At 70.8% G+C, this 56,011-nt stretch carries 52 protein-coding genes and 3 pseudogenes; 16 read left to right on the top strand and 39 right to left on the bottom strand.

What is annotated here, in order from left to right:
* Positions 1 to 163 precede the first annotated feature (163 nt).
* Positions 164 to 1,648 carry a penicillin-binding protein 2 gene (locus B9S58_RS08765; RefSeq protein ID WP_103531544.1) on the bottom strand — a complete coding sequence of 495 codons (1,485 nt, stop codon included), beginning with the start codon at positions 1,646 to 1,648 and terminating at the stop codon, positions 164 to 166.
* A 168-nt stretch (positions 1,649 to 1,816) separates the two neighbouring features.
* On the bottom strand, positions 1,817 to 2,662 hold the full coding sequence (locus tag B9S58_RS08760; protein WP_103531562.1) for an LLM class F420-dependent oxidoreductase: 846 nt from the start codon (positions 2,660 to 2,662) through the stop codon (positions 1,817 to 1,819).
* A 370-nt stretch (positions 2,663 to 3,032) separates the two neighbouring features.
* Here B9S58_RS08760 and B9S58_RS08755 point away from each other — a divergent pair, with 370 nt between their 5' ends.
* Entirely contained in the window at positions 3,033 to 3,503 is a 471-nt protein-coding gene (locus B9S58_RS08755) for a hypothetical protein (protein ID WP_103531543.1), read from the top strand.
* A 103-nt stretch (positions 3,504 to 3,606) separates the two neighbouring features.
* Here B9S58_RS08755 and B9S58_RS08750 read toward each other — a convergent pair whose 3' ends face one another.
* Positions 3,607 to 6,423, bottom strand: a complete 2,817-nt coding sequence (locus B9S58_RS08750) for a GNAT family N-acetyltransferase (protein WP_103531542.1) — start codon at positions 6,421 to 6,423, stop codon at positions 3,607 to 3,609.
* Between the two features lie 125 nt (positions 6,424 to 6,548).
* Here B9S58_RS08750 and B9S58_RS08745 point away from each other — a divergent pair, with 125 nt between their 5' ends.
* Positions 6,549 to 7,277 (top strand): siderophore-interacting protein, encoded by a 729-nt coding sequence (locus B9S58_RS08745; RefSeq protein ID WP_103531541.1) that lies wholly within the window; start codon positions 6,549 to 6,551, stop codon positions 7,275 to 7,277.
* Positions 7,278 to 7,514: 237 nt separating this feature from the next.
* On the opposite strand, the gene B9S58_RS08740 is transcribed toward B9S58_RS08745, so the two are convergent.
* From B9S58_RS08740 to B9S58_RS08715, 6 genes are all read right to left on the bottom strand, one after another.
* Complete coding sequence (locus B9S58_RS08740) at positions 7,515 to 8,993, bottom strand: aldehyde dehydrogenase family protein (protein ID WP_103531540.1); 1,479 nt, start codon at positions 8,991 to 8,993, stop codon at positions 7,515 to 7,517.
* A complete protein-coding gene (locus B9S58_RS08735) occupies positions 8,990 to 10,729 on the bottom strand; it encodes an amidohydrolase family protein (protein WP_103531539.1) in 1,740 nt (579 codons plus the stop codon). The genes B9S58_RS08740 and B9S58_RS08735 overlap by 4 nt, the downstream gene beginning before the upstream one ends.
* 172 nt (positions 10,730 to 10,901) lie before the next feature.
* Complete coding sequence (locus B9S58_RS08730; protein ID WP_103531538.1) at positions 10,902 to 12,035, bottom strand: LLM class flavin-dependent oxidoreductase; 1,134 nt, start codon at positions 12,033 to 12,035, stop codon at positions 10,902 to 10,904.
* Between the two features lie 130 nt (positions 12,036 to 12,165).
* Complete coding sequence (locus tag B9S58_RS08725; RefSeq protein WP_103531537.1) at positions 12,166 to 12,951, bottom strand: SDR family NAD(P)-dependent oxidoreductase; 786 nt, start codon at positions 12,949 to 12,951, stop codon at positions 12,166 to 12,168.
* Between the two features lie 11 nt (positions 12,952 to 12,962).
* On the bottom strand, positions 12,963 to 13,907 hold the full coding sequence (locus tag B9S58_RS08720; RefSeq protein WP_103531536.1) for an LLM class F420-dependent oxidoreductase: 945 nt from the start codon (positions 13,905 to 13,907) through the stop codon (positions 12,963 to 12,965).
* A 528-nt stretch (positions 13,908 to 14,435) separates the two neighbouring features.
* Positions 14,436 to 15,041, bottom strand: coding sequence for a TetR/AcrR family transcriptional regulator (locus B9S58_RS08715; protein WP_103531535.1), 606 nt, complete (start codon positions 15,039 to 15,041; stop codon positions 14,436 to 14,438).
* 121 nt (positions 15,042 to 15,162) lie between these two features.
* Here B9S58_RS08715 and B9S58_RS08710 point away from each other — a divergent pair, with 121 nt between their 5' ends.
* Together B9S58_RS08710 and B9S58_RS08705 are read left to right on the top strand one after the other, a co-directional pair.
* On the top strand, positions 15,163 to 15,846 hold the full coding sequence (locus tag B9S58_RS08710; RefSeq protein WP_258044243.1) for a flavodoxin family protein: 684 nt from the start codon (positions 15,163 to 15,165) through the stop codon (positions 15,844 to 15,846).
* A complete protein-coding gene (locus B9S58_RS08705; protein ID WP_103531534.1) occupies positions 15,843 to 16,931 on the top strand; it encodes a nitronate monooxygenase family protein in 1,089 nt (362 codons plus the stop codon). Before B9S58_RS08710 ends, B9S58_RS08705 begins: the two co-directional genes overlap by 4 nt.
* Before the next feature lie 117 nt (positions 16,932 to 17,048).
* On the opposite strand, the gene B9S58_RS08700 is transcribed toward B9S58_RS08705, so the two are convergent.
* The 3 genes from B9S58_RS08700 to B9S58_RS08690 are packed head-to-tail and all read right to left on the bottom strand — an operon-like array spanning position 17,049 to position 18,315.
* The gene (locus tag B9S58_RS08700) at positions 17,049 to 17,204 is read right to left on the bottom strand and encodes a DUF397 domain-containing protein (RefSeq protein WP_103531533.1); all 156 of its coding nucleotides are present in this window, start codon (positions 17,202 to 17,204) and stop codon (positions 17,049 to 17,051) included.
* Positions 17,205 to 17,239: 35 nt separating this feature from the next.
* Positions 17,240 to 17,464: a DUF397 domain-containing protein gene (locus tag B9S58_RS08695; RefSeq protein WP_103531532.1), complete on the bottom strand. Its 225-nt coding sequence runs from the start codon at positions 17,462 to 17,464 to the stop codon at positions 17,240 to 17,242.
* On the bottom strand, positions 17,461 to 18,315 hold the full coding sequence (locus B9S58_RS08690) for a helix-turn-helix transcriptional regulator (protein ID WP_103531531.1): 855 nt from the start codon (positions 18,313 to 18,315) through the stop codon (positions 17,461 to 17,463). The genes B9S58_RS08695 and B9S58_RS08690 overlap by 4 nt, the downstream gene beginning before the upstream one ends.
* A 193-nt stretch (positions 18,316 to 18,508) precedes the next feature.
* Here B9S58_RS08690 and B9S58_RS08685 point away from each other — a divergent pair, with 193 nt between their 5' ends.
* On the top strand, positions 18,509 to 18,931 hold the full coding sequence (locus tag B9S58_RS08685) for an ATP-binding protein (protein WP_103531560.1): 423 nt from the start codon (positions 18,509 to 18,511) through the stop codon (positions 18,929 to 18,931).
* A gap of 340 nt (positions 18,932 to 19,271) precedes the next feature.
* The gene (locus B9S58_RS08675; protein WP_103531530.1) at positions 19,272 to 19,784 is read left to right on the top strand and encodes a hypothetical protein; all 513 of its coding nucleotides are present in this window, start codon (positions 19,272 to 19,274) and stop codon (positions 19,782 to 19,784) included.
* Positions 19,785 to 19,934: 150 nt separating this feature from the next.
* Here B9S58_RS08675 and B9S58_RS38425 read toward each other — a convergent pair whose 3' ends face one another.
* From B9S58_RS38425 to B9S58_RS08660, 3 genes are all read right to left on the bottom strand, one after another.
* Complete coding sequence (locus tag B9S58_RS38425; RefSeq protein WP_258044248.1) at positions 19,935 to 20,183, bottom strand: DUF6332 family protein; 249 nt, start codon at positions 20,181 to 20,183, stop codon at positions 19,935 to 19,937.
* 57 nt (positions 20,184 to 20,240) lie between these two features.
* Positions 20,241 to 20,381 (bottom strand): hypothetical protein, encoded by a 141-nt coding sequence (locus B9S58_RS08665; protein ID WP_258044242.1) that lies wholly within the window; start codon positions 20,379 to 20,381, stop codon positions 20,241 to 20,243.
* A 141-nt stretch (positions 20,382 to 20,522) separates the two neighbouring features.
* The gene (locus tag B9S58_RS08660; protein ID WP_103531528.1) at positions 20,523 to 20,843 is read right to left on the bottom strand and encodes a hypothetical protein; all 321 of its coding nucleotides are present in this window, start codon (positions 20,841 to 20,843) and stop codon (positions 20,523 to 20,525) included.
* 515 nt (positions 20,844 to 21,358) lie between these two features.
* On the opposite strand from B9S58_RS08660, the gene B9S58_RS08650 reads away from it, so the two are divergent.
* The 3 genes from B9S58_RS08650 (at position 21,359) to B9S58_RS08640 (ending at position 22,779) form a co-directional block, all read left to right on the top strand.
* Positions 21,359 to 21,601, top strand: coding sequence for a type II toxin-antitoxin system Phd/YefM family antitoxin (locus B9S58_RS08650; protein ID WP_103531527.1), 243 nt, complete (start codon positions 21,359 to 21,361; stop codon positions 21,599 to 21,601).
* Entirely contained in the window at positions 21,598 to 22,044 is a 447-nt protein-coding gene (locus B9S58_RS08645; RefSeq protein ID WP_103531526.1) for a PIN domain-containing protein, read from the top strand. Before B9S58_RS08650 ends, B9S58_RS08645 begins: the two co-directional genes overlap by 4 nt.
* A gap of 126 nt (positions 22,045 to 22,170) precedes the next feature.
* Positions 22,171 to 22,779: a hypothetical protein gene (locus B9S58_RS08640; RefSeq protein WP_103531525.1), complete on the top strand. Its 609-nt coding sequence runs from the start codon at positions 22,171 to 22,173 to the stop codon at positions 22,777 to 22,779.
* A 48-nt stretch (positions 22,780 to 22,827) separates the two neighbouring features.
* On the opposite strand, the gene B9S58_RS08635 is transcribed toward B9S58_RS08640, so the two are convergent.
* Both B9S58_RS08635 and B9S58_RS08630 read right to left on the bottom strand, forming a co-directional pair.
* Positions 22,828 to 24,753 (bottom strand): long-chain fatty acid--CoA ligase, encoded by a 1,926-nt coding sequence (locus B9S58_RS08635; RefSeq protein WP_103531524.1) that lies wholly within the window; start codon positions 24,751 to 24,753, stop codon positions 22,828 to 22,830.
* 109 nt (positions 24,754 to 24,862) lie between these two features.
* Positions 24,863 to 26,149 (bottom strand): acetyl-CoA C-acetyltransferase, encoded by a 1,287-nt coding sequence (locus B9S58_RS08630; RefSeq protein WP_181009238.1) that lies wholly within the window; start codon positions 26,147 to 26,149, stop codon positions 24,863 to 24,865.
* 109 nt (positions 26,150 to 26,258) lie between these two features.
* Here B9S58_RS08630 and B9S58_RS08625 point away from each other — a divergent pair, with 109 nt between their 5' ends.
* Both B9S58_RS08625 and B9S58_RS08620 read left to right on the top strand, forming a co-directional pair.
* The gene (locus B9S58_RS08625; protein WP_103531522.1) at positions 26,259 to 27,581 is read left to right on the top strand and encodes a 3-oxoacyl-ACP reductase; all 1,323 of its coding nucleotides are present in this window, start codon (positions 26,259 to 26,261) and stop codon (positions 27,579 to 27,581) included.
* A gap of 5 nt (positions 27,582 to 27,586) precedes the next feature.
* Entirely contained in the window at positions 27,587 to 28,441 is an 855-nt protein-coding gene (locus B9S58_RS08620; RefSeq protein ID WP_103531521.1) for a MaoC/PaaZ C-terminal domain-containing protein, read from the top strand.
* A gap of 15 nt (positions 28,442 to 28,456) precedes the next feature.
* Here B9S58_RS08620 and B9S58_RS08615 read toward each other — a convergent pair whose 3' ends face one another.
* Positions 28,457 to 29,098, bottom strand: coding sequence for a TetR/AcrR family transcriptional regulator (locus B9S58_RS08615; protein ID WP_103531520.1), 642 nt, complete (start codon positions 29,096 to 29,098; stop codon positions 28,457 to 28,459).
* Positions 29,099 to 29,299: 201 nt separating this feature from the next.
* Between B9S58_RS08615 and B9S58_RS08610 the strand changes: the two genes are divergently transcribed.
* Positions 29,300 to 30,559 (top strand): alpha/beta hydrolase, encoded by a 1,260-nt coding sequence (locus B9S58_RS08610; RefSeq protein ID WP_103531519.1) that lies wholly within the window; start codon positions 29,300 to 29,302, stop codon positions 30,557 to 30,559.
* 89 nt (positions 30,560 to 30,648) lie between these two features.
* Here B9S58_RS08610 and B9S58_RS08605 read toward each other — a convergent pair whose 3' ends face one another.
* The 5 genes from B9S58_RS08605 to B9S58_RS08585 all read right to left on the bottom strand — a co-directional run bounded on the left by B9S58_RS08605 (position 30,649) and on the right by B9S58_RS08585 (position 35,388).
* The gene (locus B9S58_RS08605) at positions 30,649 to 32,019 is read right to left on the bottom strand and encodes a dicarboxylate/amino acid:cation symporter (RefSeq protein WP_103531518.1); all 1,371 of its coding nucleotides are present in this window, start codon (positions 32,017 to 32,019) and stop codon (positions 30,649 to 30,651) included.
* 495 nt (positions 32,020 to 32,514) lie between these two features.
* Positions 32,515 to 32,808: a DUF4229 domain-containing protein gene (locus B9S58_RS08600; protein ID WP_030576971.1), complete on the bottom strand. Its 294-nt coding sequence runs from the start codon at positions 32,806 to 32,808 to the stop codon at positions 32,515 to 32,517.
* 110 nt (positions 32,809 to 32,918) lie between these two features.
* Positions 32,919 to 33,455, bottom strand: a complete 537-nt coding sequence (locus tag B9S58_RS08595) for a GNAT family N-acetyltransferase (RefSeq protein ID WP_103531517.1) — start codon at positions 33,453 to 33,455, stop codon at positions 32,919 to 32,921.
* Positions 33,456 to 33,673: 218 nt separating this feature from the next.
* Positions 33,674 to 34,837 (bottom strand): aminofutalosine synthase MqnE, encoded by a 1,164-nt coding sequence (gene mqnE / locus B9S58_RS08590; RefSeq protein ID WP_103531516.1) that lies wholly within the window; start codon positions 34,835 to 34,837, stop codon positions 33,674 to 33,676.
* 95 nt (positions 34,838 to 34,932) lie between these two features.
* Positions 34,933 to 35,388 carry an Lrp/AsnC family transcriptional regulator gene (locus tag B9S58_RS08585; protein ID WP_103531515.1) on the bottom strand — a complete coding sequence of 152 codons (456 nt, stop codon included), beginning with the start codon at positions 35,386 to 35,388 and terminating at the stop codon, positions 34,933 to 34,935.
* Between the two features lie 121 nt (positions 35,389 to 35,509).
* Here B9S58_RS08585 and B9S58_RS37880 point away from each other — a divergent pair, with 121 nt between their 5' ends.
* Positions 35,510 to 35,656: a hypothetical protein gene (locus B9S58_RS37880; RefSeq protein WP_181009237.1), complete on the top strand. Its 147-nt coding sequence runs from the start codon at positions 35,510 to 35,512 to the stop codon at positions 35,654 to 35,656.
* Between the two features lie 7 nt (positions 35,657 to 35,663).
* Here B9S58_RS37880 and B9S58_RS08580 read toward each other — a convergent pair whose 3' ends face one another.
* Positions 35,664 to 36,350: a UbiX family flavin prenyltransferase gene (locus tag B9S58_RS08580; RefSeq protein ID WP_103531514.1), complete on the bottom strand. Its 687-nt coding sequence runs from the start codon at positions 36,348 to 36,350 to the stop codon at positions 35,664 to 35,666.
* Between the two features lie 121 nt (positions 36,351 to 36,471).
* On the opposite strand from B9S58_RS08580, the gene B9S58_RS08575 reads away from it, so the two are divergent.
* Positions 36,472 to 37,098: a rhomboid family intramembrane serine protease gene (locus tag B9S58_RS08575; RefSeq protein ID WP_103531513.1), complete on the top strand. Its 627-nt coding sequence runs from the start codon at positions 36,472 to 36,474 to the stop codon at positions 37,096 to 37,098.
* A 22-nt stretch (positions 37,099 to 37,120) separates the two neighbouring features.
* Here B9S58_RS08575 and mqnP read toward each other — a convergent pair whose 3' ends face one another.
* Together mqnP and B9S58_RS08565 are read right to left on the bottom strand one after the other, a co-directional pair.
* Complete coding sequence (gene mqnP / locus B9S58_RS08570) at positions 37,121 to 38,044, bottom strand: menaquinone biosynthesis prenyltransferase MqnP (RefSeq protein WP_103531512.1); 924 nt, start codon at positions 38,042 to 38,044, stop codon at positions 37,121 to 37,123.
* On the bottom strand, positions 38,041 to 39,498 hold the full coding sequence (locus B9S58_RS08565) for a menaquinone biosynthesis decarboxylase (RefSeq protein ID WP_103531558.1): 1,458 nt from the start codon (positions 39,496 to 39,498) through the stop codon (positions 38,041 to 38,043). The genes mqnP and B9S58_RS08565 overlap by 4 nt, the downstream gene beginning before the upstream one ends.
* A 143-nt stretch (positions 39,499 to 39,641) precedes the next feature.
* On the opposite strand from B9S58_RS08565, the gene B9S58_RS08560 reads away from it, so the two are divergent.
* Positions 39,642 to 40,124, top strand: coding sequence for a PLD nuclease N-terminal domain-containing protein (locus B9S58_RS08560; RefSeq protein ID WP_103531511.1), 483 nt, complete (start codon positions 39,642 to 39,644; stop codon positions 40,122 to 40,124).
* Between the two features lie 73 nt (positions 40,125 to 40,197).
* Here the strand turns inward: B9S58_RS08560 and ccsB are convergent, their stop codons facing one another.
* The 7 genes from ccsB to hemL form a co-directional block, all read right to left on the bottom strand.
* Positions 40,198 to 41,298, bottom strand: coding sequence for a c-type cytochrome biogenesis protein CcsB (gene ccsB, locus B9S58_RS08555; protein ID WP_103531510.1), 1,101 nt, complete (start codon positions 41,296 to 41,298; stop codon positions 40,198 to 40,200).
* Positions 41,295 to 43,097, bottom strand: a complete 1,803-nt coding sequence (locus B9S58_RS08550; RefSeq protein ID WP_103531509.1) for a cytochrome c biogenesis protein ResB — start codon at positions 43,095 to 43,097, stop codon at positions 41,295 to 41,297. Before B9S58_RS08550 ends, ccsB begins: the two co-directional genes overlap by 4 nt.
* A 5-nt stretch (positions 43,098 to 43,102) precedes the next feature.
* Positions 43,103 to 43,825 (bottom strand): cytochrome c biogenesis CcdA family protein, encoded by a 723-nt coding sequence (locus B9S58_RS08545; RefSeq protein WP_047180754.1) that lies wholly within the window; start codon positions 43,823 to 43,825, stop codon positions 43,103 to 43,105.
* Positions 43,826 to 43,889: 64 nt separating this feature from the next.
* Entirely contained in the window at positions 43,890 to 44,492 is a 603-nt protein-coding gene (locus tag B9S58_RS08540; protein ID WP_103531508.1) for a TlpA disulfide reductase family protein, read from the bottom strand.
* A 67-nt stretch (positions 44,493 to 44,559) separates the two neighbouring features.
* Positions 44,560 to 45,843: a hypothetical protein gene (locus B9S58_RS08535; RefSeq protein WP_103531507.1), complete on the bottom strand. Its 1,284-nt coding sequence runs from the start codon at positions 45,841 to 45,843 to the stop codon at positions 44,560 to 44,562.
* Positions 45,844 to 46,309: 466 nt separating this feature from the next.
* Complete coding sequence (locus B9S58_RS08530; protein WP_103531506.1) at positions 46,310 to 47,029, bottom strand: histidine phosphatase family protein; 720 nt, start codon at positions 47,027 to 47,029, stop codon at positions 46,310 to 46,312.
* On the bottom strand, positions 47,026 to 48,297 hold the full coding sequence (hemL, locus tag B9S58_RS08525) for a glutamate-1-semialdehyde 2,1-aminomutase (protein WP_103531557.1): 1,272 nt from the start codon (positions 48,295 to 48,297) through the stop codon (positions 47,026 to 47,028). Before hemL ends, B9S58_RS08530 begins: the two co-directional genes overlap by 4 nt.
* Positions 48,298 to 48,775: 478 nt before the next feature.
* Here hemL and B9S58_RS08520 point away from each other — a divergent pair, with 478 nt between their 5' ends.
* The gene (locus B9S58_RS08520) at positions 48,776 to 49,213 is read left to right on the top strand and encodes a hypothetical protein (protein ID WP_003968390.1); all 438 of its coding nucleotides are present in this window, start codon (positions 48,776 to 48,778) and stop codon (positions 49,211 to 49,213) included.
* A 67-nt stretch (positions 49,214 to 49,280) separates the two neighbouring features.
* Here B9S58_RS08520 and B9S58_RS38845 read toward each other — a convergent pair.
* The 6 genes and pseudogenes from B9S58_RS38845 to B9S58_RS08495 form a co-directional block, all read right to left on the bottom strand.
* Positions 49,281 to 49,699, bottom strand: a pseudogene (locus tag B9S58_RS38845) (tyrosine-type recombinase/integrase); the annotation flags it as partial.
* Positions 49,700 to 49,713: 14 nt separating this feature from the next.
* Positions 49,714 to 50,226, bottom strand: a pseudogene (locus B9S58_RS38840) (flavoprotein).
* A 45-nt stretch (positions 50,227 to 50,271) separates the two neighbouring features.
* Positions 50,272 to 51,396, bottom strand: coding sequence for a hypothetical protein (locus B9S58_RS08510; protein WP_181009236.1), 1,125 nt, complete (start codon positions 51,394 to 51,396; stop codon positions 50,272 to 50,274).
* A gap of 88 nt (positions 51,397 to 51,484) precedes the next feature.
* Positions 51,485 to 53,563 (bottom strand): methyltransferase, FxLD system, encoded by a 2,079-nt coding sequence (gene fxlM / locus B9S58_RS08505; RefSeq protein WP_103531503.1) that lies wholly within the window; start codon positions 53,561 to 53,563, stop codon positions 51,485 to 51,487.
* Positions 53,564 to 53,584: 21 nt separating this feature from the next.
* Positions 53,585 to 54,208: pseudogene (locus tag B9S58_RS08500) on the bottom strand (lanthionine synthetase LanC family protein); the annotation flags it as partial.
* Positions 54,209 to 54,243: 35 nt separating this feature from the next.
* Positions 54,244 to 55,911, bottom strand: a complete 1,668-nt coding sequence (locus tag B9S58_RS08495; protein ID WP_181009235.1) for an IS1182 family transposase — start codon at positions 55,909 to 55,911, stop codon at positions 54,244 to 54,246.
* Positions 55,912 to 56,011: the final 100 nt, after the last annotated feature.

The following is a 56,011-nucleotide window of genomic DNA, read 5'->3' as shown; positions in this document are numbered from 1 at the left end:
CGGCATACTCGCGGCCGTACCCAACGCCGCGATCACCTCCCACCGGGACATGTACGTCCAGTCCTGGCGAGCGCTGGGAACCTGACCGGCACCTGCCGACAGAGTCAGCCCCAAGGCGAAAGCCGCCGCGCCGCTCCCCGGTCCGGACGCCCCCGGGGTTCCCTCAGTCGCCCAGCACCGCCTGCATCACGCTCTTCGCGATCGGGGCGCCGAGCCGGCCGCCGGAGATGTCGGAGCGGGAGATGTCCATGTCCGTCGGGTCGATGAACACGGCGACGGCGACCGAGCGGCCGTCGTCCTTCTTGCCGTAGCTGACGAACCAGCCGTACGGGACCTCGTCGCGGACGTCCACGCCGCGCTGGGCGGTGCCCGTCTTGCCGCCGACCGTGACACCGTCGATCAGGGCGCGCTGGGCGCTGCCCTCCTTCGCGGTGTGCTCCATCATCTCCTGGACCTTCTTCGCCGTCTCGGGCGAGACGGCCTGGCTCAGCTCCGCCGGCTCGTTCTTCTCCAGCGTGGAGAGGTCCGGGCCGCGCAGCTCGTCGACGATGTAGGGCTGCATCAGCTTGCCGTCGTTGGCGAGGGCGGCCGTGACCATCGCCATCTGCATCGGGGTGCTGGTGAGGCTGCCCTGGCCCATGCCGGTGAGGGCCGTGCCGGGCTTGTCGAGCTTCGGCGGGTAGAGGCTCTTCGTAGCGAGCATGTCGCCGAAATCGTCCGAGTAGACGTCCTCGTTGAAGCCGAACTTCTCCGCCGTCTCCCGCATCCGGTCCTCGCCCAGTTCGGACGCCGCGTCGAGGAAGACGTTGTTGCAGGAGTACTGCATGGCGGTCTTCATGGACGCCTTGTCGCAGACCTCGTCACCCGCCTCGCTGCCGATCTTGTTCGTGGAGAGCGGCAGCGGGTAGGGCGAGACCGCGTCCGTCCGGGCGTCCACGTCGGTGACCACGCCGTGCTCCAGCGCCGCCGCGGCCGTGAGGATCTTGAAGGTGGAGCCGGGCGGGTAGGTCTCGCGCAGCGGGCGGTTGGCCAGCGGCTTGCCCTTCTTCTTCTCCAGCGCCGTGAAGCGGTCGCTCTCCTTGAACGAGATCCCGGCGAAGACCTCGGGGTTGTACGAGGGCGTGGAGACCAGGGACAGCACCTTGCCGGTGCGCGGGTCCAGGGCGACCACCGCGCCCCGGGCGCCCAGATCCGTCAGACCCTTGTAGGCCGCCTTCTGCGCCTTGGCGTCGATCGTGGTGATCACGTCGCCGCCGCGCCGGTCCTCCCCCATCAGGACGTCCTTGGCGTGCCGGAAGGCGAAGCGGTCGTCCTGGCCGCTGAGGACGCTGTCGTAGGTCCGCTCCAGCAGCGAGGTGCCCCGGGACTGGGAGGCGTACCCGGTGACGGGCGCGTACATCGGACCGTCCTTGTAGGTCCGGCGGAACGCGTAGTCGCGGCTCTCGGTCTCCTTCGACCCGGTGATCGCCTTGCCGCCGACGATGATGTCGCCGCGCGGGGTGGAGAACCGTTCGAACCGCACCCGGGCGTTGTTCTCGTGCTGGGCCAGCTCCTGGCGGTCGACGTGCTGGAGCCAGTTCGCCCGCAGCAGCAGGGCCAGCACCAGCAGCCCGCAGAAGATGGCTATGTGCCGCAACGGCCTGTTCATTCCACTCCCCACCCGGGCGGGCTCCGGTCCGCGCGGCGATGTGCCTGCCGACCGGGCCCGCGAATGCGATCCCGGTGAGTAAGGATGCCCTGTGGACGTGCCCGGTTGCACCTGCGGGCCCGCGCGCGGGTCCGGGCGACCCTTCTCACAGGGGCCGGGCACCCCTCCTCAGAGGTACGCGGCGTACGCGTCCAGCGTCCGCAGGACCTCCGCTTCGTCCGCCGGGGGCAGCTGGAGCACGACCTCCTCGATGCCCAGCTCCGCGTAGTGGGCGAGCTTCCCGGGGCTGGGCAGGACGGCGTAGGGCACCACCTGGAGGCCCTTCGGGTCGCGCCCCGCCTCCTCCCAGGCCGCCCGCAGTTTCGGCAGGGACCCGGTGAGTCCCCCGCCGCCGATGGGCAGCCAGCCGTCCGCGTACTCCGCGATGTGCGCGAACAGTTTCGGGCCGGCCCCGCCGCCGATCAGGGTGCGCGGGCCGTTGACCGGGCCGCGGGGCCGCCGGGCCGGCTTGGGGTGCGCCTCGCTCGCCTGTACGGAGCCGAACTCGCCCTCGTATCCGGTCGGCTCGTCCGCCCACAGGGCCCGCATCAGGGCCATCCTGTCCCGCCCCAGGTCCCGGCGCGTCGACCACTCCACTCCGTGGTCGGCCGCCTCCTCGACGTTCCAGCCGTAGCCGACGCCGAGGGTGAACCGGCCGCCGGAGAGGTGGTCCAGGGTGGCCGCCTGCTTGGCCAGGCCGATCGGGTCGTGCTGGGCGACCAGCGTGATGCCGGTGCCCAGCGTGAGGCGTTCGGTGACGGCGGCGGCCTGGCCGAGGGCGACGAAGGGGTCCAGCGTGCGGCCGTACTCGCGGGGCAGCTCACCGCCCATCGGGTACGGCGTACGGCGGCTCACCGGGATGTGCGTGTGCTCGGGCAGATACAGCCCGGCGAACCCCCGCTGCTCCAGCTCGCGGGCGAGCCTGACCGGGGTCACCGTCTCGTCGGTGAGGAAGATCGTTGTGGCGATCCGCATCGAGAACACCTCCGTGGTCGTCGGTCGGTAGGTCGCCGGTCGGTACACCGCCGGTCCGTACGTCGTCCCTCAGTACGTCCTTCAGTACGTCGTCCGTGCGCAGCGCCAACCTAAGCCGTACGTCGGTGAAATCCGAGACCGTGACAGCCGTGAACAGCGACCGCGAACCGCATGCCCGGAAGCCACCCCCGCTCCCTGTCGCCCGGCGCGGCCTGCTCGCCGGGACCGCCGCGACGGGCCCCCGGTGCCGCCCGGTGCGTGCGCGGCGCTCACCAGCCCGGTCTTCCTCGACGCGGAGGCCGGTACACCGGGCTGAGAAGCGGGAAGGGAGGATGCACGCGTAACCGGAGCCGGACGGAGAGGGGCTGCGATGGGACCGGGGCTGGGGCTGGGGTACTTCCTGTTGCCGGCGGGCGGCGCGCTGAGTCTGACCGGGGTCATCACCGGCAACGGCACACTGATCGGCCTGAGCTGGATCATGTGGGTGCTCGGGATCCTGCTGCTGTTCCGGAACCGTTCCCGCCGCCCCGCCGATCCGCGGGAGCTCGCGGCGGCGGCCGCCGCCGGGGACGCCCGGGCGGTACGGAAGCTGCGCGCGCTCGCCCTGACCGCGCGGGCCGAGGGGCGTCCCGACACGGCCGGGCGACTGCTGCGGCAGGCGGTGCGGGCCGGAGACGTGGAGTCGATGTGGGAGCTGGGCCGGCTGGTCGAGCAGCGCGAGGGGCTGGCGGCGGCGGAGCCGTGGTTCCGGATGGCGGCGGAGGGCGGGCACGCGGTGGCCAAGCGGCTGTTCCGGCCGGGCGGCGCGCTGCACCCGGACGGGGCGGGCCCGCCCGCATAGGGCCCCGTAGGGCACACCGGACGGGGGGCGGGCCCGCCCCCCGTGGGCCCCGTAGGGCGCACCCCCGTGAGCCGGCCCGCAGCCGCCCCCGAGCGGTCTGCCGCTACCCGAGGCGCAATGCCGCCTCCCTCGTCAGGAACGCGAGCCGGGCCGTCTTCTCCGGCTTCACGATCTCCGGACCCAGCTCGAAGCCGGCCCGGACCATCCGGGCGAGGGCCTTCTCGTTGCGGGCGTCGGGCTCGACGACGACCCGCAGGCGGGCCGGGTCGCCGAAGACATGGCCGACGAACACGGTGAGCAGGGCGTCCGTGTATCCCTTCACCGCTCCCTCGCCCTCGGCGGGCGCGATCAGCAGGTGGATGCCGAAGTCGCCGGGCTGTACGTCGTAGCACTCGCCGACCGGGTCGGCCTGCGGCTCGTACGTCTGGAAGAGCGCGGCCGGGACCCCGTCGCGCAGGGCGAGGTAGGCGTGGTGCGTGGGGAGCGAGTCGACGAACTCGTAGGTTTCCCGAACCTGTTCGCGGGTGTGGTCGCCCATGCCCCAGAAGCGGGCCCGCTCCTCGGTGACCCAGCCGTGCAGCAGGTCGACGTCGGCCGCCGGGACGACCGGGACCAGGCGGACCACGCCGAAGCCCTCGACCTTCTGTTCGTGGACGGCGGCGCGGAGGGCCGGCGGGGTGGGCTCGGCGGCGGCGGTCATGGCGGGGTTCTCCTCCGGGTGGCGGGTCGTGCGGTGCAGCAGGTTCCAGTCGGTGACGACCGGGGCGAACACGCCCCGTGCCCACAGGGGCGTCTGGTCGCGGTGGTGGGCGGATCCGGGGACTCCGGACGCGCCGAACGGGACCACCCACCGGCTGTCCTCGCGGCGGGCCAGGTCCCAGACGTAACGGGCCGCCGGGCCCCGGGCGAACAGGTCGGTGACGCCGGGGACGCTGGAGGTGGACAGCACACAGTCGTGGTCGCCCGCGAGCCCCGGCCGGATCTCTCCCTCGTCGGGCGTGAGGTCCGGCAGGGCCTGCCAGGGGGACAGCCGGTGCAGCTCGCCCCACGCGCCCGGCGGCACCTCCTCGGCCGCCGCGGCGACCGCATCGGCCGAGGCCGCGACCACCGCCGACCGGTCCTCGTACGACAGGAGTCCGTCGGTGAGCAGGCTCTCCAGGGCGTAGCCGATTCGGGGGACCGCGGCGAGCCAGGGCCGGAAGAGCGACGGGTAGGCGGCCGAGCGCCACGGGTCGTCCGCGCCCGTGACGCCCCTCAGGGTGGGGTGGCCGGCCAGTCGGTGGACGACGTCTGCGCGCAGGCGGGCGTAGAGGGTCGCGTCGGTGCTGTCCGCGTCCATGTGGCGGTCCCAGCGCAGCAGCCGGTCCCGGAGGCGTCTCGCGGCGGGCCCCAGGCCGGGGGCCCGGGCCAGCAGGGACAGCAGCGGGCGGGACGAGGCGAGGCGGGTGTCGGTGTGGACGGCGGCCTGGGCGTCGGGCGACCAGTCCGTGCCCGCGCCGAGCAACTCCCGTATCCGGTGGGCCCGGTGCGGGGGTGCGAACTCGACGCCGAGCGGGGCGGCGAGGCCGCGCTCGTTGGCCATCACGGCGATCCCGCCGGGGCCGTCCACCTCGGTACGGGGCAGGGGGACGGCCTCGCCCTCGCGCCAGGCGTACGCGGGGTCCTCGGCCGGGACGACCCGCAGCCGGTTGGCGTACGGGCGCACCGGGACGTGTCCGGCGACCCGGTGCAGGGTGCCCCCGGCGGTGTCGGCGGCCAGGACCACGTTGACGGGTTCGGCCCAGCGGTCGAGGGCGGTGTCGAGGTCGGCGACCGTACGGGCCCGGAGCAGCGCGGGCAGCACGTCGAAGCCGAGCTCGCCGGTGACGCGGGGCGGGTAGCGCAGGCTGATGACGGGTGCGTCGGAGGCGGGTTCGGCGCCCTCGTCCTCTCCGGCAGCCCTCTCTCCGCCCATCTCCGCTCCGGTGGCCTCACCGATGATCACCGGCCCCCGGTCCGTCTCGATCACCTCGACCGTCTCCGGGTCCGCGCCCGCCACCTCGATCGTCTCGGTGTGGGCGTGGGCCTGGTACCAGCCGTCCGGGCCGAGCGCCTCCACCCCGCCGTCCGGGGTGCGGCGCACCTGCTCCCGGTACAGGTCCTGGTAGTCGGCCATGGCGTTGGTGATCGCCCAGGCGACGCCGCCGGTGTGCCCGAAGTGGGCGATGCCGGGGATGCCGGGGACCGCGAGGCCGACGACGTCGAACTCGGGGCAGGCGAGGCGGATCTGCTGGTAGACGCCGGGGTCCTCGATGAAGCGGTGCGGGTCGCCCGCGAGGAGCGGGGCGCCGGTGGCGGTGCGGGCTCCGGTGAGCAGCCAGCCGTTGCTGCCCGCGGTGCCGGGGCCGTCGGTGGCGAAGAGGGTCATCCGGTCCTCGCCGAGCCGGCGGGCGACCTCTTCGCGCCAGAGTTTGGTCGGGAACCCCGCGAACAGGATGTGGGTGGAGAGCCAGACGCCGAGCGGGGTCCAGGGCTCCCAGCGGCCGGGGGCGAGGCCCACGGCGGCGAACTCGGTTGCGCGGGCGGCCCCTTCGGCGAGGCCCTCGTTGACGCCTTCGACGTACGCGCCCACCCAGGCGGCGGTCTCGGGCGCGAGGCGGTCGAAGCAGCGGCGGGCGGTGTCGGCGATCCGGGCCCGCCGGACGAACCGGTCCCAGTCGACGGCTTCCGCACCGAGGTGGGAAGCGGAGGTGCCGAGCACCCGGTGCCGTTCGGTCTCCAGTTGCCAGGCCCGGTCGAGGGCGGTGACGCGGCCCTGGGCGCGGGCCAGCACGAGGGCGTCGGCGGCCCGCAGGTGGGGGATCCCCCAGTCGTCGCGGAACACCTCGAAGCCGTCGCTCGGCCTCTCGCCCGGCCTCTCGCTGTCGACGTCGGCGGTCATCGCTCTGCCCATCCCTGCTCCCGGTGCTTTTCAGCCACTCCCCAGCCCCCGAAATTTAGGCTAGCCTAACCTAAAGTGACCCTCTGGGCAGTGGGCCGGGGCACCGGGGCTAGGCAGGAGACACCGTGGGTCATGGCTGGGAAGGCGTCGTTCTCAAACTGCTCCGGGGGCGTGATTTCACGTTCACGGTGACCGGCGCGGAACAGGTCACCGACCGCTTCCGGCGGGTGCACATGACCGACGGCGGGCTGCTCGCCGCGACCGGCGGGGCCCACCCGACGATGTGGGTGCGGCTGTGGTTCGAGAACAACGGCAAGCCGCATCAGCGCGGCTACACCCTGGTGGACCCGGATCCGGAGGCCGGCACCTTCAGTCTGGAATTCGCCCTGCACGAAGGGGCCGCATGCACCTGGGCGCGGGAGGCGAAGGCCGGCGACACGATCGACGCGACACTTCAGGGCACGGGCTTCACGCTGCCCGACCCGGCACCCTCGCGGCTCTTCGTGATCGGTGACGCGGCGGCGCTGCCCGCGATCAACTCCCTGCTGGACGCGGTCCCGTCGACCCCGGCGACGATCTGGTTCGAGACCGCGCACGAGGAGGACCGGAAACTGCCGTTCCGCCTCGACGAGGCCCACCACACCCTGCACCACGTGGAGCGCCGCGAGGCGGGCGCGCATCTCGTCTCCGAGGTGAAGGCGGCCCTGCCGGGGCTGCTGGGCGAGGACCACTCGGACGCGTACGTCTGGGTCGCCTGCGACACGTCGACCACCCGGACCCTGTCGGCGTACCTCCGCAAGGAACTGGGCCTGCCCAAGGACCGGGTGAACGCGCTGGGTTACTGGCGGCCGTAGCGACCGCGGGACCCGGTACCGGGAGACGCCGTATCGGACAGGCCGTACCGGCACACGCCGTACCGGAGACCTCAGTCCTCGACCACGAGGGCCGGGGTCTCCTTCGTCAGGACCTCGCCCCGGAAGAACACCGGGCTGCGGCGCTCCACCGCGACCATCAGCACCACGCCGAGAAGATCGCAGCACTGGTCGTCCTGTGCCGAATCGAAAATTCTCCCGCGCCGCGTGACCGTGACCTCAGCCCGGCCAGACGATCGCCTGCGTCTCGCTGTAGGCGTGCAGCGCGTACGAGCCCACGTCCCGCCCCACCCCGCTCTTCTTGAACCCGCCGAACGGTGCCTCCATGTTCCGGCCGACCGTGTTGACGCCGACCCCGCCCGCGCGCAGCCGGCGGGCGATCCGGAAGGCGCGGGCCACGTCGCCGGACCACACGTAGTCGATGAGGCCGTAGTCGCTGTCGTTGGCCAGCGCGACGGCCTCCTCCTCGTCGTCGAAGGGGACGACCACGACGACCGGCCCGAAGATCTCCTCGCGGACGACCCGCATGTCATGGGTGCAGTCGGCGAGGAGGGTGGGGGCCACGTAGAAGCCCCGGTCCAGGTGGCCGGGACGGACGCCGCCCGTGACGACCCGCGCCCCCTCCTTCCGGCCCAGCTCCACGTACGCCTCGACGCGGTCGCGGTGGGCGGCGGAGATCACCGGGCCGACCACGGTGGCCCGGTCGGAGGGGTCGCCGACGGTGAGGCGGTTCGCGTACGCGGCCAGTGCGGCGATCAGCTCGTCCTGGCGGGACCGGTGGACCAGGACACGGGTCGGAGCGGTACAGATCTGTCCGCTGTAGAAGGAGAACGTCGTGCCGATCCCCGCGACCGCCGCGTCCAGGTCCGCGTCCTCCATGACCAGCGCGGCGCCCTTGCCGCCCAGCTCCATCAGCTGCCGCTTCATCCCGCGCCCGCACACCTCGGCGATGCGCTGCCCGACGGCGGTGGAGCCGGTGAAGCTGACCATGTCGACGTCCGGGAAGTCGACGGCGGCCTCCCCCGCCTCCGCGCCCGACCCGGTGACGACGTTCACGACGCCCGGCGGAACGCCCGCCTCCGCGAGGGCTGCGGCCATCCGGTAGACGGAGAGCGGGTCCTGCGGGGCGGGCTTCACCACGACCGTGTTGCCCATCGCGAGCGCCGGCGCGACCTTGCCCGCCGGGTTGGCCCAGGGGTTGTTGTACGAGGTGACGCAGGTGACCACGCCGACCGGCCGGCGGGCGGCCAGCGCCCCGAAGACCCCGGCCCGCCCCATCGGCCCGGCCTCGTTGATCTGGGGCGCGATGGCCTCCTCGACGGGCTCCAGCGCCCCCTTCGCGTACCGCCGGAAGCGCGCGACGCCCACCCCCACCTGCATGCCCCGGGCGGTGGAGGCGGTGGCTCCGCTCTCCGCGCGGGCGACTTCGGCGTGGGCGAGGAAGTCGCGCTGGACGAGGTCCGCCGCCCGGTCCAGGATCGCCGCGCGCACCTCGGGACGCGTCAGCGACCAGGCCCCGAACGCCTCCCGGGCCGCCGCCGCGGCCTCGTACACCTGGGCGCGGCTCGCCTCGGGGGCGAGGCCGACGACCTCCTCGGTGGCCGGGTCGATCACCTCGTAGTGCCCGTCGGCGGGTTCGGTCCACTCGCCGTCGATGAACAGCTTCCCGGGGGCGGGGCTTCCTGGCTGGGGGCTCACGCCGTACTCACCGTCCGGGTGTCGCGGCCCGAGCGCAGCACCGTCCCCGGCACCGCCCCCGTCACCTTGTCGTCGCGCAGGGTCTCGATCCCGTTGACGCGTACGGAGACGATCCCGATGGCCTTGGAATCCAGGCGCGGGCTGTCCCCGGGCAGGTCGTGGACGAGGGTGGCGGGTCCGGCGTCGATGCGCTCGGGGTCGAAGAGGACGAGGTCGGCGTGGAAGCCCTCCTCGATCCGGCCGCGTTCGCGCAGCCCGAAGAGCCGGGCCGGGTCGTCGGTGAGCATCCTGACGGCGGTGGTCAGCGGGACGAGCCCGCGCCCGCGCAGGCAGTCGCCGAGGAAGCGGGTCGTGTAGGGCGCCCCGCACATCCGGTCCAGGTGCGCGCCCGCGTCGGAGCCGCCGAGCAGGACGTCCTCGTGCTCCCAGGTCCGCTGCCGCAGCGCCCAGGAGTCCGGGTCGTTGTCGGTGGGCATCGGCCACAGCACCGTACGCAGGTCGTCGGCGGCGCAGATCTCCACCAGGCAGTGGAAGGCGTCCTGGCCGCGCTCGGCCGCGATGTCGCTGACGACGCGCCCGCCGAGGCCTTCGTTGGCGGCGCTGTACGTGTCCCCGATGACGTACCGGCCGAAGTTGGCGAGCCGCCGGAAGACCCCGGCCACCTTGCTGTCGGCGCGGCGCAGCAGTTCGGCGCGGGTGCCGGCGTCGCGGAGCCGTTCGATGCGCTCGGGGACGGGGAGGGCGAGGATCTCGCCCCAGCCGGGGATGAGGTTGAGGGCGCAGAAGGTGCCGAGCGACATGTTCATCGGCGTCAGGATCGGCATGGTGAGGGCCACGATCCGGCCGCCCGCGCGGCGGGCGCGTTCGCTGGGGATCAGCTGGCGCGGTACGCGTTCGGGGACGGCGGCGTCGATGGTGAGGACGTTCCAGTTGAGCGGGCGTCCGGCCGCGGCGGTCATGTCGACGAAGAGGTCGATCTCCTCGTCGGAGAACTGGTCCAGGCACCCGGCGACGATCGCCTCCAGCTGGGTCCCCTCGTGCTCGCCGACCGCCCGGGAGAGGGCGAGCAGTTCCTCGGGGCGGGCGTGCCGGGAGGCGACGGGCTCGCCGTCACCGTCGGAGTGGGTGGCGGACTGGGTGGTGGAGAGCCCCCAGGCTCCGGCGTCCATCGCGTCGTGGAACAGCGCGAGCATGGCGTCCAGCTGCGCGGGGGTGGGCTGCCCGCCGACCGCGTCGACGCCCATGACGTGCCGGCGCAGGGCGCAGTGCCCGACCATGAACCCGGCGTTGACGGCGATACGGCCGTCGAGGGCGTCGAGGTACTCGCGGAAGGTCGACCAGGTCCAGTCGACGCCCTCCTCCAGCGCCGCGAGCGCCATGCCTTCGACCCGCGACATCATCCGCCGGGTGTAGTCGGCGTCCTCGGGCCGGTCGGGGTTCAGGGGTGCGAGGGTGAACCCGCAGTTGCCGCCGGCGACGGTGGTGACGCCGTGGTTCATGGAGGGGGTGGCGTAGGGGTCCCAGAAGAGCTGGGCGTCGTAGTGGGTGTGCGGGTCGACGAACCCGGGGGCGAGGACGAGCCCGTCGGCGTCCTCGCCGGTGACGGCTTCTTCGGTGATCGTCCCCGGCTCGGCGATGACGGCGATCCTGCCGTCGCGGATGCCGACGTCTGCGGTGCGGGCGGGGCCGCCGGTGCCGTCCACGACGGTCGCGCGGCGGATGAGGTGGTCGAGCATGACGGTTCCCTTCGCATAGGTCTGTCCGTGATGCGGCCCGGGTGGGACAGCCGGGGTGCGCACGCTTCGGGCCGCGGTACGCACCCCGGCTCACAGGGCGACGGTCCGGGAAGACGCCGCCCGGCTTGTCGGCGGGGGCTCGGCGGGGGCTCCGCCCCCGTACCCCCGCTCCTCAGACGCCGGAGGGGCTGGAACTACGGAACCGCGAGGTCCGGTGCACGGGATCCGTATCGATCTGCGGAATCACGTGCTCCCCGATCAGCCGAATCGTGTTCATCGTGTCCTCGGGACTGATCCCGATCGGCAGCCCGAAGCTCAACTGGTCCGCCCCCGCCCGGTCCCAACGCCGGCACTGCTTCAGCACCTCGTCCGGGTCGCCGCAGATCATCAGCTCCTCCGCGATGAGCAGTTCGACGATCTCCTCGGTGTACTCCGGCAGCAACTGCGGCCACTCCGGAATCCCCTCCGGCCGGGGGAACGTGTCGTGGTAGCGGAACAGCAGCGACTGGAGGTAGTTCAGCCCGCCGCCCACCGCGATCTCCACCGCCTCGGCGTGCGTCTCGGCGCAGATCGCGGTGGACGTCACCATCACGTTGTCGTTGACGAACGCCCCTACCGGCTCCGCGTCCTTGACCGCGTTCTTGTAGGACTCGACGACCCACTCCATGTCGGAGACCTTCTGCACGCTGAAGCCCAGCACGCCGAGCCCCTTCTTTCCCGCCATGGCGTACGAGGACGGCGACCCGGCCGCGTACCACATGGCCGGGTGGGACTTCCCGTACGGCTTCGGCAGGATCTTGCGCGGCGGCAGCGACCAGTGCTTGCCCTGGAAGCCGACGTACTCGTCCTGGAGCCACATCTTGGGGAACTCGGCGATCGTCTCCTCCCACAGCTCCTTCGTGTGGTTCATGTCGGTGATGCCCGGCATGAACCCGAGGATCTCGTGGCTGCCCGCCCCCCGCCCGGTGCCGAACTCGAAGCGCCCCTCGGAGAGGTGGTCGAGCATCGCGACCTTCTCGGCGACCTTCACCGGGTGGTTGACGGGCGCGAGCGGGTTGAAGATGCCGGAGCCGAGATGGATGCGCTCGGTGGCGTGCGCGAGGTAGCCGAGGTACACGTCGTTGGCGGAGAGGTGCGAGTACTCCTCCAGGAAGTGATGCTCGGAGGCCCAGGCGTACTTGAAGCCGGACTTGTCCGCCTGGATGACGTACTCGGTCTCCTCGATCAGCGCCTTGTGCTCTGCCTCGGGGTCCACCTTGGCACGCGCGGCGGGCACGTACCCCTGAACAAAGAGCCCGAATTCCACGGAGGTTCACCGTCCTCAAGTTTCCTGAGTTCTCTGACGCATCGTCAGATCGTGATGCGACCGACTGTTCCACCACCGCTGCGGCCCGTCAATACCTGATGCCCCGTCAGGCAACGTGCTCGGGCGTGCGTCAGAAGGGACTGACCCCGGCCAGCCACCCCCCGTCGATGACGAACGGCTGCCCGGTGATGTACGAGGAGTCCCCCGAGGTCAGGAACAGGACCAGCGCGGCGACCTCCTCCGGCCGGCCGATCCGCCCCAGCGGCACGAGCTTGCGGTAGTACGCGTCCAGGGCGGCGCTCGACGCCGCCAGGTCGGCACCCGCGTCCAGCAGGGCCGGGTTGCTCATCGCGGTGTCGACGGCCCCCGGGCAGACCGCGTTGACCCGGATGCCCTTCCCCGCCAGCTCCATGGCGGCGACCTTGGTGAGGCCCAGCACCGCGTGCTTGGTCGCGGCGTACGCGCCGACCAGCGGCATGCCGGTCAGGCCGGTGTACGAGGACGTGTTGACGATCGTCCCGCCGCCCGCGGCCTCGATCTCCGGCGCGACGGCCCGGATCCCGAGGAACGCCCCCGTCAGATTGACCTGGACCACCTGCTGGAACTCCTCCAGCGGGGTGCTGACCAGCTCGTTGAAGCGCAGGATGCCCGCATTGCTGACGAGCCCGTCGATCTTCCCGAAGGCTTCCTTGGCCACGGCGACGGCGGCGGCCCACTCCTCCTCGCTCCCCACGTCCAGCCGGACGAACCGGGCGACGTCCTGACCCAACTCCTCTGCCAGCGCCTCTCCTTGCTCGACCAGCACATCGGCGACGACGACCCGCGCACCCTCGGCCGCGAAGAGCCGCGCCTCCTGTTCGCCCTGCCCGCGCGCCGCCCCGGTGACCAGGACGACCCGCCCGTCCAGCTTGCCCATGACGCTCTCCCCTACCCGTCGAGACCAGGGGCCACGTCCGCACCGAACGCCGCCATCTGATCGGTCAGTTCGTCCACGCTCCGGCTGCGGAAACGCACCTGGATCTGGTGCACGCCGATCGCCGCGTACTCCCGCAGCGACTCCGCGAGCGCCTCGGGCTTTCCGGCGAGCGTCCGCCGCCCGACGGACCACCCGGGCTCACCGACGTACAGCGGTTCGGTGATCGCGCCGATGACGATCGGCGCTTCGACACCCGCCTCCTCCCGCAGGGCGTGCACCCTGGCGATCTGCGCGGGCAGCCGTTCCCGGGAATCACCCTGCGGCAGCCACCCGTCCCCGCGTACGGCGGCCCGGCGCGTGGCGGCGGGCGAGGAGCCGCCCACCCAGACCGGCACCCGCTCCTGGACGGGCCGGGGCAGCTGCCCGAGCCCGCCGAACGAGAACCGCTCCCCCGCGAACTCCGGGTATTCCTCCGGCCCGAGCGCGGCCCGCAGCGCGTCGATGCTCTCGTCGAGGACGGCGCCGCGCCCGTCGAAGTCCGCCCCGACCGCCTCGAACTCCTCCCGTACGTGCCCGGCCCCGACCCCGAGGATCAACCGCCCGCCGCTGAGGTGGTCGAGGGTGGCGTACTGCTTGGCGGTGACGAGCGGGTGACGCAGTCCCACGACGGCGACATGGCTCATCAGGAGGACGCGCTCGGTGACCCCGGCGAGGAACGAGAGAGTGGCGACGGGGTCGTACCAGACGGTGCTCATGCCGTCGGCGAGCCGTCGCGGGATGGCGACATGGTCACAGCCGGCGATGTAGGCGAAGCCGCCGCGATCGGCGGCGCGGGCGACGCGGACGAGATCGGCGGAGGTCGCCGCCGCCTCCCAGGGTTCCGCGTAGATGACGCTCTGCGACTGGACCGGCAACTGCATCCCGTACGACAGCGGCCCGCTGGGCGGTATCGGCACGGCGGCCTCCTTCCCCTTCGGCCCCGGGGCGTTCCCCGCCCCGGGTGACGGCCGCCATCGTCATACCTGACAGGTCATCAGACAAGGGGCGTGGAAGGCTTCCCGTGGCGTTGATCACTGGAAAGGCGCAGCCCCGGAGAGCGACCGCACCTTTTCGCGCTCTCCGTCTGCTTGCGATAACGCCTGTCCGCCGCCGCGGCCGGGAAACTCCCGCCGTACGTCCGGCGTCAGCTCCCCGACCGGTGCGAGCCGGTCATCGGGACGGACGTCCGGCAGTACGGCCCGGGGTATCTGAGGAAGGAGACCGAGCAGGCCCGGTGGGAGCACGAGCGCCGCGGCCGGCCGGATGCCGACCAGTTCGGGATGCCCGTGACCGACCGGGCGCAGCAGGTCCGGCTACGCGATTCGCACGCGGTCATCGAGCCGACGAGGGCGCAGGTGGAGGACCGGGTGGGGGCGCAGGGCCGCTCCGGCGGACCTGCCCTGCCGCCCAATGCACCGGGCGCGGCCGGCCCCGCGTTCGGTGCCCTACGCCGGGGCCGCCGCCTGAAGCAGCAGCAACGTGTGCGGCCACAGCCCATCCAGGACCGCCGGGTCGTTCTTGAGCTTGGCGAGGAGGACCAGGCCCTCCAGCTGCGAGATGACCGCCTGGGCCGTCCGCGTGGTGGCGCGGCCGCCGGGAATGGCCCCCTCGGCCGCCGCGTCGGCGAGCGCGCCCTCCACGAGGCGGATCTGCTCGTCGAAGACCTCCTCCAGCCGGGCCCGTACGTCCGGTTCCTGGGTGCTCAGTTCCAGGGCGAGGTTGCCCAGCATGCAGCCCTCGACGGCCCCCGACTGCTCCTTCGTCCGCCACTGGACCCCTGTCATCGCGGCCAGCAACCGTTCCAGCCGCTCCAGGGCGGGACCTTCTCCGTCCAACTCCTCCCGCCAGCAAGCACGTTGAGCTTCCCAGTAGCCGTCGACCACCGCCACCGTCAAAGCCTGCTTGGACGCGAAGAAATGGTAGAAGCTGCCCTTCCTGACATCCGCCCTGGCGCAGATCTCGGCGACGCCGAGGCTACCGTAGCCGCGACCGCGCATCAGCTCCTCCGCCGCGCCGACCAGTCGTTCCTTCGCGGTGCTGGTACGTCCCATGGCAGCGAGTATACGTCCGGTCAACTAAAGAAGGCAGGCGTCTGCGGATGCTTTTAGTTGACCGGTCGTCTAGAGTCGTTCACGGTGGCGGGACCAGCCCGCCGTCGATCTTGGAGACCTCATGCCCGGACACCCCGCGCCCGCGTCCACGGACACCGCCGCCCCCGATGACATCCGGCCTCCCACCGCCTCCATCGCCATCGCCTACCACAGCGGCTACGGGCACACGGCCCGCCAGGCGGCGGCGGTCGCGGCGGGCGTCGACTCGGTGGCCGGGGCGGCGGCCGATCTACGGGACGTGACCACGCTCGACCCTGACCTCTGGGCGGCCCTGGAGGCGGCCGACGCGATCATCTTCGGCTCACCGACCTACATGGGCGCCACCTCCGCCGCCTTCCAGCAGTTCGCCGAAGCCAGCAGTACGGTCTGGGCGGCTCGCGGCTGGCAGGACAAGCTCGCGGCCGGCTTCACCAACTCCGCCGGCCTCAACGGGAACAAGGACAACGCGCTGCTCTCCATGGCCGTCCTGGCCGGGCAGCACGGCATGCACTGGATCTCCCTCGGACTGCTGCCCGGCTGGGCCTACACCTCGACCGGCACCCCGGACGAACTCAACCGCCTGGGAGGTTTCCTCGGCGCCATGGCCCAGTCCCCCTCCGACCTCGGCCCCGACGAGGCACCCGGCGACTCCGACCTCCGTACGGCCCATCACCTCGGCAGCCGGGTGGCGCGCACCGCACTCCGTTTCGCCCACGGCCGGGAGGCCACCGCACATCCCGCCGCCTCGCATCTGGCCGCGGCATGAGCGCCGGTCGGCTCGGAGAGCTGCTGGGGCTCCGGCACCCGGTCATCCAGGGGCCGTTCGGCGGCGGACTGTCGACCGTGGCGCTGGCGGCGGCGGTCAGCGAGGCGGGCGGTCTCGGCTCGTACGGGGCGCACATCATGGCCCCTGACGCGATCACAGAGGTGGTCGGGAAGCTACGGGCCGCGACGGAACGACCGTTCGCAGTGAACCTCTGGGTCCCGCAGGAGGGAGAGCGGTCCTCCTTCCGAACGGCCGAGCTGACGGCTCACGGCGAGCGGCTGCGCCCGTACGCCGATGAGCTGGGCCTCCCCCTGCCACCGTCGCACTCCGACGCCGCGGGCACGGTGGAGCACCCCGCCTTCGACGACCAGGCCGACGCCCTGCTCGCGGCGGCGCCACCGGTGATCAGCTTCGTGATGGGCGTACCGCCCGTACGCGTGATCGAGGAGGCACGGCGGCGCGGCATCGTGCTGATCGGTACGGCGACCACGGTGGACGAGGCCGTGGCGCTGGAGCGAGCGGGCGTCGATGTGGTCGTCGCCTCGGGCAGCGACGCGGGCGGGCACCGCGGGGCGTTCCTGCGGCCGGTGGCGGAGTCGCTGGTGGGGACGTTCTCGCTGGTTCCACAGGTCACCGACGCGGTTTCGGTTCCGGTGGTCGCGGCGGGCGGCATCGCCGACGCCAGGGGTGTGGCCGCCGCGCTGGCACTGGGGGCCGACGCCGTACAGGTGGGTACGGGATTCCTCGCCACCGAGGAGTCCGGCGCACCGGCCGTCCACAAGCGGGCGCTGCACAGCGCCGAGGCGCGTTCGACGGTGCTCACCCGGCTCTACTCGGGCCGCCCGGCCCGGGGCATCCCGAACCGGTTCGTACGGGAGATGGCCGCGCACGAGGGGGCCGTGCCGGCGTACCCGCTCCAGAGCCTCCTCATGCAGCCGGTCCGGGTCGCGGCGGCCACCCAGGGCCGCCCGGACCTCGCCGCCCTCTGGGCCGGCCAGGCCGCTCCGCTCACCCGGCCCGCACTGTCGGCCCGGGCGTACCTGGCCACGCTGACGGGGACGCCACCCCGGTCGACCGCGGACTGAGCCGCTCCCGCGGATGTGCTGTGGCCCCGCGCCTCCCGGCCCGGGGCCACAGCCGCGACCGGCACGCATCCCGCCACCACAGGCATGTCAACCAAGTTACTCCCAGGAGGACTTGACTCAAGGTGCGCGTCGAGTGGCCGAACAGGTCCAGACACCGCACGCACCTTGCCAGAGCCGCCCCGGCGTCGGTTGGGTCTCGACGCACGATCCGCCGTTGTCACCGCCGTACGAAGACTTCACCCAGGCACTGTCGGGCAGGCCGTATCGCGCCATCTGCTGTGTCCACCTCTACGCTCTGGTAACGCTTTTCAGAGAAGGCTGTCCCGTACGGCGGCGATGAAGGCCTGCCACTGGGCGGGGGCGAAAGTGTGCGCGCCGAGGGTTCGGTCCTTGGTGTCGCGGATCGCGTGACGGCCGGAGGCCAAAAGGGCGTGCTCGACGCAGCCGTTGTTCGACCCGCTGTACGTGCTCTTGTGCCAGCGTGCACGTTCAAGCTCGGTCTCCGAAACTCGGGGAGCCGATTCCTCGATCATGATCTCGTTTTCTCGATGAGGTCGCGAATGTACTGCCGGGATGCAGTGGGTGACAGAGCGGCAGCGGTCAATTCGTCCCACGCCTTGATATACGCCTGCACATCGGGGCGCTGCTCCAGCAACGTACCACCGGTGATGTGCTCCAACCACACCACTTCCACCGGCGGATCGGCCTGTAGCCCGAAGACGGTGAACGGCGCGTACTGCTCCATCGGCAGGGCGGAATTCAGCGGCAGCACCTGAATGCTGACATTCGACGACGAACCTGCCTCCAGCAGGTGGTCCAACTGCCCGGCAATCAGGTCCGGCCCACCTCCGATGCGGTGTAGTGCGGGGGCGTCGATCACGGCTCGGAGCCTGAAGCCGAGCTTGTCGCCGAGCAACTCCTTGCGCTTCATGCGGGTATCGACGAGGGATTCCACTTGGTCGGCCGGTGACGCCACCGCGTACAGGTGGCGCATGTACGCCTCGGTCTGGAGCAACCCCGGAATGACCATCGGTTCGAACGTGCGGACCGCTTGCGAGTCCGCCTCCAGCATCAGGTAGTCCTTCAGGACATCGTGGAGAAACGGCCCCTGCCCGCTCCACCAGTCGACCTTGTGGATCTCCTTCGCCAGCCGCTTCAGGCTGGCCCGCTGCCGCTCGTCCTCCACTCCGTAGAGGTTGAGGAGGGTCGTCAGGTCGAGCGGGCGAATGCCCCGCTTGCCGTTCTCGATCTGGCTGATCTTCGGCTGCCCACACTCCAGGGCCTCCGCCGCGTCCTGGACCTTGAGACCGGCGTCCAATCGGAGCTGTCGCAGTTCACCGCCGAGTCGGCGGCTCCGCATCGTGGGCATGTCGCTCTGAGCCATGGCGTCATCCTGGCGGCCAAGTTCGCTCAGGCACAACACACTTCGGAATATTGCACCCTCCCAGATGAAGCCGCGAAGAAATACTTGCCTAAGAGATGCTTCGCACACCACTATCCTCCCGTAACCAACAGCGCCCACCCGATCACGGAATGTCGACCGCGTGCGCGGCACTCACTTCGTTCTGGAGGAACCGATGGCCATCACCCCCACCATCGAGTTGGACCTGCCCGACCACCGCCAGGAACTCGTCGCCCGCCCCGAGACGCTCGCGATCATGCGCCGCATCGTCAGCGCGCACCTAGAACTCTGGGACCTGCGCGACCTGAGCGACGCCGCCACGCTCTGCGCCCACGAGCTGCTGACCAACGCCATGCACCACACCGGGTCGCCGCTCTGCACCATCACCCTGCGGCGCAGGCCGGACGGCGTCCGGGTCACCGTCAGCGGCTCCGGCACCGCGCCGCCCGAGCGTCGTGACCCCGACTGGAGCGAGGAGAGCGGGCGCGGGGTGCTCCTGATCGCGGCGCTCGCGGCGCAGTGCGGGACGGTGATGCGGCGGGACGGCAAGGACGTCTGGGCCGACATCCGCACCACGGCACCCGTGCCCGCCACGTGAACAGGCCGCTGCCGCGCACCTATTGGTGTCACGCGGATGTCGACCCCGCGCCGCCCGCAGAGCCTCCGGACGACCTGGTCACCACCGCGCCCGGTCAGGCCGTGGCCTGGATGCGCGCATCCGTGCGACGACTGACGCCGCGACTCGACCGTGACACCTTTCACCGGGCCTGGTCCTGTCTCGGTGACCACCGGAGTGCCGAGGCCGCCGTGAAGAGCCCGCGGCGGGGCCAGGGTTACGCGTACGAGCTGCCCACCCCCGACAGGACCTGGCGTTGGACGGCGTACCCGGTCTCCGTCCTCCCTCTGTTACCGACCGACCCGCCGCTCAGGAGCCACGGATGAACGACACACCCACGCCCGCACCGCCGTCGCCCTCGGCGGAACCGCGAGCCGCGCTCAGCGAGGCAGGATTGCGCGCGGAAGTCACGGATGCGGAGGTGGGTGACCTCGTACGCATCACGCCTCTCGACCCGGTTGACGCACGGCAGTTGGCCCGCCTCATCCGTACCGGGACCGAGCGCACGCTGAAGGCCGCCCGTGTCCTGCGGGAAATCCGCGCGGCACACCGGATCGAGCTCCCCGGGCTGCGGGTCCGGCAGGGCCGCATCACTCTGGGGCCCGTCCAGGTCGAGGACGCGGCACGGCTGGCCCGGCTTCTGGGTGCGGTGCCGCCGACCACCGTGCAGCCGGACACCGACGCCGTGAGGACCATGCTCGGCCAGGTCTTCCCGCAGGCCACAGGCGGCGGCGTCCTCTCCGCATCCGTACGAGGGGACGCGTCGCACATCCTGGAACTGGGCTCGGTCGACGCCCGGACCGCGCGACGCCTGATTCGCGCACTCCAGTTCTGAACCGCTTTTCGTCCTACGGCAGTCGAAGATGTCGTGCGTCGGCCTGGACCAGCCGACGGGCGGCCTCCGCGCATCCCGGCACGTACGGAGCCCCAAGACTTCACAGTGGGCCGTGGGGCCGGCCGCCTCAGCCCTTCGGCTCGGAGCTGTTCATCGACCGGCTCGACGGTATGCGTCGTGGCGCCATACCACGCGGACCATTCTCCAAGCAGCGCAGATCAGTCCTACGGCTCCACCGGCCATCCGCAGGGCAGAATTCGCCTGCTGAGGTAGATCCCACACCAACGCCGGGAGGACCACGGCGCCGAATACCAGCAGTCCGAGCAGGACTCCGCTCACCACTGCGAACACGATCTCAACGGTCAGCGCGTCCTTCTCCCAACGCGATTCACGCCCCATGTCCATGGGGCAAGCATTGCATAGACGCCGATCCCCCCTCTCAGGCAGTGCAAGGAGTTACTGCGGGACGCCGCCCACGGTGAACACGGCCGGCGGGACGCCCATGAAGGGGCGGAACTCGGCCGTCACGTGGGGCTGCCCGTAGTAGCCGACCGTCGCGGCGACGTCCGACCACCGCCCGGCACCGGCCGCGAGCACGGCGCGAAGGCGGTCGATGCGTGCGAAGTGATAGGGAGACGGTTCCGCAGCCTGGTGAACGTTTCCGCCCACACCGTCTCAGCCCGCAATACCCCACCCATACAGGAGAAATAACCGCACCACAGCCTTCTGCAACACGCTCTAGCCGTTCTCCCGGCCCGGCAGGGGCGCGCCCTCCAGGAACGCGTGATAGGTCCCGACGGCTTCCGGCTCGATCTCCGGGCTGGCGGGGCCGTAACGGGTGTCGGTGCGGTCCCTCTTCGGCCCGGAGATCCAGAACTCCTCGTCGGTCCGCACGTCGTAGAAGTTCGCCCCGAACATCCCCCCGGCCCGGCGCAGTGTCCTGCCGTGAAAGTTCGCGGTGCTCCAGGTCTTCGAGAAGTTCACCCACGCGATCCACGAGGGCCCGCGGTCGGTGTTGAAACCGGTCTTCAACTGCACGAACATCAGGCGTCGAGGCATACGCCCAGGGTCCCGCACAGCCTGCGCCCGTGACCAGCCATTCTGCGAGCGCCACGGGACCTCGCGCGGCCACCATGGCGACGTATCACGGCCGGGAGACCAGAGCGGATGCCAGAGGGCCGGTGATCACTTTCAGCAAGGACGCCAAGCTGCTGTACCGAGAGGGAACCGACTCGGTCGGCTCAAAGCCCGTATCCGTGGTGCTCCTCCACCCGCTCACACCCGAGGCTCCTCTTCCTGCCGGAGTGGCCCGCTGGCCGGGTCCGGGCGAGCCGCGCTTTCCCCGGAACTCATCAGGACTACGGCGAGCTTTCCGAGACGAGCTGCCGGGCGGAAGGCTCCTCGTCGCCGGAGGGCACGTCGACCCGGGCCACCAGCGCCTTGAAGACGGCCAGGGCGTGCATGCGTACGACGCCAAGGGCGCGAACGGCTGGAGCGAGGCCCCCAGATGGGCGTCAACCGGTTGTCGCGGGCGTCACCATTGCCCCGGCGGGAGAGGTAGTATCATGTAGTACATGGAGACCACGGCCCGCGAGTTCAACCAGAGATCTTCACAGATCCTCGCCGCGGCAGCACGCGGCGAGACCATCACCGTCACCAAGAACGGCACCGCCGTCGCGCGCGTCGTGCCCATCACCGACGATGACGTTCCTCCCTACCCCACCGACCCCATGGGCGCCATACACCTCCCCGACCTGAGCCTTCCTGATCTCACCGACGAGGAGATCGAAGACACGCTCCAGGGGATGGGATCGTGAGCCTGGTCGCCGTCGCCGGCACCAACGCCCTCTACCGGCTCCTCGACCCGAGACTCACCGGCCACGAGGCGCACAAGAAGGCGCTGGGCGCCATCAGCCACCTGATCATCTCCCCGTTCGTCCTGGCCGAGCTGGACTACCTGATCACCACGAAGGCCGGGGCCGACAAGGCCCTGACGGCAGCACGGTTCATCGAACGCAACGCAGCCACCCGCAGGTTCGAGATCCCCGCAGTCGGCCCACACCTGAGCGCGGCGATCGCCGTCGCGGAGGGATACCTGGACGCTGACGGCGGCAAAGGCACCGGGCTGGCGGACGCGATGAACGTCGCGCTGGCCGCCGCGTACGGTACCGAGGTCGTCTTCACCTCCGACCGCCACTTCCGTATGGTCCGGCCACTGACCGGGCACAAGGCGTTCCGGTTGCTGCCCGACGACCTGTGAGAAGGGCACCCGCCGCAGCGCCTGCCCGCGGCCGGCTTCACCCGGCGGAGTGGAGTCGGCCGCCCGCAGGGGCGTTCCGGCCTCGCCATGCTCCGGTCTCGTCGTGGTGTGCCGAACGATGAGCGCATGTCCCTGAACCGTCTGCGTTCGCTGGCCCGCCGCGTGGTTCCCACGCTGCTGGTCGCCCAAGTCGTCTTCCTTCCCCTTCAGTCCGCCTCTGCCGCCGAGCACACGGCGCACCCGTGCGCATCGTCCGCCGATTGCGGTTCGGTCATCGTCGCCCCCGTCTCCCAGGCAGCCCCGGACCACGGTGACTGCACCAGTCCGGAACCGGTCGTGTGCCAGATCCGGAGCGAGACGCCGCAGGAGCGCGAGGTCGCCCGCGATCAGCGGATGCGCTATCACGACCTGCTTGAGGACATGGAGCGCACGGAGTGCGCCATGCGCGCCGAAGGGCGCTCGGAGGAGGACATCGCCCGCACCCTGGTCCAGATGCGCAACGACGCCAAGGACGTCGTCCGCGCCGGCATGACCCGGGAGCAGGTCGCGGAACTGGAGGCACGCAACCAGAAGAAGTACGGCAACCCGCTCGGCCCGACAGCGGACCAGCTCTATCTGAAGTACGGCTCCTGGGAGAAGGTCTCCGACGCCGCCACGCGTTCGAGCGCGGCCGTGGACCGCGAACTCGGTCTGGAATTCCGCCACTGCTCCTGTGACGTGCTCCGGGCTGCCTGACCCGGTTCCCGGCCGATCGGGAACCGGCCGACCGGGGACGGAGCCCCCTCACTTCCGGTACAGCGCCTCGATCTCCCCCGTGAAGTCCCGTGCGATCGCGTCCCGCTTCAGCTTCAGCGACGGCGTCAGGTGGCCGCTCTCCTCCGTGAAGTCGACCGGCAGGACCGTGAACTTACGGATCGACTCGGCCCGCGAGACCAGGCGGTTGGCCTCGTCGACCGCCTTCCGGAGCGAGGTGAGCAGGTCCTCGTCGTGGACCAGGTCCCGCATCGGGATGTCCTGTTTCCCGGTCATCCGCCGCCAGTGCTCCAGACCGTCCGGCTCCAGGGTGATCAGGGCGGTGATGAACGAGCGGTTGTCGCCGACGACCATGCACTGACTGACCAGGGGGTGGGCGCGCAGCCAGTCCTCCAGCGGGGCCGGGGTGACGTTCTTGCCGCCCGACGTGATGATGATGTCCTTCTTGCGGCCCGTGATCGCCAGATAACCGTCCTCGTCCAGCGCGCCCAGGTCGCCCGTGGGGAACCAGTCGTCCGGCAGGAGCGCCGGGGTCGCCTCCGCCCGTTCGCCGTCCCAGTACCCCCGGAAGACCTGGCCGCCCTTCAGGAGCACCTCGCCGTCGTCCGCGATGCGCACCGACGTGCCGGGCAGCGGCCAGCCAACGGTGCCCAGGCGGGGTTTGAGGGGCGGGGTCACCGTGTGGGCGGCGGTGGTCTCCGTGAGGCCGTAGCCCTCGAAGATGCCGATGCCCGCGCCCTCGTAGAACGCGGCGAGCCGGCGGCCCAGCGGGGAGCCGCCGCAGATCACGTACCGGACCCTCCCGCCGAGCGCCGCCCGGATACGGCGGTAGACCAGCGGGTCGTACAGGGCGCGGGCGGCGCGCAGGCCGAGACCGGGGCCCGGTCCGGTGCCGTGTTCGGCGGCCTCGACCGCCTTTCCGTAGCGCTGGGCGATACGGGCCGCACGGTCGAACGAGGAGGCCCGGCCCATCTTCTCTGCCGTCGCCCGGCCCGTGTTGTAGACCTTCTCCAGGACGTACGGGATGGCCAGGAGGAAGGTGGGGCGGAAGCCGGCCAGGTCGGCGAGGAGGTCCTCCGTCCGGATGGAGGGGGCGTGGCCCAGGCGGACCCTCGCCCGCATGCAGCCGATCGCCACCATGCGGCCGAAGACATGCGAGAGGGGGAGGAAGAGCAGGGTGGAGGCCGGGTCCTTCGAGACCGACTTGAAGACCGGGTGGAGGAGCTCGATCGCGTTGTCGACCTCGGCGAAGAAGTTGCCGTGGGTCAGGACACAGCCCTTCGGGCGGCCCGTGGTGCCCGAGGTGTAGATCAGAGTGGCGGGGGTGTCCGGTTCCAGGGAGGCCCGGCGGGCGGCCACCGCCGCGTCCGGGATGTCCTTGCCGAGGGACTTGAGCTGGCCGATCGCCCCCGTGTCGAACTGCCACAGATGCGCCAGGTCGCCGAGCTGCTTGCGCTCCCGGCTGATCAGCCGGCCCTGTTCCTTCGTCTCCACCGCGCACGCCACCGCGCCCGAGTTCTGGAGGATCCAGCGGGTCTGGAAGGCGGAGGAGGTGGGGTATATGGGGACCGTCACCAGCCCTGCCGCCCAGGACGCGAAGTCCAGCAGCGTCCACTCGTACGTCGTCCGGGCCATGATCGCGACCCGGTCCCCCGCCCGCAGCCCCTCCGCCATCAGGCCCTTGGCGACCGCCAGTACCTCGGCGGCGAACTCGGCCGCCGTCACGTCCTGCCAGACGCCCTCGGCGTCCTTGCGGCTGAGGACGGCGTCGCCCGGGGCCTCCCTGGCGTTGTCGAACGGGATCTCGGCCAGCGAGCCGCGCTCCACGGTCGGCGCGAACTTCGGTACGGAGACCTCCCGGACCCCGCCGTCGGGGCCGCGCTTCTTCGTCGGTTCGACCAGGACGGGCGGCGATGCGGCAGGGGCGGTCGTGGCGGATGAAGGGGGCGTTGACACGTGCGGCTCCTCGGTTCGGGGGTCGGGCGGGTCGGTTCGCCGGGTCGTCCGTCCGGCAGTAGAAGCAGAAGAGGCGGAAGAGGCGGAAGAGGCGACAGAAGGACGCGGGTCAGGGGCGTTCCAGGATCGCCGTCACCCCCTGGCCGCCCGCCGCGCAGATCGAGACCAGGCCGCGTCCCGGGCCCTCCCGTTCCGCCAGGAGCTTCGCCAGCGTCGCCACGATCCGGGCGCCCGTCGCGGCGAAGGGGTGGCCGGTGGCCAGGGAGGACCCGGCCACGTTCAGGCGGGTCCGGTCCACCGGGGCCAGGCCCTGCTTCTCCCAGGCCGCGAGGGTCGCCAGCACCTGGGAGGCGAACGCCTCGTGGATCTCGTACAGGTCGAAGTCCTCGATGCCGAGACCGGCCCGCTCCAGCAGGCGCGGCACCGCGTACGCCGGGGCCATGAGCAGGCCGTCGTCGCCGTCCACGTGGTCCACCGCCGCCGTCTCGTACAGGGAGAGGTACGCGAGCGGCTCCAGGCCCCGCTCCCGCGCCCACTCCTCCGTCGCCAGCAGGACCGTCGCCGCCCCGTCCGTCAGTGGCGTCGAATTGCCCGCCGTCATGGTGGGGTCGGGGCCGGACGTCCCGAACACCGGCTTCAGCCCGGCCAGTTTCGCGGCCGTCGATCCCGGACGCAGGTTCTGGTCGCGCTCCAGGCCCCGGGAGGGGACCACCAGGTCGTCGAGAAAGCCTCGTTCGTACGCGGCGGCCAGGCGCTGGTGGCTCGTGGCGGCCAGCAGGTCCTGGTCCTCGCGGCTCACCGCCCAGCGGCGCGCGGTGACGGCGGCGTGCTCGCCCATCGACAGGCCGGTGCGCGGCTCGGCGTTGCGCGGGATGTCCGGGACGAGGTGGCGGGGGCGGACGGCGGCCAGGGCCCCCAGGCGGGCGCCCGTCGTCTTCGCCCGGCGGGCGGCGAGCAGGATGCGGCGCAGTTCGTCGTTGACGCCGAGCGGGGCGTCGCTGGTGGTGTCGGAGCCGCCCGCGATCGCCGAGTCGGCGGCCCCGAGCGCGATGGTGTTCGCGGCGGCTATCACCGCCTGGAGGCCCGTGCCGCACGCCTGCTGGATGTCGTACGCCGGGGTGCGCGGGTCGAGCGCGGAGCCGAGGACCGTCTCCCTCGCCAGGTTGAAGTCCCGGCTGTGCTTGAGGACCGCGCCCGCGACGAACATCCCGACCCGGTCGCCGGCCAGGCCGTACCGCTCCACCAGACCGTCCAGCGCGGCCGTCAGCAGGTCCTGGTTGGAGGCGGTCGCGTACGGGCCGTCGGAGCGGGCGAACGGAGTGCGGCTGCCGCCGACGACCGCGACGCGGCGCGGCTGCGGCAGGGCGAGAGGAATCAACGGGCGGGGCGTCGTCACGGTGACCGTCTCGTCTCGGTCGGTCCGGGATTGTTCATCTCGACCAGCTCCTGACTCTTGAGTAACCTTACTCAAGAGTAAATCTACGACCGAGCAGGGAGTCAGGACAATGGCCGATCGCTATCTCCACCTCACCGGCACAGCACCCGGCCGTTTCCTCACCCGGCGGCTCGGTCTGCCGCAGCCCGCCCCGCTGCGCCGCTGGACCCTTCGGACCCCGAGCCTGGACGGGCCGCTGCTGCATCTGACCGCCGGGGCCTCGGCGATCCGGGACGAGCTGGCGAAGGTGCTGGCCACGACCGGGCCGACGGCCGACGCGCAGGCCGCCCGGCCCGCCGGAATCGTCCTGGACGCCACGGCGGTCACCTCAGCCCGGGGCCTCGCCGAGGTGCACGCCGCCCTCCATCCCGTCGTACGGTCGCTGGCTCCCGGTGGCCGGATCGTCGTCCTCGGCACGCCGCCGTCCTCCGAGGACCACCATCAGGCCGCCGCCCAGCAGGCGTTGGAGGGTTTCGTCCGGTCGCTGGGCAAGGAGATCGGGCGCGGCGCCACCGCGCAGCTCCTGCGGATCCCGGACGGCGGAACGCCGGCGGCCGCCGAGTCCACCCTCCGCTTCCTCCTCTCCCCCCGGTCCGCGTACGTCAGCGGCCAGGTGATCGAGCTGACCACCGCCGCGCCCGGATCGGTGACCGACCGGGACGCCCCCCTCACCGGCCGCACCGCCCTGGTCACCGGAGCGGCCCGGGGCATCGGCGCGTCCGTCGCCTCGGTGCTGGCCCGCGACGGGGCCCACGTGATCGCACTGGACGTCCCCCGGGCCCAGGACGACCTGGTGCGCACCGCCGACCGGCTCGGGGCCACCGCACTGCCGCTGGACATCACCGCACCCGATGCCGCGGCCCGCATCGCCGCCGCCGTACCGGACGGGCTCGACGTCCTCGTCCACAACGCGGGCATCACCCGCGACCGCCGCCTCGCCAACATGCCGGCCGACCGCTGGGCCCAGGTCATCGAGGTCAACCTGGACAGCGTGCTCCGCACCACCGACGAGCTCCTGACGTCGGGCGCCCTCAACCGGGGCGGCCGGATCGTCGCCACCGCCTCCATCGCGGGCATCGCGGGCAACGACGGCCAGACCAACTACGCGGCCAGCAAGGCGGGCGTCATCGGCCTCGTCCGCTCGCTCGGCCCGCGCGCCGCCGCCGTACACGGGGTCACGGTCAACGCGGTGGCACCCGGGTTCATCGAGACGAAGATGACCGCCGCCGTGCCGTTCCTCATCCGCGAGGCGGGCCGCCGGATGAACTCCCTTTCCCAGGGCGGCCTTCCGGTCGACGTCGCCGAGGCCGTCGCCTGGTTCGCGGGGCCCGACTCCGGCGCCGTCAACGGTCAGGTGCTGCGCGTGTGCGGCCAGAGCCTGCTGGGGGCGTGAGACCGATGACCTCACTCGGCGCCTCGCTCGTGCGCGGGGCCCTCTCCGCACCGTTCAAGCGGGCCGGGCGACCGGACGCCACACTGCCCCCGGGCCGCCTCACCCGTCCGTCCGGGCCCGTGGCGCCCGGCCCCCTCGCCGCGTACGGCAGGATCTGCGGATTCGCGGAGGCCGGTCCGCTTCCCCTCACGTACCCGCATGTCCTGGCCTTCCCGCTCACCATGCGGCTGATGACCGGCCGCACGTTCCCACTGCCGGTGCTCGGGCTCGTCCACACCTGGATCGAGATCGCCCCGCACCGGGCCGTGCAGCCCACCGAGCCGCTCGAACTAACCTCGTACGCAACCGAGTTGGCCCCGCACCGACGGGGCACCGAGGTCACGATGACGACCGAGGCGCGGGTGGGCGGGGAGCTGGTGTGGGAGTCGCGCAGCGGCTATCTGTCCCGGCACCGGCAGGCGACGGCGACCCCGGCGACGGCGGACCGGGCAGCGCCTTCACGGTCGTCCGCCCCGACTGCCGAGGGCCTGCCCACCGTCGCCGAATGGCGGCTGCCCGGGGATCTCGGGCGGCGGTACGGAGCCGTCTCAGGCGACCGCAACCCGATCCACCTGCACCCGCTGACCGCCCGGCCGTTCGGCTTCCCCCGGGCCATAGCGCACGGCATGTGGACGGTCGCCCGGTGCCTCGCCGAGGCCGGCGATCCAGCCGGAATACGTTCCGTACGAGCCGAGTTCAGGGCTCCCGTCCTGCTGCCCGCCACCGTGACGTACGCGGCCGACGCCCCCGGGAACGCCTTCGCACTGCGGAGCGCCGACGGGCGCGTGCACCTCGTGGGGTCGGTGGGCCGGAGAGGCTAGGGGGTGTCGTCCGGATCAGGCCGGAGGCGTCCAGGGACGGGCGTGCATCAGGTTCTCCAGGCCCGCCCAGGCGAAGTTCATCAGGGTCGCCGCGGCCTCCTTCGCCGAGACGTCCGGGGTGTCGTTGGCCCAGCCCGCCAGTGACTCCGCGGCCCCCACCAGGGCCTGGGCGAGGCCAGCCACGTCCCGGTCCGCGAGTGCGGGGTCGCTGTGGGCCTCGCGGGCGGCGGCCCCGATCAGGCTGGTGACGAACGCGACGATCTCGGCCCGCATGGAGCCGACCTCGCTGACGAACGGCTCCCCGTGCGAGCGTGCCTGGCGGTGCAGGACCGACCAGCCGTCCGGGTTCTCGGCGGTGTGGACGAAGAACGCCCGCAACCCCGACCACAGTTGGCCGTCGGCGGGCAGCCCCGGCTCCGCCCCGGCCCGGACCGCCTCCAGCAGGGCCTTCGCCTCACGGCGGATGCAGGCGGAGAACAGCTCTTCCTTGGAATTCAGGTACAGGTAGACCAACGGTTTGGAGACGCCCGCCAGCTCCGCGATCTCGTCCATCGAGGCGGCCCGGTAGCCGCGCTGCCCGAAGGTCCGCACCGCCGCGTCCATCATCTGCTGCTCGCGCACGGCGCGCGGCATCCGTTTGCTCTTCACTGCACCCACGTCCGGCTTCCTCCCCGCCCCCACTGCCCTGCTCACCGCCCAGAGTACGGCGGCGCGCGGCCCGGCGTCGCAGGGAGCGATCACCTGCGGGAAGGATGGCCTGTTGCTACCGGCGGACGAGGAGGGGTCCTCCCCCGGTCCGACACCGGCTCCACCTGGCGTCCGATGTGCCGGGTCGGCCACCCGTCTAGCTTTGCGGGCATGTCGCTCCTTCTTCGTAACAGACCGGCCGTGACCGCCGCGGTGCTCGCCCTGGCCACTCTGGCAGCCCTGGGCGGAACGGCCGCGCCCGCCACGGCGTCCGGTCGGGCGCCGGCGCCGGCCGCCGCCTTATCCCCTGCCGCTACCGCCGCTGCTCCCGCTCCCGGCGACCTCGCCGTACCGTCCGCGCTGACGCTTCCCCGCCCCACCGGCCCGTACGCCACCGGCCGCGACACCCTGTTCCTGACCGACCACGCGCGCCCCGACCCCTGGGTACCGGCCGCTGGGCCGCGCCGGTTGCTGGTGTCGCTGCACTACCCGGCCCGCCCAGGCAGCGGCGGTGCCCCGGCCCCGTACATGGCGGAGGAAGAGGCCCGGCTGATGCTCGCACAACGCGGGCTCGACGACCCGGAATGGCCCGGACTGGTCGGCGCCGCCCGGACCCACGCGCGTACGGCCGCCCGGCCGGCCCCGGGGCGCTTCCCGCTGGTCCTGCTCTCCCCCGGCTTCGGCACGCCGCGGGCCACGCTGACCGGGCTCGCGGAGGAACTGGCGAGCCGGGGTTACGTCGTGGCGACCGCGGACCACCCGTACGAGACGACCGGCACGGAGCTGCCCGACGGGCGGGTCCTCACCTGTGCGGCCTGCGACGCGGTGGACGAGCAGCCCGACGACGCCGGGCGGCGGAAGGTCCTGGCCGCCGTCTCCGCCGGGCGGGCCGCCGACTTCTCGTTCCTGCTGGACCGGCTGACGGGCCCGCGTCCGGCATGGCGGCACGCCCGGACGATCGATCCGCACCGGGTGGGCATGGCGGGCCACTCCATCGGGGGCAACGCGGCCGCCTCCACGATGGCCGCCGACCGCCGGGTGGACGCGGGCCTCAATATGGACGGCACGTTCTTCGACCCGGCTCCCGTCCGGGGCCTGGACGGGCGGCCGTTCCTGATGCTGGGGACCGACCCCGACCACCGCCCCGGCGCCGGCGACACGTCCTGGGACGAGGGCTGGGACCGGCTGGACGACTGGAAGCGGTGGCTGACGGTGCGGGACTCCGGGCACTTCACGTTCACGGACACACCGGAGATCGGGGAGCAGCTCGGCCTCGTGGACCCGGACGCACCGCTCTCCGCCACCCGTTCCACCACGATCACCCGGAGTTACGTGACCGCCTTCTTCGACCGGAGCCTGCGCGGCCGGCCGGCCCGGCTGCTGGACGGCCCGACCCCGGCCAACCCCGAGGTTCTCTTCCAGCGCCCCTGACCGTACGGAGAACACGACCGAGCCCCCGGCCCACGTTACGAACGTGGGCCGGGGGGCTCGGTCGTGCGGGGCGTGTGCCGCCCGCGGGGCTACGCGGGGACCGGCAAGGTCGCCTTCTGCTCCGCCTCGCGGACGTCGTCCTGGCCGAAGGAGTCGATCGGGGAGGACGAGGCCGAGTTGTACGCGTCGTGGTCGAGGATCTTCTCCCGCGCCGAGACGATCACCGGGATCAGCGCCTGGCCGGCCACGTTGGTGGCGGTGCGCATCATGTCCAGGATCGGGTCGATGGCCATCAGCAGGCCGACACCCTCCAGGGGGAGCCCCAGCGTGGACAGGGTGAGGGTCAGCATGACCGTCGCGCCGGTGAGACCGGCGGTGGCCGCCGAGCCGATCACCGAGACGAAGGCGATCAGGAGGTAGTCACCGATGCCCAGCTGCACGTCGAAGATCTGCGCGATGAAGATCGCCGCCAGCGCCGGGTAGATCGCGGCGCAGCCGTCCATCTTCGTGGTCGCGCCGAACGGGACGGCGAAGGAGGCGTACTCCTTCGGAACACCGAGGCGCTCGGTGACCCGCTGGGTGACCGGCATGGTGCCGACCGAGGAGCGGGAGACGAAGGCGAGCTGGATCGCGGGCCAGGCGCCCTTGAAGAACTGGAGCGGGCTGACCTTGGCGACGGTGGCCAGGAGCAGCGGGTAGACACCGAACATCACCAGGGCGCAGCCGATGTAGACGTCGGCGGTGAACGTCGCGTACTTGCCGATGAGGTCCCAGCCGTAGTCGGCGATGGCGTAGCCGATGAGGCCGACGGTGCCGATCGGGGCGAGGCGGATGACCCACCACAGGGCCTTCTGGAGCAGCTCCAGGACCGACTGGCTGAGGGTGAGGATCGGCTTGGCCTTGTCGCCGAGCTTGAGGGCGGCGATACCGGCGACGGCCGCCATGAACACGATCTGGAGCACGTTCAGCTCGGTGAACGGTGTGATCACGTTGTCCGGGACGATGCCGGTCAGGAAGTCGATCCAGCTGCCCTTGGTGTCGGAGAGCTTGCCGTCCTTCGGCGTGAGGCCGGTGCCGGAGCCCGGGTTGGTGAGCAGGCCGATGGTCAGGCCGATGCCGACCGCGATCAGCGAGGTGATCATGAACCAGAGCAGGGTGCGGGTCGCGAGCCGGGCGGCGTTGTTGACCTGGCGCAGGTTGGTGATCGACACGAGGATCGCGAAGAAGACCAGCGGTGCGACGGCCAGCTTCAGCAGCTGGACGAAGAGCGAGCCGATCTCGTCGAGGGTGGTGACGAGCCAGCCGAGGTCCTGGCTGCGGGCCAGCCAGCCGAGCAGCACGCCGAGGACCAGACCGGCGACGATCTGGGCCCAGAACGGGACCTTGGGTATACGGAAGCCGGGGCCGGAGCCGGTGGGCTGCTCGACCTCGGGCGCGGCGGACGCGGGATTCGCGGACACGGACACACTCCAGCTGGGAACGCATCGGAACGCACGGAGGCATCCGTACGGTCGTGCGGTGGAACGGGGACGGGGTCGCGGCGCCCGCGTCAGGGGCGGCGCCGCTGCATGATGCCGTATCAGATCTTGCGGCAACAGACCGCGGACATACAGCGGCAGAGATCGACATGCAGGCGCGCCACGAGCGGGATGCTCGCGGCATGACGGAGGCGCACAGCTGTCTTCACGTCGAATACGTTAACACTTGAACTTTGAGAACCTCAAAGCCCTTCTTTGACCTCCGCGCAGGGCCCCGCCGGGCAGGAACGGCCGGAAAGCAGCGAGAGGCGCCGGTGAACAGCGGAGGAACGCCGCGGACCCCGGTGCTGGAGCCGGTCGGCTCCCGCCCGGGGTCCGGCGGAGAAGGGGTGCGCACGGCGTGCGCGTGTGAGGAAGCTTACGTGGCACCTGCGGGCGCGTCCGGCGCGTCGGCTGGACGAGGTGGCACCACCGGCGCTACTGGACCGCGTCCTCGCGGGTGCGGTTGGCGTCGAGGCGCGCCTTGGTGCGGTCGACGGTGGAGACGATCTGCTCGGACATCTCGTCGCGCTGCCTGCGCAGCAGCACATAGCTGAGCGGGGCGGAGAGGAGGAGGCCGAGGAGGATCACCCAGACGACGTTGGAGCCCCCGAGCCCTGCGGGCACCAGACCGAAGTGGACGGCGACACCGGCGGCGAGGAAGCAGCCGACGAAGATCAGCAGGCGCAACGCCGTGTAACGGATCAAGGCGCTCGGCTTGGCAGCGGACACGGCTGACCCTCTCTTCCCATGGACTCTCGACACGCTTCTGCCCGTCCAGTGAAGCATGGCCCGAATTCTCTCGGTTCAGGGGGTTGCCGGGCCGGAGGACGTCCTGTCGGTCAGGAGGCCGTCGGGCCCAACGGGAGCAGCATGACGATGTCGTCCCGGTCGTCGCCGGGTGCGACCCGGATCCCGCCCGGCACCCGGCCGACCTCCTTGTATCCGCAGGCGGCGTAGAAGCGGTCGGCGCCGGTGCCGCCCCGGCAGGTGAGGCGGATCGCCTCGATGTCCTCGATGGAACGGGCGGCGTCGGCGGTGGCGGCCATGAGGTCGCGGCCGTACCCCTTGCCCTGGTGCCGGGGGTGGACCATGACGGTGTAGAGCCACAGCCAGTGCCGCAGCAGCCGGTGTTCGTTGAGGGTGAGGAAGGCGGTGGCGGCGACAACGCCGTCCTCGTCGCGGCCGACGAGCAGCCGGGTGCGGCCCTGCTCAATGGCGACCAGGTGCTTGAGCAGATCGGGCCGGACCTCCTCGGCCGTGACGGGCGGGACGAAGCCGACAGCGCCGCCCGCGTTGGTGACATCGGCCCAGAGGGCGGTGATGCCGTCGCGCAGGGCGGGGGTGAAGTCGGGATCCAGCTCGAATGTAAGTGCCATAGAGGCAGACTAGCCATTACGCATCGCTCGGCTCAACCCGTTTCCGCAACACGGGAAGGCGGGCCGGAAGTCGTTCCCGCTCCGAAGGAACGCCCCGGCCCGGCGTCTCGACCCGGCGTCCCTGCCCAGCGTCCCTGCCCGGTGGCCCGAACACGGGAAAGCCCCGGTCGGGGCAACGGCCGGGGCTTTCCTTCGGAGCGGGTCGGGCGGGGTGCGCGTCAGACGCGCATCGGCTGCGGCGACTCGCGCCGGCCCGCCTCCGGGCCCGGGTACTCGCGCAGGATCTCGTACCGGGTGTTCCGTTCGACCGGCCGGAAACCGGCGTCGCGGATCAGGTCCAGCAGATCCTCACGGCCGAGCTTGTTCGGCGTGCCGAAGTCGTCGGCGTCGTGCGTGATCTTGTACTCGACGACCGAGCCGTCCATGTCGTCCGCACCGTGCTGCAGCGCGAGCTGGGCGGTCTGCACGCCGTGCATCACCCAGAACACCTTGACGTGCGGCACGTTGTCGAAGAGCAGCCGGGAGACCGCGAAGGTCTTCAGCGCCTCCGCGCCGGTCGCCATCGTGGTGCGCGCCTGGAGCCTGTTGCGGACCTTGCCGTCCTTCATGTCCACGAAGTCGTGCTGGTAGCGCAGCGGGATGAAGACCTGGAAGCCGCCGGTCTCGTCCTGCATCTCCCGCAGCCGCAGTACGTGATCGACGCGGTGACGGGGCTCCTCGATGTGCCCGTACAGCATCGTCGCGGGGGTCTTGAGCCCCTTCTCGTGCGCGAGGCGGTGGATGCGCGACCAGTCCTCCCAGTGGGTGCGGTGGTCGACGATGTGCTGGCGGACCTCCCAGTCGAAGATCTCCGCGCCGCCGCCGGTCAGCGATTCGAGACCGGCCTCGATCAGCTCGTCGAGGATCTCGGAGGCCGAGAGGCCGGAGATCGTCTCGAAGTGGTGGATCTCCGTCGCCGTGAACGCCTTCAGCGCGACGTCCGGCAGGGCTTCCTTCAGCGCGCTGAGCGAACGCGGGTAGTAGCGCCACGGGAGGGTCGGGTGGAGCCCGTTGACGATGTGCAGCTCGGTGAGGTTCTCGCCCTCCATCGCCTTGGCGAGGCGGACGGCCTCCTCGATGCGCATCGTGTACGCGTCCTTCTCGCCCGGCTTGCGCTGGAACGAGCAGTACGCGCACGAGGCGGTGCACACGTTGGTCATGTTGAGGTGACGGTTGACGTTGAAGTGCACCACGTCGCCGTTCTTGCGCATGCGCACCTCGTGCGCCAGCCCGCCCAGCCACGCCAGGTCGTCGGACTCGTAGAGGGCGATCCCGTCCTCGCGGGTCAGCCGCTCGCCGGCCCGGACCTTCTCCTCCAGCTCGCGCTTGAGTCCCGCGTCCACTAGGCCGCCTCCCATTTCTCCGTGTATTCAGACTCCGACCAACCGTACTCCCCCACCCTTCGGGCGGGAGGGGCCCCCTTTACGGCGCTCCGCGCCTACGCCTCTTCCGGGAGTTCTCCGACCCGGTTCTCCCACTTGGTGGAGAGCACGATCGTCGTCCGGGTCCGCGAGACCCCCTTCGTGCCGCTGAGGCGCCGAATCGTCTTCTCCAGGCCGTCCACGTCACCGACCCGGACCTTGAGCATGTACGAGTCGTCGCCCGCGATGAACCAGCAGTCCTCGATCTCCGCGAGGTCCTTCAGCCGGACCGCCACGTCCTGGTGGTCGGCCGCGTCCGAGAGCGAGATCCCGATCAGCGCGGTCACGCCGAGGCCGAGCGACGCGGAGTCGACGGTGGCGCGGTAGCCGGTGATGACCCCGGCGGTTTCCAGCCGGTTGATGCGGTCGGTGACGCTGGGCCCGGAGAGCCCCACGAGCCGTCCCAGCTCGGCGTACGAGGCCCTGCCGTTCTCCCTGAGGGCCTGGATGAGCTGCCTGTCCACCGCGTCCATATGACTGAGACCTTCCATTGTTCAGCAGTACCGCGAGTTTACGTGTAGAATCTAAGGCATGCAGGGATCACACCCTGCAAATCTTCTAGAACATCCAAGAAACGCTTTCGAATCTTCAGGAGTGAACTTCACCGTGTACACGATCGAGATGGCCTACGCCCGGATGCGCGAGCTGCAGGACCTGGCCAACCGCTCGCGTGCCCACCAGCCCGCCGCCGCGCACCGCGCCGACAAGACCCGCGCCCCCCGCGCGCACAAGAAGCGCTGACCAGGACCTATCGATCTCCCGGGTTGCGGGAGCGGCCACCGAGCTCTCCTTCCCAGCGGCGGTACAGCAGGTGCGGCACGCCTGCCGCGTCCAGCACCCGCCCCGCGACGAAATCCACCAGGTCCTGGATGTGCGTCGCACCCGCGTAGAACGCCGGAGAGGCGGGCAGCACGACCGCGCCCGCCTCGTCCAGGGCCACCATCTGCTTCAGCGTCTGGCCGCTCAGCGGGGTCTCGCGCACCGCGACGACGAGCAGGCGGCGCTCCTTGAGCGTCACACTCGCGGCCCGCTGGAGCAGATCCTTCGACAGACCGAGGGCCACTCCGGCCACACAGGCCGTCGAGGCCGGCACGATCAGCATCCCCTTCGCCGGGTACGACCCGGAGGACGGCCCGGCCGCCAGATCCCCGGCCGGCCAATGGCGTACGCGCTCCAGCTCCGCGGCCCCCACCGCGAACGCGTCCGGCTTCCCGTCGGCACCACGGTCCAGCCAGGCCCGCAGATCCTCGCGCCAGTGCCCGTCCCGGAACGCGATGCCGGTCTCGTCCAGCAGCGTGAGCCGCGAGGCCCGGCTCACCACCAGATCCACGCTCTCACCGGCCGCCAGGAGCCCGCGCAGAACGGCGGCCGCGAACGGGGTACCCGAAGCGCCGGACACCCCGACAATCCAAGGCCGCCGCTGCTGCTGAGTCACTGAATTCCTGGATTCCACAACTGCGAGCCTATCCGGCACGCTCCCGCACCCAGCACCCGGAACCGGGCAGGCGCCCCGCACGTTCACCCAGTGACGGGCAACCCGGGGGCAGGGGCAGACCATGGGCGACTACTGGACCACCGACCGCACCACGGACAACGGCGCCACCGGCGGCGCGCGGGCCCTGACCGCCGGAATCCTGATGGCGGCCTGGGTGGCCCTCCTGTGGGCCCTCGAAGGCATCGACACGGCCACGGGCCACGCCCTGGACACCTACGGCATCAGCCCGCGCGAGATGGCGGAGCTGCGGGACGTGGTGCCCGCCGCGTTCCTGCACAGCGGCTGGGAGCACGTGGCCTCCAACAGTGTCCCGCTGCTGGTCCTCGGCTTCATCGCGGCCTTCGCGGGGCTGCGCCGGTTCGCCGCCGTCGTCGTGACGATCATCCTGGTCAGCGGCCTCGGTGTCTGGCTGACCGCCCCGGAGAACACGGTGACGCTCGGCGCGTCCGGCGTGGTCTTCGGACTGCTCGGCTATCTGCTGGTCCGCGGCTTCGTGGACCGCCGCCCCTGGGACGTCCTCATAGGCATCGGCGTCGCCGTGGTCTACGGCTCGCTGCTGTGGGGCGTCCTGCCCACCCAGTCGGGCGTCAGCTGGCAGGGCCACCTCTTCGGGCTGGCCGGCGGTGTGGCGGCGGCCTTCTTCTTCCGCCGCCCGCGCCGCGCGCCGGACAACCTGGTCACGGTCTGACCCCGGCTCCCACCGACTGCTCCTACGGGGTCAGGCCCCGTGCCAGCAGGTCGAGCAGCGCACAGGCGAACAGCGCGATGCCGATGAATCCGTTCACCGAGAAGAACGCCCGGTTCAGCCGGGACAGATCGTGCGGCCGCACCACCCGGTGCTCGTAGACGAACGCCACCGCGACGATGACCATGCCGATCCAGTAGAAGACCTCGGCGTCCGTGGCCAGCCCGAACCACACCAGCAGCCCCGTCGTGACCGCGTGGCACACCCGCGCGCCCCACAGCGAGGCCGGGACCCCGAAGCGCGCCGGGAAGGAGAGCACCCCGTGGGCGCGGTCCGCCTGGACGTCCTGGCAGGCGAAGATCAGGTCGAAGCCGCCGATCCAGATGCCCACGACGAGCCCGAGGATCACCGCGTCCCACGACCAGCTGCCGGTCACCGCCAGCCAGGCGCCGACCGGACCGATGGCCTGCGCGAGGCCCAGGATGGCGTGCGGGAAGTTCGTGAACCGCTTGCCGTACGGGTAGACCACCATCGGCACGACGGCCAGCGGCGCGAGCGCCAGGCACAGCGGGTTGAGCAGCGCGGCAGCGCCGAGGAAAACGGCGAGGGCGACGAGCGCGCCGGTCCACGCGGACTTCACCGACACCGCGCCGGTCACCAGCTCGCGGCCGGCGGTGCGCGGGTTCCGGGCGTCGATCTCCCGGTCGATGATCCGGTTGGCGGCCATCGCGAAGGTCCGCAGCCCCACCATCGCCAGCGTGACGAGCAGCAGCGTGCCCCAGTGGATGGTGCCGTCCAGCAGGAACATCGCGGTCAGCGCGGCGATGTAGGCGAAGGGCAGCGCGAAGACCGAGTGCTCGATCATCACGAGCCGCAGGAACGCCTTGACCTTGCTGCCCGAGGGCGCGGAACCGGGTACGGACGCCGCCGCCTCCGCCGCGCTGCTCACAGCCCGTACTCCTTCCAGCGGCGGTCGACCTTCGCCGCCGTCTCCGGGTCGGAGACGACCATCTCCGGCCAGCCCCCGTCCCGGGTGTAGCCCTCCGTGGGCAGCTTCCGGGTGGCGTCGATGCCTGCCTTGCCGCCCCAGAACTGCTGGTACGAGGCGTGGTCCAGATGGTCGACCGGGCCCTCGGTGACCGTGAGGTCACGGGCGTAGTCGGTGTTGCCGAGCGCCCGCCAGGCGACCTCGTGCAGATCGTGGACGTCGCAGTCCGCGTCCACCACCACGATCAGCTTGGTCAGCGACATCATGTGCGCGCCCCAGATCGCGCTCATCACCTTCTGGGCGTGCTTCGGGTACTTCTTGTCGATCGAGACGATCGCACAGTTGTGGAAGCCGCCCGACTCCGGCAGGTGGTAGTCCACGATGTCCGGCACGACGATCTTCAGCAGCGGCAGGAAGAACCGCTCCGTGGCCCGGCCCAGCGGCCCGTCCTCGGTCGGCGGGCGGCCCACCACGATGGACTGGAGCAGCGGCCGCTTGCGCATCGTGACGCAGTCGATGGTCAGTGCGGGGAACGGTTCCTGCGGGGTGTAGAAGCCTGTGTGGTCCCCGAACGGGCCCTCGGGGAGCATCTCGCCCGGCTCCAGCCAGCCCTCTATGACGACCTCCGCCTGCGCGGGGACCTGGAGCGGCACGGTCTTGCAGTCGACCATCTCGATCCGCTTGCCCTGGATGAACCCGGCGAAGAGGTACTCGTCGATGTCCCCGGGCAGCGGGGCGGTAGAGGCGTACGTCACGGCGGGCGGGCAGCCGAACGCGATGGCGACGGGCAGCCGCTCACCGCGCCGGGCGGCGACCTGGTAGTGGTTGGCGCTGTCCTTGTGGATCTGCCAGTGCATCCCGATGGTGCGCTTGTCGTGACGCTGGAGCCGGTAGAGACCCAGGTTCCGGACACCGTTCTCGGGGTGCTTGGTGTGCGTGAGGCCCAGATTGAAGAACGAGCCGCCGTCCTCGGGCCACGTGAACAGCGCGGGCAGCCGGTCCAGATCGACGTCGTCACCGGTCAGCACGACTTCCTGGACGGGCGCGTCGCCTGACTTCACCTTCTTCGGCGGCACGTGCACCATCGAGCCGAGCTTCCCGAAGGCCTCCCGCACCCCGACGAAGCCCTGCGGCAGCTCCGGCTTGAGGAGCCCGCCGATCTTGTCGCTGATGTCGCTGTACGACTTCAGCCCGAGCGCCTTGAGCAGGCGCCGGTCGGTGCCGAAGACGTTCATGGCCAGGGGCATCGAGGAGCCCTTGACGTTCTCGAACAGCAGGGCGGGGCCGCCTGCCTTGTTGACCCGGTCGACGATCTCGCCGACCTCCAGGTGGGGGTCTACCTCGACCTTGACGCGCTTGAGATCACCATCGCGCTCAAGAGCCCGGAGCAGGGAGCGAAGATCGTCGTAAGCCATGCGGTCCAGTTTGTCATCCCCGCCCGCGCGGCCCCGCCGGGGCTCCCCGCCGCCGGGCCCCGGATCCTTCACGCCGAGCCGGTACCCTGGCCGCGACACCGGGGGAACACCGAGCCCCGCCACCGCCCACTGGGGGACGCACCATGAGAGCCCTGATGTTCATCGTCCCGCTGGCTCTGACGATCTACGCGTTCATCGACTGCCTGAACACCTCGGAGGAGGACACCAAGCATCTGCCGAAGATCGCCTGGGTCTTCATCATCCTGCTGTTCTGGATCGCCGGCCCGATCGTGTGGCTCGTGGCGGGCAAGGCACGGCACGGTGCGGCGGCGGGCGGCGGCGCCCCCTCCTCGTGGCAGCGGGGCAGGCGTACGCAGTGGGTGGCCCCGGACGACAACCCCGACTTCCTGAAGTCGCTCAAGGGCGACGAGAAGGACGGCGGCAGGGACGGCGCGGCCGGCGAGGACGCGCCGGAGAAGGCCGACGCCCCGCAGGACGGGCAGAAGGACGAGAAGGACCCTTCGGCCCTGAAGGACTGGGAGGCGGACCTGCGCCGCCGCGAGGAGGAGCTCAAGCGCCGCGAGCGCAGCGCCGGCCCCGACGAATCGGCCCCGCCCGCCACCTGACCTCACCGGAGAACGGATACGGCCCCCGTACGGATCATCGCGATCCGTACGGGGGCCGTATCCGTGTCCGGGCTCAGACCCCCGCGTAGGAGTGCAGGCCGGAGACGAAGATGTTCACGCCGTAGTAGTTGAACAGCCAGCAGGCGAAGGCGACGAGCGCCAAGTAGGCGGCCTTGCGGCCCTTCCAGCCGGCGGTGGCGCGGGCGTGCAGGTAGGCGGCGTAGGCGACCCAGGTGATGAAGGACCAGACCTCCTTGGGGTCCCAGCCCCAGTACCGGCCCCAGGCGTCGCCGGCCCAGATCGCGCCGGCGATGATCGTGAACGTCCACAGCGGGAAGACGGCCGCGTTGATCCGGTACGCGAACTTGTCCAGCGTGGACGCCGAGGGCAACCGCTCCATGACCGAGGCCGCGAACTTGCCGGGCGTACCGCCGGAGACGAGCTTGTTCTCGTAGCTGTCGCGGAAGAGGTAGAGGACCGTGCCGACCGCGCCGAGGTAGAAGACGGCACCGCAGATGATCGCGGTCGAGACGTGGATCCACAGCCAGTACGAGTGCAGCGCGGGCACCAGCTGGTCGCTGTCGGTGTAGAGCGTCGTGACCGCGATGCCGAGGTCCAGAAGGACCGTGGTGACCAGCGGGAGGCCGATCCAGCGGACGTTCTTCTTCAGCGCGAGCAGCACCAGGTAGGAGCCGACCGCCACCGTGGAGAAGGTGATGGAGAACTCGTACATGTTGGCCCAGGGGGCCCGCTGCACGGACAGGGCGCGGGTGGCGACGCCGCTCGCCTCGACGAGGAACGCGACCACGGTCAGCGAGACCGCGATCCGGCCCCACAGGTCGCCCTTGAACGTGCCGCCGGCCGCACCCGGGCCGTCGGGCACGTCACGCGTCCCGGCGGCGGCGCGGGTGATGACCTCGGGCCGCTCCAGCACGGCGGTGCCGCCGGACTGCGCCTTCGCCACCGGGGGGGCGGCGGAGGCACCGGCTCCGGCTCCGGCTCCGGCTCCGGCTCCGGACAGCGCGGCGGCCGTGCGGCCGACCTTGCTGCGGCTGCCGAGGACCCACTCCGCGATGTGCGCGAAGAAGGCCAGGGTGTAGACGGCCATCGACGAATAGATCAGCACATTGCTGGTGTTCGCCAGGCTCTCGTTGGTTGCGGCGGCGAGATTCACTTCTCAGCCCCTTCGACAGGTGCTTCGGCAAGGTGTACGGGCCGGCTCCCGGCCTCGTTCGTGGCATCGGTGGTGCCGGGCTCGTCCGGCGCATCCGACTCGTCCGGTTCCTCCGGTGCGGCGGCGGGGGCGACGGGCGCCGTGGTGACGAGAGCGGCCGAGAGGTCGCCCAGTTCCTCGGGGAGCTTCGCGGACTCGCTGCGGCCCAGGCCCGCCATCTCCACGACCGTGACGCCGTCGGCGCCCCGGACCGCCCGCACCCACACCCGGCGGCGCTGGATGAACAGCGATCCGGCGAGACCGGCGATGGCGGCGACGGCTCCACCGAGCGCCCAGCCGTTGCCCGGCTGCTGTGAGATCTGGAAGCTGGCCCACTCCTCGACGCCCTCGAAGGTGATCGACCCGGCGCCGCCGGACAGTTCCAGCTTCTCGCCCGGCATCAGCAGCTTCTTGAGCAGCTCGCCGTCCTTGTCCTTGAACTCCTTCATCTTGGACGTGTCGAGCTGGTAGACGTTCTGCGCGAGCCCGGAGTCGACGCCGAGCGAGCCGTGGTAGGCGCTGAGCGCCAGCACGGGGAAGTCCAGGCCGGGGAACTGCGAGAACATCTGGCCCTGGCCATGGCCGGCGAACGTCGGCACGAAGAACGCCTTGAAGCCCAGCTGGGTCTTGACGCCCTTCTTGTCCTTGTAGCCGTCCATCACCTTGATGGCGCCGGACGAGGTGATGTTGTTGTCGATCGGCAGCAGCGGGACGGCGGACCGCGAGACGACCTTGCCCTTGCCGTCCCGGACGGTGACGACGGGGGCGTAGCCGTGGGCGATCAGGTAGACCTTGGTGCCGTCCACGACGAGCGGTTCGTTGACCTTGATGACACCCTTGCGCTCCGCGCCCTCGGCTCCCCCGGTGTACGTCACCCGGGCCTCGAAGGTGCGCGGGGTGCCGCGCTGCGGGCCGCTCTTCTCGTACGTACCGACGAAGTCGTCCAGCACGAAGCTGAACGGGGCCAGGGAGTCGGAGTCGTAGAGCGAGCCCGACCGGAAGTCGTCGTACTGGGTGAGCGTGTTGGAGAAACCGTCGCCCTCGACGACCAGCTTGCCGCCCTCGGACTTGAAGAGCTGCCCGGAGGCGAAGGCCACCAGCATCACGATCAGGGCGATGTGGAAGACCAGGTTCCCGGCCTCGCGGAGGTAGCCCTTCTCGGCGGCGACCGCGTCGCCTGCCTCGTCCGTCCGGAAGCGCCGCTTGCGCAGCACGGCGAGAGCCGCCGCACGGACCGCCTCGGGCTCCGCGTCGGTGCGCCAGGTGGTGTACGCGGGCAGCCGGGTCAGCCGCTTCGGCGCGCCCGGCGGGCGGCTGCGCAGCTGGCCGACGAACTGGCCGGTGCGCGGCACGATGCAGCCGATGAGCGAGAGGAACAGCAGGATGTAGATCGCGGAGAACCACACCGAGCTGTAGACGTCGAAGAGCTGGAGCTTCTCGTAGACCGGGGTGAGGGTGGGGTGCTGGTCCTTGAAGGCCTGCACCTTCATGTCGTCGACGCTGGTCTGCGGGATCAGCGACCCCGGGATCGCGCCCAGGGAGAGCAGGAAGAGCAGGATCAGCGCCACCCGCATCGAGGTGAGCTGCCGCCAGAACCAGCGGACCCAGCCGGTCACGCTCATCGCGGGGACGCCCGCTCCGGTGTCGGGGCGCTCCTCGCGGGGGGCGGTGGAGAGCCGGTCGCCGGCCGCGCCGTGGGCGGAGCCCCGCGCGTGCTCGTCCTCGTGCTGCCGCGTCTCCGTGCTGTTCGCCTTGCTCATTGGACTCAGATCCCTACAACGAAGCCGCTGGACCAGCTCTGCATGTGCTGCATGAGCGTGGCCCACGCACCGGTCAGCAGCAGGATTCCGGTCACGATCATCATGCCGCCGCCAATCCGCATCACCCACGCGTAGTGCCGCTTGACCCAGCCGAACGCGCCGAGCGCCTTGCGGAAGGCGACCGCGGCCAGGACGAACGGGACACCGAGTCCGAGACAGTACGCGACGGTCAGTATCGCGCCGCGTCCGGCGGTGCCCTCGGTGAACGCGAGCGTGCTCACGGCGGCGAACGTCGGGCCGATGCACGGCGTCCAGCCGATCCCGAAGAGCGCGCCCAGCAGCGGCGCCCCGGCCAGTCCGGTCACCGGCCGCTTGTGGAACCGGAACTCGCGCTGCGTCACGCCCGGCAGGAGTCCCATGAAGAAGACGCCCATGAGGATCATCAGGACGCCGAGGATTCTGTTGAACAGCTCGGCGTGCACCTGGAGCTCCCGGCCGAAGTAGCCGAAGAGGGCTCCGCCCGAGACGAAGACGACGGTGAAGCCGAGCACGAAGAGTGCGGCGCCCGTCACGACGCGGCCCCGGCGCGCCTCGGCGAGGTCGGTGCCGCTGACCCCGGTGACGTAGCTCAGGTAGCCGGGCACGAGGGGGAGCACGCACGGGGAGAAGAACGAGATGAGACCGGCCAGCAGGGCGATGGGCAGGGACACCAGGAGGGTCCCGCTCATGACGGTCTCGTTGTACGCGGCGAGCGTGACGGTCTCGTGGTGGGCGGCGAGCGGGATCACCGGATCACTTCTCCGCGATGATCGGGTCGATCATCTTGTGCAGTTCGTCCGCGTCGAGCGCCTGGAGCGTGCGGGCCGCGATCTTCCCGTCCCGGTCGATGACCACGGTGGACGGGATGGCCTGCGGGTTCAGGGTGCCCTTGGGAAAGCGGAGGATGAGCTTGCCGATCGGGTCGTAGAAGCTCGGGTACTCGACCCCGTAGTCCTTCTCGAAGTTGATCGCTGCGTCCCGCTGGGCGTCGCGGGTGTTGATCCCGACGAACTGGACGCCCTGGCCCGCCGTCTCCTCGGAGACCTTCGCGAAGTACTTCGCCTCCAGGCGGCAGGGGCCGCACCAGGAGCCCCAGACGTTGAGCACGACGACCTTGCCCCGGTAGTCGGCGAGGTCGAGCGGCTTGCCGTCCAGACCCTCGCCGTCGAGCTTCGGCGCCGCCACCCGGTCGCCCTTCGCGACGGTGGAGACACCCCCGCTGCCGGTGACGAAGTTGGTGTTGCCGCCACCCCCGGCCGTGCTGCCGCCGCTGCACGCGGACAGCGTCAGGGCACCGGCTACTGCGGTGACGGCGAGCAGGGTGAAACGGCGTCGGGACGCGCGGCCAAGGCTCATGTGAAAAGTTTCGCATGGCAGATTCCGGGCTTCCCCGCGCCCCCCTCGGTGCCCGTAAAGCCCCTTGTCAAGCCTGTTTAAAGAAGGAGTTCCAGCCGCCGACGGGCGCCTGACCGACGTCCAGCGTCCGGAGCTTGGCGAGCACGGCGGGATCCTGTACGTCGAGCCAGTCGACGTACTGCCGGAAGGAGACGAGACGCACGTCGTCCTTGTCCGCCACCTTCTTGATCACTTCTTCCACGGCGTCCATATAGATGCCGCCGTTCCACTCCTCGAAGTGGTTGCCGATGTAGAACGGCGCACGATTCGACTCGTACGCGCGCCGGAAACCGGCGAGATACGCCCCGGCCGCCTGGGTACGCCAGCCCGGATAACGCGAGGGCATGCCCTTCGTCGAATTCTTCGACTGATTGGCGAGGATGTTGTAGTCCATCGAGAGCACCTCGAAGGAGTGCCCGGGGAACGGCATCGCCTGTAGCGGCAGATCCCAGACGCCGCCGCGCTTCACGGGCCAGACCTGACGGCCGCCGGGCGAACTGGCGTCGTAGCGCCAGCCCAGTTTGCTCGCGGTCGGCAGGAGATTGTCCTGGCCGAGCAGGCAGGGGGTCCGGCCGCCGATCAGTTCCTTCCGATAGTCGAACGGGAGCGGGTCCTCGTTCTCCCAGCCGGTATTGGTCCGCCATTCTGTGACGAACGACACAGCCTGATTGATCTCGCTGTGCCATTGGGTGGGCGTCCAGCGCTCCACGGATCCGGAGCCGGCACAGAAATGCCCGTTGAAGTGGGTGCCGATCTCATGGCCGTCCAGCCATGCCTGGCGTACGTACTTCAGCGTATCCTTGACGTGATCGTCGGTGAGATATCCGATGTCGGATGCGCCACGGGGGTTGTTCGGCGGACGGTAGAGGGATTTCTTCGACTCGGGCAGCAGATAGATCCCGGAGAGGAAGAACGTCATCGCCGCGTCGTGTTCCTTGGCGAGTTCGAGAAAGCGCGGGAAGAGCCCGTTGCCGACCTCGCCCGCGCCGTCCCAGGAAAAGATCACGAACTGCGGCGGCTTCTGGCCGGGTTCGAGCGGAACGGGCGACGGCGGCTGGTGCGGCTGCTTGCCGGTGTCGGCGGTCGAGCCGTCACCGATCAGCCGGCCCTTGTTCTTCGGTGAACCGTTTCCGCTGCCGTTGCCGCTGGCGTCGCCGTTGCCGCCGGCGCCGGTGTCGCCCTTGCCGCCCTGGCCGCCCTGGCCGGACCCTCCGTCGCCGGAGGTGTCCGAGGCGCCACAGCCGGCGAGTCCGATCGCGGCTGCGGCGCCGAGCCCTGCCCCGAGCAGACCCCTTCGATTGATGTCGCGCATACCGTCCCCATCTGCGGTCGTTTTATCTCAAGCACATACAAACTGCTGAAGAGTTAGATGAGCCGCGTAACACGTCGGTTCCGTGCAATTGGGGACTTTCTTTACGCTTTACCTCTCGGGCAGCCCGACCGATCATGATGCGACGCCCGTACAGCGCTCGTACGCTCCTACGGGCGCCCCTGATGGGGACGCAGGAGCGGCCCTCCGCAGTTCTGCCGCCGGGTCGGCTTCCCTGGACCGTCGAACTCATGCACGGGCGCGGAGACCGTCCGCCGGCCGAGCCCGGCTGGACGTCGCCCCACCCGGAATCTGACGGCCTGCCACATCACCCCCGGCGCAACGGCCCGAGGCCTTCCCGTACCGCACCGGCGGCACAGGGGACGGGACCGGCCGCCGTTGCTCCGGCGACCGGTCCCGTCGTGTCCCACGTGTCTTTCGGTGGCTGCGTCCGCAGCTACGGCTACGGCTACGCGCCGAACGCCTTGGACTGCCCCGGCTTCCCCTTCACCGGCTTGGCCCCGGCCAGCAGGTGCACGGGCACCAGGTCCCGGGCCGGCTCCGAGTAGCCTACCGAGACGATCCGGTCGCCCCGGTAGGTGAAGCTGGTCAGCGAGGCCAGCGTGCACTGCCGCTTGCGCGGGTCGTGCCACAGGCGGCGGCGCTCCACGAAGGAGCGCAGGATCCAGATCGGCAGCTGGTGGCTGACGCAGACCGCCTCGTGTCCGCGCGCCGCGTCCCGGGCGGCGTCCAGCGCGCCCATCATCCGGACGACCTGCTCGATGTACGGCTCGCCCCAGGACGGCTTGAACGGGTTGGTGAGGTGCTTCCAGTTGTCCGGCTTGCGCAGCGCGCCGTCGCCGACGCCGAAGGTCTTGCCCTCGAAGACGTTGGCGGCCTCGATCAGCCGGGCGTCGGTGGCCAGGTCCAGGCCGTGCACCTTGGCGACAGGGGCGGCCGTCTCCTGGGCGCGCTCCAGCGGGGAGGCGACGACATGCGTGATGTCGCGCTTCTCCAGGTGCTCGGCCACCCGGTCGGCCATCGTCCGGCCCAGGTCGGAGAGGTGGTAGCCGGGGCGGCGCCCGTAGAGCACGCCCTCCGGGTTGTGCACCTCGCCGTGCCGGACGACGTGCACCACGGTCAGCTGCTCGTCGCGGTTCGCGTTCTCGCGGTTCGCGTTCTCGCTCATGCGGTGGCCTCCGATGCGGCGCGGGCGGCGGCGGGCAGGGCGGCGGCGATGCGCTCGACCGCCCGCTCGTCGTGGGCCGTGGAGACGAACCAGGACTCGAACGCCGAGGGCGGCAGGTAGACGCCCTGCTCCAGCATCGCGTGGAAGAACGCGGTGAAGCGGAAGACGTCCTGCTTCTTGGCGTCGTCGTAGTCACGGACGGGCTCGTCGGTGAAGAAGACCGAGAACATGTTGCTCGCGGCGGACACGGTGTGCGCGACGCCCTCCTTGGTGAGTGCCCCGCCCACCAGGCCGCGCAGCTCGGCGGAGACCGCGTCGATCTTCGCGTACGCCGCGTCGTCCAGCAGTCGCAGCTGGGCGAGCCCGGCGGCGGTGGCGACCGGGTTCCCGGAGAGCGTGCCCGCCTGGTAGACCGGGCCGGCCGGGGCCAGGTGCGCCATCACGTCGCGGCGACCACCGAAGGCCGCGGCGGGGAAGCCACCGCCCATCACCTTGCCGAAGGTCATCAGGTCGGGCCGGACGCCGTCGACGCCGTACCAGCCGGCCTTCGACGTACGGAAGCCCGTCATGACCTCGTCGGAGATGTACAGGGCGCCGTTCGCCGCGCACAGCTCCTTGAGCCCGGCGTTGAAGCCGTCCGCCGGCGGGACGACGCCCATGTTGCCGGGCGAGGCCTCGGTGATCACGCAGGCGATCTCGCCCGGGTGCGCGGCGAACGCGGCGCGCACCGCGTCCAGGTCGTTGTACGGCAGCACGACGGTGTCGCCGGCCGTGGCGCCCGTGACCCCCGGGGTGTCGGGCAGCCCGAAGGTGGCCACGCCCGACCCGGCGGCGGCGAGCAGCGCGTCCACGTGCCCGTGGTAGCAGCCGGCGAACTTCACGACCTTGGCCCGGCCCGTGAAACCGCGGGCCAGCCGGATCGCCGACATGGTCGCCTCGGTGCCGGAGGAGACCAGGCGCACCTGCTCGACGGGCTCGATCCGCGCCACGATCTCCTCGGCGAGCGCGACCTCGCCCTCACCCGGCGTACCGAAGGAGGTGCCCCGGGACGCCGTCTCATGGACGGCGGCGATGACCTCGGGGTGAGAGTGGCCGAGAATCATCGGCCCCCACGAGCACACGAGGTCGACATACTCACGGCCGTCGGCATCGGTGAGGTACGGACCGGTGCCGGACACCATGAACCGGGGCGTACCGCCCACGGCCCGGAAGGCACGCACGGGAGAGTTCACGCCGCCGGGCGTCACGACGGACGCCCGGTCGAACAGCGACTGCGAAACTGGGGCTTCGTATGAATACGCCACTTTGGTCCTGATCTGCGATTCGGGTATCGGGAGGCCGGGCCGGGAAATCCCTATCCATCTCGGCCACCGGTGAGCAGGGAGCGCGCTCCCCTCGTATCACGAAAGAGCGTCAGCCCCCTCGCGTCTGCGAAACTGGGGCGTCACAGGGAAAGCTCACACATGCCATGGTGTCAGAGGCACGGACGGTCTTGCGGACAGGTGTTTCACCGCACGCCCGTGGGGGAGGTCACTGACACGATGATCGGGTTGCACGGCGGGGGCTGTGTCTCCTAAGAAGTAGTCGGGTGGATGAGATATGCATCGCGGTGGCGGAGTGGGCGAAGGGACCGACGACCTGGGGCCCGAGCCTGCCCGGCGAGGGCGGCACCGGCGCAGGGCCGAGCGCGCCCAGAGACGGGGCGCGGAGAGCACGCCGCCCCCCGGGACCAGGAGCGGGGGCGGGATGGGGGTGACGTACAAGTACTTCGGCGCCCCGGACGGCGCCACCGCCGCCCGCGTGCCCATCTCGATGCGCCCGGAGGAGCTCGGCGGTGACGAGCTGGGCATGGGCGGCATGTTCACCAAGATCAAGCCGGAGACCGTGGCCGCCATGGTCCTGACCGGAATCCAGGGCATACCCCTGCACAAGGTCCCCCCGCTGGAACTGGTCGTCCTCCACCCCGACTACGCCGTGGTCAAACTCCCGATGACCGTCGTCGACCCGCTGCGCGGCGTCGGCGAGGAGTCGGTCGGCGCGGCGGCCTTCATCTGGTCCACGGTCCCCGACCGCGGCGGCCCGCGCGACGCCTTCAACGTCTACCAGCTGCTCCACGAGTGGCAGGACTTCTCCCACCGGCTGCACGACGCGGGGCACCAGGCGTACTGCCTGGTGTGGCCCTGAACTGGGGTTTCGGTGGGTTCGGTCGGGACTTCCGGGTCCCGCTCTCGTTAGTGCCTGAGAGGGGCCGTCAGGCAGCCAGGGCACATTGAGGGCACATTGGTTTCGCTTCGGGCACTGATGTGGCCCGGGCGGCAGCGGGATCGCCGTCGTCCTCGATCTCAGCTTCCGTGAAGGCGTCGTCGATCGCCTTCGGGTGCGGGTCTCACTGGACGGCAGCAGGTGGGTGTACGTCCGCAGCGTGAAGCCCTGGTCCGAGTGGCCGAGGTACTCGGAGAGTGCCTTGATGCTCTCGCCCGCGTCCAGAAGCACGGAGGCGTAGGCGTGCCGGAGGGCGTGCATGCCGTCTTCCCGCGCCGCCTGCAGGTAACGCGCGCCGCGCTGGCGGGGAGGGATCATGCCGGCGGCGGCCAGGGCACGCTTCCAGTCGCCCATGTTGAAGACGCTGCGGTTGTAGGCCCGCTTCTTCTGGTCGGCGAAGAGGAGACGGATACCAGCGCTGATCACGCCCGCGCGGACAGCGCAGGAGCGACGAGCTCCAGCACTTCCTCCCAGGGGTAGCGGTCGGCCCCGCCGACGGCCTTCGGCCGGTGAGGCTCGTACGAGCCGATCAGGATGCCCATCTCGCGCAGCCGCGCCAGGCTCTGGCGGTACGCGGGGTGGGCAGCCTGGGCCGAGTTCAGGAAGGGCAGCACGGCAACCGGGATGTCCATGGCGGGTGCTTCGCACAGGATGCCCAGCGCGAGATTGTCGGAGATCCCGGCGGCCCACTTGTTGACGGTGTTGAAGCTGGCCAGAGCGACCGCGATCGCAACCGCAGGCCGAGTAGGACGCGATTCTCCAAGTGATCGCCAGGCCGAGCGGATGGGGTGGCCGGCCGGTCTGGGCCTCAACCGCCTTCACGTCAAGGAAGCCGAGTTCCTGTGGGGTCGCGATGACTCGACGTCCCAGTGCCATTCGTGTGCGGTGATCAGCTTGCCGACGTCGGTGGCAATGCTGGCCTCGCACACCACGATCTGGAGGAACGGCTTGTCGGGATCTGAGTGTCCATCAGGCTCACTTCACAGAGGCAGTGCGTTCGGGTCGGAAAGGCGTGCAAGGCTTTCCCGGATCACGCTGTCGCTGGCGCTCAATGCCGCTGTCAGTTCTGCTTGCAGCTGGTCCGGCATAGTCCCTGCCCCGATGGCGCAGGCACGTACCAGGGCGCGGCAATCCTGTTCTTGCCGATCGGTGGCGATCGCGACGAACAGAGGGTGCGCCAGGTTCTCGCGGGCCGCGTAGCCGTCTTCGGCGTCCGTTGTCCTCCGGTGGAGATCCTCGACGATGCGGTGTGCAGCGGGCGCCTCGGCGGAGCCGATCGCGTCGAGGACGGTAAGGCCGAGCCGGATGTCGAAGACGGTTATCCCAGGTTCGGCCTGCCGCTCAAGACAGGTGGCTGCCAGGTCCCTCAGGTGGCTGTCGACGGGCTGCCTGGCGTCACGCCGGGACAGGGCGGTCAGACAGGCCGTGACGGCTCGCTCCCACGGATCGCCGGGCATCGTCTCAGTGAGCAGAGCAGCGGCCCCTGCTGTGTCACTCACAACGAGGGCGGCAAGTACAGCGACCTGACGCCCGTCGAGCATCCGTTTTCCGACGCCATGGTGAGCTTCGATGTGTGCCAGGGCCTCGGCCCAACGTCCCTCGGTGGTGAGAGTGCGCGTGCCGTCGGCGAGGAGCACGCGCCACAGCCACGCGCGAACCTCGTGGCGGTCTTCGTCGGTCGCAGTGAGGTCCGCGGGCACGGTGACGCCCTCGAACCGAACAGGCGTGCCTACCTCGACGGCCCCATACAGGTCGAGCAGTCGCCGACGGCCCTCATCTGCGCGGCCGGCGCGGATCTGGAGGCGGGCGAGGTTGACGACGGGCTCCAGCCCCCGGATCGCGGTCATGCCGGGCAGGGGGCAGGCGTGGAGGTAGGCGGCGGCATGCTGGTGGCACATCTCGCGTGCGAGGTCGGGAACGTCGAGATCGGAGGCGATGAGCGCAGCCTGGTTGTAGACGGAGGACGCCACCCCCTGATCGGTCTCCGCCATCGCGGTGTCGGCCAGGTCGACGAGCGCGCGCACGCGCTTCGGCAGGGGAAGGCAAGCGGGCCGGAATCGGGCGACGAGCGGAAAGCGCTGAGCTGTGGATCCGTGCGGGTCCACGGACTCCCCCAGGTGTGTGTGAAGACGGATAAGGCCACGGTGGCCGCCGGTTGCGCGTCGGCGGCCACCGCCCACTACGCGTGGGGTGTCAACTCCAGTCGACGACGATGCGGTTCAGCGGGGTGTCAAGCGCGAAGAGGCCGGCTCGCTGCTCGATCGCGGGGGCGTCGAGAGGCTGGATCTCGAACGTGGCTTCACGGCCCCGGTACTCCAGGTCCCACGCGCGGATGGCCGCAGCGACCTTTGCGGCCAGTTCATCGCTGCCGGGACCGTGGCCGATGACCCCGAACTCCCACAGCTTGCCGCCCTCGGAGGTCTTCTTCTCCGACAGACGCCGTGCGAGGTAGGTGACGGCGCCTTTGTCGACGGCTGCGGTCGAGGAGGGGTAGGGGTCCTCGGTGAGCAAAGTGCCCTTGGCGGCTTGCGGGAAGAGCATCCGGATCAGGCCGGAGGGGAGAGCGCAGGTGAGGAACAGTTCCATCCACTCCGGCGACTCCATGGCGCGGACCGTCATGCCCGTCCACTCCTCGGTGCGCGGCTCGTGCAGGACGCCGTCGAGGGCCTCGGCGTCGATTGCCTGCCCGGCGGGGACCTGGAGCCGTACGGTTCCGTCCGTGCTGAGCGGGATCGCCCGGCGGTCGTCGTCGGCGATGCCCCGCCTGAGCGGCATGAAGGTGTTCATCTCGCTACCGAGGGACATCCACCGGCCATCGCGCTGCTCATAGGCGATGGACCGGGACACCGTGCCCTTGAGGCGCTGCGGAACGAGAAGCCGGCCCCCGGGAGCAAGCTGCTGCAACCAGGCGTGCGGCACGCCGTGCGCGCCTACGGTGGCGATGATTCGGTCGTACGGCGCACCTTCCGCGTAGCCGAGGGCCCCGTCTCGGGTGACCGCCTCAACGTTGGTGGTTCCGGCGGCGGAGAGATGCGCGCGGGCGCCCTCTACGAGGTCGTCGTCGACATCGAGCGTGGTGACGTGCCCGCTCTCACCGACCAGATGGGCGAGCAGACCGGCGTTGTAACCGGTGCCTGCGCCAAGTTCGAGGACGCGCTCGCCTTGCTGGGCGTCGAGCTGGTCCAGCATGAGGGCGACCACGCCCGGCTGGGAGGCACAGGAGATCGAGCTGCCGTCGGTGTCGTACTTGATGTGCACCGGCGCGTTGGCGTATGCGTCTTCGAGCGGCACATCGGGCACGAACACGTGACGGGGCACGGTCCGCAACGCGGTCTCCACGCCGGGAGTGCGGGCGCTTCCGTCAGCGCGGAGCTGGTCCACCAGGGCGTTACGGAGGCGCGCGGCATCGGACGTCGGAGTGGCGATCGTGTCGGTGTTCACCCCTTTCACGCTATCGGCGTCGGTCGTCGACTCGGTCGGCGACGCGGTGTGGTCACTCGTTCCCATGACTGCCTCTCGTGCAATGTTGGACAGAGCGCTCTGGTCGTCCCTGATGAGACCGGCGCGGTTGGCGTGGAAGATGATGTGGTGGGCTATGACGGCTCGCAGGCCGCGTGTGAGGGCGCCGCGGCAGGCCAGCGCGGCGAGCGCGGCACCGGCCCGTTCGAAGGCGGTCACCCACTCCTCGTGCGCGTGGAGTGGACCACCCTGGTTGCAGAGGCTGTAGGCGTCAGCGGTCATGAGCTTCCGCATCGCCGGAACCAACTCAGCGGCTCGTTCGGAGCGCGCTGGGTCGGTGGGCGGCCGAAGAGCCGAGACCTTCGCCCATACGTCGCCCTGCTCGAACCAGTCGAGTCCGGCGCCGCGCATCATGGCGCTCGCCAGCAGGACCGCAGTCTCCTTGCGCCCCAGGTGGTCCGGGCTCGGCTGGTAGGTGAGCAGGTGGCGGGAGTCGCTGTGGAACAGTCCGTGGGCCGTGTCCATAGCGTCCGGGCCGCCAAATGCCTCGGACTCGGGCTCGTAGAGAGAGGGCAGCCATGACACGACCGCCCCGTCACCCACGAGATCGCTCAGCAGCGACTCAATGATCGGGGAGGGCTCGTCGGCGAGGTACCGCAGCGGCCAGGGCTGCTTGTTCATGAACCACCAGCCGGTGAGCTGCCCCTCGGTCTCGGCTGTGATCAGGGCGGGCCCGAGGCGTTCGTCGATGGCGTGCCGGGCGCTCTCGCGGTCGATGAAGGTGATGTTGTGCTGCTGCCAGTCAGGGGGCATCGAGGTCCTTCGGTCGGTGAATCAAGCAATGAGCAGGCAGGAATCCCAGGCGGACTGGGGCGGTGCGGCGGTATCGGCAGCGAGAAGAGCCAGGGCTACTCCGGCGGCTCCATCGAGCAGGCCGGGCCCCGCTCCGGTGCCGCTGACAAGTGCCGTGGCCGCGCGTTCGAGGTCGTTGTCCACCGAGCAGATAGCGGCCAAGAGTCCCGGGATCGCGCCTCGGAGTCGACCGGCGGTTGAAGGATGGGCGTCTGCGGCCGTGCGGACGGCGATGTGGGTGAGGCCGGCGAAGCCGTGGCACAGGCCGTGGTCCGTCGTGGCGCCGAGCTGGTCCGGGTCGGTGAGGGCGGTGGCGAGCGCGCTTTCCGCCGTGATCTGGCGTTCGATGTCGCTGGTAGCGAGCGCGGCAAGTTGCTGAGCGCGGGCGAGGCCGACGGTGCCGTAACACCATGACGGCCGCCGGAGCTTGGACGCGGCGCGGCGACCGGTACGTAGCTCGCTCCGGGTAATCCAGTACGGCCAGGTTGGTCCTCGGCCTGCCTCCTCCTGCCAGCGGTCGAGCCAGGTCAGGATGGTGCGCAGCGCTCTGAGGTGCCCGTTCGTAACGGTGCTCTTCCGGGCGGCGAGGGCCAGAAGCACGAGCACTGAGCGACTCTGTCGGGAAGCTTGAGGACGGGGGGTCACTTTCCCTGCCGCCACCACAGGGGTCGGGGCAGGTCGCGTGCGTCGAGGTACTGCTGGAACGCGGTGGGAGGGCGGGGACGGTAGGGGCTGTTGGCGGGTTCCTGAAGGCTGAGTCGCTCGACGTTGATCGCGAGTGCGGTCAGGATGTGTTGGACGTGGGTCTTGGCCCGTCCGCGGTAGCGGCACCGGCGGCCGTGGTGGCCGTCCGCGAATTCCTCGATGGTGCCCTCGGCCCCCGAGCGCCGCGCGTAGAGCCGGCGCCAGTCCGTGTCCTGCTGGTCGGCGCGGTTCTTGGCCTGGAGTTCGTGCAGGTGGCGGGCGGGAAAGTAGAGGCTGCGGAAGGGGCCTGGGGTGCATTTAGCCTGTTCGGGGCAGCGGCCGCACTGGCGGGCGTCGAACCGGACGGTGACCTTGGTCGGCGCTGCCACGGGGAGGTCCTGCCAGTTGCCGCTGACCTGTCCGTTGGGGCAGGTGACCTCGCGTCGGTCGAAGTCGATGATGAAGTTGTCCCTGCCGAAGCCGTCCCGGGCTCGGTGTTGCGGGCTGGTGTTGGGCGCGAGCGGTCCGATCAGGTCGACGCGGTGGAGGCGGGCGGCGGAGTCCATGCCGGCCACGGAGGTGTAGCCGCCGTCGACCAGGTGCTTCCCCGGCAGCAGACGCAACCTCCTGAGACGGGCGTGGATGCCGGGCAGTGCTTGGCTGTCCGCGCTGGAGACGACAGTGGCCACGTCGGTGATCAGGTTGACGTGCTTGTCATCGCAGGTCTCGGTCACGTGTACGAGGTAGCCGTTCCAGCGAGTGTCGCCGCGCATGGTGCAGCGGGCCTCGGTCTCGTACGGGGAGGTGATCCGGACTCGGGAGGGCGGCTGGCCGTCGCGCTTCGTGCGCGGCCGGAACCGGCCCTTGGCGTCCACCAGGAAGTGCTGCACCAGAATCGCCCGGAGCACCTTCGCCTGCGGCAAAACGGTGCCGCCGGGGAAGTGTGTGTCGAGATGGTGCAGCAGTTCGCGGGCGTCGTTGCCCGCCTGCTCGAGGCGGGCAACGGGGTGACTGGGCTGGGAGCATAAGCGCACCGGCCGCCCGTAGCGCGTCGCCCACTCGGCCGTGACCAGGTCATCCAGCAGCTCCGGCGCCTGGCGGGCCACCTCCTCCAGCGCGGCGCGGACCGCCTCGGTCACCAGCTCCAGACGGGTCAACTCCCGGGCAGCGGACAGGACGTGGGTGGAGTCGGTGCGCTGCGTGACGCGCCCCTTGAGTAGGCCGGCCCGCCGGATCCGGGTGAGCGCCAGGCCCAGCAGCCGGTCGGCACGGTCGCCTTCGGCCAGTCGGTCACGGAAGTCGGACAGGACACTGTGATGGAAGCCTGGGTCCTCCAGCTCCAGCCCGAGGGCGTACTTGAAGTCGATCCGGCAGCGCACCGCCTCAGCGGCCTGGCGGTCGGAGAGATTCATCGCGTACTGCAGCACGCAGACGGTGGCCAGCTGCGCGGGTGAGAGCCCGGGCCGGCCATCACGCGGGTACCAGGCGGCGAAGTCCTCATCGCTCCACAGACCGTCGAGGCGGTCACGGATCCACATCGCGGTGGTGCCCCGGGGGTTGCTGGCCCGGGCGACACGCACGGTCAGCGGCGGGATCTTGGCTCCGGAAGAGGGCTGGAGGGACAATACGGGCTCCTGAAGAACGCGGACGGCACGATCCACCGAGCCTGGCGCAGCACCACGATCGTTTGCTGCCCGTCCTCAAGATTCCCGACAGAGTCACTCA

The organism is Streptomyces sp. SM11, from assembly GCF_002910905.1.
Taxonomy (GTDB): domain Bacteria; phylum Actinomycetota; class Actinomycetes; order Streptomycetales; family Streptomycetaceae; genus Streptomyces.
Note: the sequence above shows the minus strand (reverse complement) of the source record. Positions and strands in the feature narration are given on the sequence as shown.

Coding starts and splice junctions, on each gene's coding strand:
- B9S58_RS08765 (WP_103531544.1), bottom strand. CDS start 1,648: ATGAACAGGCCGTTGCGGCACATAGCCATCTTCTGCGGGCTGCTGGTG.
- B9S58_RS08760 (WP_103531562.1), bottom strand. CDS start 2,662: ATGCGGATCGCCACAACGATCTTCCTCACCGACGAGACGGTGACCCCG.
- B9S58_RS08755 (WP_103531543.1), top strand. CDS start 3,033: ATGGGACCGGGGCTGGGGCTGGGGTACTTCCTGTTGCCGGCGGGCGGC.
- B9S58_RS08750 (WP_103531542.1), bottom strand. CDS start 6,423: ATGACCGCCGACGTCGACAGCGAGAGGCCGGGCGAGAGGCCGAGCGAC.
- B9S58_RS08735 (WP_103531539.1), bottom strand. CDS start 10,729: ATGCTCGACCACCTCATCCGCCGCGCGACCGTCGTGGACGGCACCGGC.
- B9S58_RS08725 (WP_103531537.1), bottom strand. CDS start 12,951: ATGGGCAAGCTGGACGGGCGGGTCGTCCTGGTCACCGGGGCGGCGCGC.
- B9S58_RS08715 (WP_103531535.1), bottom strand. CDS start 15,041: ATGGGACGTACCAGCACCGCGAAGGAACGACTGGTCGGCGCGGCGGAG.
- B9S58_RS08710 (WP_258044243.1), top strand. CDS start 15,163: ATGCCCGGACACCCCGCGCCCGCGTCCACGGACACCGCCGCCCCCGAT.
- B9S58_RS08705 (WP_103531534.1), top strand. CDS start 15,843: ATGAGCGCCGGTCGGCTCGGAGAGCTGCTGGGGCTCCGGCACCCGGTC.
- B9S58_RS08700 (WP_103531533.1), bottom strand. CDS start 17,204: ATGGCGCGATACGGCCTGCCCGACAGTGCCTGGGTGAAGTCTTCGTAC.
- B9S58_RS08695 (WP_103531532.1), bottom strand. CDS start 17,464: ATGATCGAGGAATCGGCTCCCCGAGTTTCGGAGACCGAGCTTGAACGT.
- B9S58_RS08690 (WP_103531531.1), bottom strand. CDS start 18,315: ATGGCTCAGAGCGACATGCCCACGATGCGGAGCCGCCGACTCGGCGGT.
- B9S58_RS08685 (WP_103531560.1), top strand. CDS start 18,509: ATGGCCATCACCCCCACCATCGAGTTGGACCTGCCCGACCACCGCCAG.
- B9S58_RS08675 (WP_103531530.1), top strand. CDS start 19,272: ATGAACGACACACCCACGCCCGCACCGCCGTCGCCCTCGGCGGAACCG.
- B9S58_RS38425 (WP_258044248.1), bottom strand. CDS start 20,183: ATGGGGCGTGAATCGCGTTGGGAGAAGGACGCGCTGACCGTTGAGATC.
- B9S58_RS08660 (WP_103531528.1), bottom strand. CDS start 20,843: ATGCCTCGACGCCTGATGTTCGTGCAGTTGAAGACCGGTTTCAACACC.
- B9S58_RS08650 (WP_103531527.1), top strand. CDS start 21,359: ATGGAGACCACGGCCCGCGAGTTCAACCAGAGATCTTCACAGATCCTC.
- B9S58_RS08640 (WP_103531525.1), top strand. CDS start 22,171: ATGTCCCTGAACCGTCTGCGTTCGCTGGCCCGCCGCGTGGTTCCCACG.
- B9S58_RS08625 (WP_103531522.1), top strand. CDS start 26,259: ATGGCCGATCGCTATCTCCACCTCACCGGCACAGCACCCGGCCGTTTC.
- B9S58_RS08620 (WP_103531521.1), top strand. CDS start 27,587: ATGACCTCACTCGGCGCCTCGCTCGTGCGCGGGGCCCTCTCCGCACCG.
- B9S58_RS08610 (WP_103531519.1), top strand. CDS start 29,300: ATGTCGCTCCTTCTTCGTAACAGACCGGCCGTGACCGCCGCGGTGCTC.
- B9S58_RS08595 (WP_103531517.1), bottom strand. CDS start 33,455: ATGGCACTTACATTCGAGCTGGATCCCGACTTCACCCCCGCCCTGCGC.
- B9S58_RS08585 (WP_103531515.1), bottom strand. CDS start 35,388: ATGGACGCGGTGGACAGGCAGCTCATCCAGGCCCTCAGGGAGAACGGC.
- B9S58_RS08575 (WP_103531513.1), top strand. CDS start 36,472: ATGGGCGACTACTGGACCACCGACCGCACCACGGACAACGGCGCCACC.
- B9S58_RS08565 (WP_103531558.1), bottom strand. CDS start 39,498: ATGGCTTACGACGATCTTCGCTCCCTGCTCCGGGCTCTTGAGCGCGAT.
- B9S58_RS08560 (WP_103531511.1), top strand. CDS start 39,642: ATGAGAGCCCTGATGTTCATCGTCCCGCTGGCTCTGACGATCTACGCG.
- B9S58_RS08550 (WP_103531509.1), bottom strand. CDS start 43,097: ATGAGCAAGGCGAACAGCACGGAGACGCGGCAGCACGAGGACGAGCAC.
- B9S58_RS08545 (WP_047180754.1), bottom strand. CDS start 43,825: ATGAGCGGGACCCTCCTGGTGTCCCTGCCCATCGCCCTGCTGGCCGGT.
- B9S58_RS08540 (WP_103531508.1), bottom strand. CDS start 44,492: ATGAGCCTTGGCCGCGCGTCCCGACGCCGTTTCACCCTGCTCGCCGTC.
- B9S58_RS08535 (WP_103531507.1), bottom strand. CDS start 45,843: ATGCGCGACATCAATCGAAGGGGTCTGCTCGGGGCAGGGCTCGGCGCC.
- B9S58_RS08530 (WP_103531506.1), bottom strand. CDS start 47,029: ATGAGCGAGAACGCGAACCGCGAGAACGCGAACCGCGACGAGCAGCTG.
- B9S58_RS08520 (WP_003968390.1), top strand. CDS start 48,776: ATGGGGGTGACGTACAAGTACTTCGGCGCCCCGGACGGCGCCACCGCC.
- fxlM (WP_103531503.1), bottom strand. CDS start 53,563: ATGCCCCCTGACTGGCAGCAGCACAACATCACCTTCATCGACCGCGAG.